The sequence below is a fragment of the Flavobacterium lacisediminis genome (assembly GCF_025909975.1).
In the GTDB taxonomy this organism is placed as follows: domain Bacteria; phylum Bacteroidota; class Bacteroidia; order Flavobacteriales; family Flavobacteriaceae; genus Flavobacterium; species Flavobacterium lacisediminis.
In genome coordinates this window covers 1-57,671 of sequence record NZ_JAPCIO010000004.1, presented here as the reverse complement: position 1 = coordinate 57,671, position 57,671 = coordinate 1, and the positions used below count along the sequence as shown (strand labels likewise).

General features: G+C 33.3%; 51 protein-coding genes and 1 tRNA gene (1 of these 52 running past the window's edge). 20 read left to right on the top strand and 32 right to left on the bottom strand.

All coding sequences use genetic code 11. The features are described 5' to 3' along the window. Both OJ995_RS07285 and OJ995_RS07280 read right to left on the bottom strand, forming a co-directional pair. Positions 1 to 3,339, bottom strand: the 5' portion of a protein-coding gene (locus OJ995_RS07285; RefSeq protein ID WP_264368807.1) for an alpha-2-macroglobulin family protein. It extends 2,157 nt beyond the left edge of the window; only the first 3,339 of its 5,496 coding nucleotides appear in the window; the start codon lies at positions 3,337 to 3,339; its stop codon lies off the left edge, out of view. A 114-nt stretch (positions 3,340 to 3,453) separates the two neighbouring features. Next, positions 3,454 to 3,894: a nucleoside deaminase gene (locus tag OJ995_RS07280; protein WP_264368806.1), complete on the bottom strand. Its 441-nt coding sequence runs from the start codon at positions 3,892 to 3,894 to the stop codon at positions 3,454 to 3,456. A gap of 39 nt (positions 3,895 to 3,933) precedes the next feature. On the opposite strand from OJ995_RS07280, the gene OJ995_RS07275 reads away from it, so the two are divergent. Together OJ995_RS07275 and OJ995_RS07270 are read left to right on the top strand one after the other, a co-directional pair. Next, positions 3,934 to 5,703: a 1-deoxy-D-xylulose-5-phosphate synthase gene (locus OJ995_RS07275; protein ID WP_264368805.1), complete on the top strand. Its 1,770-nt coding sequence runs from the start codon at positions 3,934 to 3,936 to the stop codon at positions 5,701 to 5,703. Between the two features lies 1 nt (position 5,704). Continuing rightward, the gene (locus OJ995_RS07270; RefSeq protein WP_264368804.1) at positions 5,705 to 6,646 is read left to right on the top strand and encodes a DUF3078 domain-containing protein; all 942 of its coding nucleotides are present in this window, start codon (positions 5,705 to 5,707) and stop codon (positions 6,644 to 6,646) included. A gap of 43 nt (positions 6,647 to 6,689) precedes the next feature. Here the strand turns inward: OJ995_RS07270 and OJ995_RS07265 are convergent, their stop codons facing one another. The 8 genes from OJ995_RS07265 to OJ995_RS07225 form a co-directional block, all read right to left on the bottom strand. Next, complete coding sequence (locus tag OJ995_RS07265) at positions 6,690 to 9,311, bottom strand: T9SS-dependent M36 family metallopeptidase (RefSeq protein WP_264368803.1); 2,622 nt, start codon at positions 9,309 to 9,311, stop codon at positions 6,690 to 6,692. A gap of 156 nt (positions 9,312 to 9,467) precedes the next feature. Then, on the bottom strand, positions 9,468 to 12,797 hold the full coding sequence (locus OJ995_RS13565; RefSeq protein ID WP_284698684.1) for a PA domain-containing protein: 3,330 nt from the start codon (positions 12,795 to 12,797) through the stop codon (positions 9,468 to 9,470). A gap of 90 nt (positions 12,798 to 12,887) precedes the next feature. Further along, positions 12,888 to 14,228: a dGTP triphosphohydrolase gene (dgt, locus tag OJ995_RS07250; protein WP_264368965.1), complete on the bottom strand. Its 1,341-nt coding sequence runs from the start codon at positions 14,226 to 14,228 to the stop codon at positions 12,888 to 12,890. A 73-nt stretch (positions 14,229 to 14,301) separates the two neighbouring features. Then, complete coding sequence (locus OJ995_RS07245) at positions 14,302 to 14,814, bottom strand: RDD family protein (RefSeq protein ID WP_264368802.1); 513 nt, start codon at positions 14,812 to 14,814, stop codon at positions 14,302 to 14,304. Positions 14,815 to 14,819: 5 nt separating this feature from the next. Beyond that, the gene (locus OJ995_RS07240) at positions 14,820 to 15,044 is read right to left on the bottom strand and encodes a hypothetical protein (protein ID WP_264368801.1); all 225 of its coding nucleotides are present in this window, start codon (positions 15,042 to 15,044) and stop codon (positions 14,820 to 14,822) included. A gap of 112 nt (positions 15,045 to 15,156) precedes the next feature. Continuing rightward, positions 15,157 to 17,583: a ribonucleoside-diphosphate reductase subunit alpha gene (locus OJ995_RS07235; protein WP_264368800.1), complete on the bottom strand. Its 2,427-nt coding sequence runs from the start codon at positions 17,581 to 17,583 to the stop codon at positions 15,157 to 15,159. Between the two features lie 125 nt (positions 17,584 to 17,708). Beyond that, positions 17,709 to 18,686 (bottom strand): ribonucleotide-diphosphate reductase subunit beta, encoded by a 978-nt coding sequence (locus OJ995_RS07230; RefSeq protein ID WP_133610137.1) that lies wholly within the window; start codon positions 18,684 to 18,686, stop codon positions 17,709 to 17,711. A gap of 267 nt (positions 18,687 to 18,953) precedes the next feature. After that, complete coding sequence (locus tag OJ995_RS07225) at positions 18,954 to 19,520, bottom strand: DUF3109 family protein (RefSeq protein WP_026725987.1); 567 nt, start codon at positions 19,518 to 19,520, stop codon at positions 18,954 to 18,956. 160 nt (positions 19,521 to 19,680) lie between these two features. Between OJ995_RS07225 and OJ995_RS07220 the strand changes: the two genes are divergently transcribed. From OJ995_RS07220 to OJ995_RS07210, 3 genes are read left to right on the top strand one after another with little or no spacing between them, the layout of a single operon-like run. Beyond that, positions 19,681 to 20,262 (top strand): MarC family protein, encoded by a 582-nt coding sequence (locus tag OJ995_RS07220; protein WP_264368799.1) that lies wholly within the window; start codon positions 19,681 to 19,683, stop codon positions 20,260 to 20,262. 12 nt (positions 20,263 to 20,274) lie between these two features. Continuing rightward, positions 20,275 to 20,472 (top strand): hypothetical protein, encoded by a 198-nt coding sequence (locus tag OJ995_RS07215; RefSeq protein ID WP_133610133.1) that lies wholly within the window; start codon positions 20,275 to 20,277, stop codon positions 20,470 to 20,472. Continuing rightward, entirely contained in the window at positions 20,472 to 21,080 is a 609-nt protein-coding gene (locus OJ995_RS07210; protein ID WP_264368798.1) for an FAD-dependent oxidoreductase, read from the top strand. The genes OJ995_RS07215 and OJ995_RS07210 overlap by 1 nt, the downstream gene beginning before the upstream one ends. Here the strand turns inward: OJ995_RS07210 and OJ995_RS07205 are convergent, their stop codons facing one another. The 4 genes from OJ995_RS07205 to OJ995_RS07190 are packed head-to-tail and all read right to left on the bottom strand — an operon-like array spanning position 21,081 to position 24,329. Then, positions 21,081 to 21,734, bottom strand: a complete 654-nt coding sequence (locus OJ995_RS07205; RefSeq protein ID WP_264368797.1) for a copper resistance protein NlpE — start codon at positions 21,732 to 21,734, stop codon at positions 21,081 to 21,083. Between the two features lie 3 nt (positions 21,735 to 21,737). Further along, a complete protein-coding gene (locus OJ995_RS07200) occupies positions 21,738 to 23,306 on the bottom strand; it encodes a S41 family peptidase (protein WP_264368796.1) in 1,569 nt (522 codons plus the stop codon). A gap of 1 nt (position 23,307) precedes the next feature. Continuing rightward, a complete protein-coding gene (locus OJ995_RS07195) occupies positions 23,308 to 23,736 on the bottom strand; it encodes a deoxycytidylate deaminase (RefSeq protein ID WP_264368795.1) in 429 nt (142 codons plus the stop codon). After that, on the bottom strand, positions 23,736 to 24,329 hold the full coding sequence (locus OJ995_RS07190; RefSeq protein WP_133610122.1) for a HupE/UreJ family protein: 594 nt from the start codon (positions 24,327 to 24,329) through the stop codon (positions 23,736 to 23,738). Before OJ995_RS07190 ends, OJ995_RS07195 begins: the two co-directional genes overlap by 1 nt. Before the next feature lie 137 nt (positions 24,330 to 24,466). Between OJ995_RS07190 and OJ995_RS07185 the strand changes: the two genes are divergently transcribed. After that, positions 24,467 to 24,901 carry a tellurite resistance TerB family protein gene (locus OJ995_RS07185; protein WP_133610119.1) on the top strand — a complete coding sequence of 145 codons (435 nt, stop codon included), beginning with the start codon at positions 24,467 to 24,469 and terminating at the stop codon, positions 24,899 to 24,901. 75 nt (positions 24,902 to 24,976) lie between these two features. Here the strand turns inward: OJ995_RS07185 and fbp are convergent, their stop codons facing one another. Then, positions 24,977 to 25,984 carry a class 1 fructose-bisphosphatase gene (gene fbp / locus OJ995_RS07180; protein ID WP_264368794.1) on the bottom strand — a complete coding sequence of 336 codons (1,008 nt, stop codon included), beginning with the start codon at positions 25,982 to 25,984 and terminating at the stop codon, positions 24,977 to 24,979. A gap of 114 nt (positions 25,985 to 26,098) precedes the next feature. On the opposite strand from fbp, the gene OJ995_RS07175 reads away from it, so the two are divergent. The 8 genes from OJ995_RS07175 (at position 26,099) to OJ995_RS07140 (ending at position 36,606) form a co-directional block, all read left to right on the top strand. After that, on the top strand, positions 26,099 to 26,575 hold the full coding sequence (locus OJ995_RS07175) for a GNAT family N-acetyltransferase (protein ID WP_264368793.1): 477 nt from the start codon (positions 26,099 to 26,101) through the stop codon (positions 26,573 to 26,575). A gap of 9 nt (positions 26,576 to 26,584) precedes the next feature. Further along, positions 26,585 to 27,838 carry an aspartate kinase gene (locus OJ995_RS07170; protein WP_264368792.1) on the top strand — a complete coding sequence of 418 codons (1,254 nt, stop codon included), beginning with the start codon at positions 26,585 to 26,587 and terminating at the stop codon, positions 27,836 to 27,838. Between the two features lies 1 nt (position 27,839). Then, positions 27,840 to 28,181 carry a hypothetical protein gene (locus tag OJ995_RS07165; RefSeq protein WP_264368791.1) on the top strand — a complete coding sequence of 114 codons (342 nt, stop codon included), beginning with the start codon at positions 27,840 to 27,842 and terminating at the stop codon, positions 28,179 to 28,181. A 127-nt stretch (positions 28,182 to 28,308) separates the two neighbouring features. After that, entirely contained in the window at positions 28,309 to 31,713 is a 3,405-nt protein-coding gene (locus tag OJ995_RS07160) for a DUF8818 domain-containing protein (RefSeq protein WP_264368790.1), read from the top strand. A 69-nt stretch (positions 31,714 to 31,782) separates the two neighbouring features. Then, positions 31,783 to 35,214, top strand: a complete 3,432-nt coding sequence (locus tag OJ995_RS07155) for a T9SS type B sorting domain-containing protein (RefSeq protein WP_264368789.1) — start codon at positions 31,783 to 31,785, stop codon at positions 35,212 to 35,214. Positions 35,215 to 35,216: 2 nt separating this feature from the next. Then, positions 35,217 to 35,972 (top strand): enoyl-CoA hydratase/isomerase family protein, encoded by a 756-nt coding sequence (locus OJ995_RS07150; RefSeq protein WP_264368788.1) that lies wholly within the window; start codon positions 35,217 to 35,219, stop codon positions 35,970 to 35,972. Next, a complete protein-coding gene (locus OJ995_RS07145) occupies positions 35,969 to 36,148 on the top strand; it encodes a hypothetical protein (RefSeq protein WP_264368787.1) in 180 nt (59 codons plus the stop codon). Before OJ995_RS07150 ends, OJ995_RS07145 begins: the two co-directional genes overlap by 4 nt. Positions 36,149 to 36,153: 5 nt before the next feature. Next, positions 36,154 to 36,606, top strand: a complete 453-nt coding sequence (locus tag OJ995_RS07140; protein WP_264368786.1) for a 6-pyruvoyl trahydropterin synthase family protein — start codon at positions 36,154 to 36,156, stop codon at positions 36,604 to 36,606. 25 nt (positions 36,607 to 36,631) lie between these two features. On the opposite strand, the gene OJ995_RS07135 is transcribed toward OJ995_RS07140, so the two are convergent. The 8 genes from OJ995_RS07135 to OJ995_RS07100 form a co-directional block, all read right to left on the bottom strand. Continuing rightward, positions 36,632 to 37,105, bottom strand: coding sequence for a hypothetical protein (locus OJ995_RS07135; RefSeq protein WP_264368785.1), 474 nt, complete (start codon positions 37,103 to 37,105; stop codon positions 36,632 to 36,634). Positions 37,106 to 37,183: 78 nt separating this feature from the next. Continuing rightward, entirely contained in the window at positions 37,184 to 37,987 is an 804-nt protein-coding gene (locus tag OJ995_RS07130; protein WP_264368784.1) for a TIGR00266 family protein, read from the bottom strand. A gap of 107 nt (positions 37,988 to 38,094) precedes the next feature. Beyond that, positions 38,095 to 38,415 (bottom strand): hypothetical protein, encoded by a 321-nt coding sequence (locus tag OJ995_RS07125; RefSeq protein WP_264368783.1) that lies wholly within the window; start codon positions 38,413 to 38,415, stop codon positions 38,095 to 38,097. Between the two features lie 42 nt (positions 38,416 to 38,457). Further along, a complete protein-coding gene (locus OJ995_RS07120; protein ID WP_264368782.1) occupies positions 38,458 to 39,282 on the bottom strand; it encodes an SDR family NAD(P)-dependent oxidoreductase in 825 nt (274 codons plus the stop codon). A gap of 10 nt (positions 39,283 to 39,292) precedes the next feature. Continuing rightward, a complete protein-coding gene (mtgA, locus tag OJ995_RS07115; protein WP_264368781.1) occupies positions 39,293 to 40,030 on the bottom strand; it encodes a monofunctional biosynthetic peptidoglycan transglycosylase in 738 nt (245 codons plus the stop codon). A 1-nt stretch (position 40,031) separates the two neighbouring features. Beyond that, entirely contained in the window at positions 40,032 to 41,144 is a 1,113-nt protein-coding gene (locus OJ995_RS07110) for an NAD(P)/FAD-dependent oxidoreductase (RefSeq protein WP_264368780.1), read from the bottom strand. Between the two features lie 33 nt (positions 41,145 to 41,177). Continuing rightward, on the bottom strand, positions 41,178 to 41,879 hold the full coding sequence (locus OJ995_RS07105; RefSeq protein ID WP_264368779.1) for a DedA family protein: 702 nt from the start codon (positions 41,877 to 41,879) through the stop codon (positions 41,178 to 41,180). A gap of 2 nt (positions 41,880 to 41,881) precedes the next feature. Beyond that, a complete protein-coding gene (locus OJ995_RS07100) occupies positions 41,882 to 43,144 on the bottom strand; it encodes a dicarboxylate/amino acid:cation symporter (RefSeq protein WP_264368778.1) in 1,263 nt (420 codons plus the stop codon). Between the two features lie 271 nt (positions 43,145 to 43,415). On the opposite strand from OJ995_RS07100, the gene OJ995_RS07095 reads away from it, so the two are divergent. The 3 genes from OJ995_RS07095 (at position 43,416) to OJ995_RS07085 (ending at position 49,219) form a co-directional block, all read left to right on the top strand. Continuing rightward, positions 43,416 to 46,634: a reprolysin-like metallopeptidase gene (locus OJ995_RS07095; protein ID WP_264368777.1), complete on the top strand. Its 3,219-nt coding sequence runs from the start codon at positions 43,416 to 43,418 to the stop codon at positions 46,632 to 46,634. A 93-nt stretch (positions 46,635 to 46,727) separates the two neighbouring features. Continuing rightward, positions 46,728 to 48,632: a S9 family peptidase gene (locus OJ995_RS07090; RefSeq protein WP_264368776.1), complete on the top strand. Its 1,905-nt coding sequence runs from the start codon at positions 46,728 to 46,730 to the stop codon at positions 48,630 to 48,632. A gap of 71 nt (positions 48,633 to 48,703) precedes the next feature. After that, positions 48,704 to 49,219 (top strand): hypothetical protein, encoded by a 516-nt coding sequence (locus OJ995_RS07085; protein WP_264368775.1) that lies wholly within the window; start codon positions 48,704 to 48,706, stop codon positions 49,217 to 49,219. A 38-nt stretch (positions 49,220 to 49,257) separates the two neighbouring features. Here the strand turns inward: OJ995_RS07085 and accC are convergent, their stop codons facing one another. The 6 genes from accC to pdxA all read right to left on the bottom strand — a co-directional run bounded on the left by accC (position 49,258) and on the right by pdxA (position 54,248). Beyond that, the gene (accC, locus tag OJ995_RS07080; protein ID WP_133609366.1) at positions 49,258 to 50,607 is read right to left on the bottom strand and encodes an acetyl-CoA carboxylase biotin carboxylase subunit; all 1,350 of its coding nucleotides are present in this window, start codon (positions 50,605 to 50,607) and stop codon (positions 49,258 to 49,260) included. A gap of 91 nt (positions 50,608 to 50,698) precedes the next feature. Beyond that, positions 50,699 to 51,184 carry an acetyl-CoA carboxylase biotin carboxyl carrier protein gene (gene accB / locus OJ995_RS07075; RefSeq protein ID WP_264368774.1) on the bottom strand — a complete coding sequence of 162 codons (486 nt, stop codon included), beginning with the start codon at positions 51,182 to 51,184 and terminating at the stop codon, positions 50,699 to 50,701. Between the two features lie 26 nt (positions 51,185 to 51,210). Next, positions 51,211 to 52,206, bottom strand: a complete 996-nt coding sequence (locus OJ995_RS07070; protein WP_264368773.1) for a beta-ketoacyl-ACP synthase III — start codon at positions 52,204 to 52,206, stop codon at positions 51,211 to 51,213. Between the two features lie 167 nt (positions 52,207 to 52,373). Then, complete coding sequence (gene rpmF / locus OJ995_RS07065; protein ID WP_008255033.1) at positions 52,374 to 52,568, bottom strand: 50S ribosomal protein L32; 195 nt, start codon at positions 52,566 to 52,568, stop codon at positions 52,374 to 52,376. Between the two features lie 9 nt (positions 52,569 to 52,577). Beyond that, positions 52,578 to 53,117, bottom strand: a complete 540-nt coding sequence (locus OJ995_RS07060) for a YceD family protein (RefSeq protein ID WP_264368772.1) — start codon at positions 53,115 to 53,117, stop codon at positions 52,578 to 52,580. Positions 53,118 to 53,198: 81 nt separating this feature from the next. Then, positions 53,199 to 54,248 carry a 4-hydroxythreonine-4-phosphate dehydrogenase PdxA gene (gene pdxA, locus OJ995_RS07055; RefSeq protein ID WP_264368771.1) on the bottom strand — a complete coding sequence of 350 codons (1,050 nt, stop codon included), beginning with the start codon at positions 54,246 to 54,248 and terminating at the stop codon, positions 53,199 to 53,201. A gap of 58 nt (positions 54,249 to 54,306) precedes the next feature. Here pdxA and OJ995_RS07050 point away from each other — a divergent pair, with 58 nt between their 5' ends. Beyond that, a complete protein-coding gene (locus tag OJ995_RS07050) occupies positions 54,307 to 54,897 on the top strand; it encodes a riboflavin synthase (RefSeq protein WP_264368770.1) in 591 nt (196 codons plus the stop codon). Positions 54,898 to 54,907: 10 nt separating this feature from the next. On the opposite strand, the gene OJ995_RS07045 is transcribed toward OJ995_RS07050, so the two are convergent. The 3 genes from OJ995_RS07045 to mce form a co-directional block, all read right to left on the bottom strand. Next, on the bottom strand, positions 54,908 to 55,111 hold the full coding sequence (locus OJ995_RS07045) for a hypothetical protein (RefSeq protein WP_264368769.1): 204 nt from the start codon (positions 55,109 to 55,111) through the stop codon (positions 54,908 to 54,910). 218 nt (positions 55,112 to 55,329) lie between these two features. Continuing rightward, positions 55,330 to 55,403: transfer RNA gene (locus OJ995_RS07040), tRNA-Ile, on the bottom strand. A gap of 59 nt (positions 55,404 to 55,462) precedes the next feature. Beyond that, a complete protein-coding gene (gene mce, locus OJ995_RS07035; RefSeq protein WP_264368768.1) occupies positions 55,463 to 55,864 on the bottom strand; it encodes a methylmalonyl-CoA epimerase in 402 nt (133 codons plus the stop codon). 117 nt (positions 55,865 to 55,981) lie between these two features. On the opposite strand from mce, the gene rbfA reads away from it, so the two are divergent. Both rbfA and OJ995_RS07025 read left to right on the top strand, forming a co-directional pair. Beyond that, the gene (gene rbfA / locus OJ995_RS07030; protein ID WP_026726411.1) at positions 55,982 to 56,374 is read left to right on the top strand and encodes a 30S ribosome-binding factor RbfA; all 393 of its coding nucleotides are present in this window, start codon (positions 55,982 to 55,984) and stop codon (positions 56,372 to 56,374) included. Between the two features lies 1 nt (position 56,375). After that, a complete protein-coding gene (locus tag OJ995_RS07025) occupies positions 56,376 to 57,575 on the top strand; it encodes an ABC transporter permease (RefSeq protein WP_264368767.1) in 1,200 nt (399 codons plus the stop codon). Positions 57,576 to 57,671: the final 96 nt, after the last annotated feature.

Below are 57,671 nucleotides of genomic sequence, written 5' to 3'. Positions count from 1 at the left end.
GGTTAAATCTAACAAGCCATCATCTACAATTGCAATGGTATAGGTCATTTCTTTACCTGATTTTTCACTTACTTTTACGATAGTTTTTTGTTCCGGTTTTAACACCGCAGGAATTGATACTTCAGGCTCTAAAACGGTATTTTTATTGATAACTTCTACTGGCAAAATTCCGTACATTCTAATTGGCGTGTCATTTATTGTAGACGCGTGTGGTTTTAACAACGAAATATGGAAATATACATTTGGCGCCATATCACCCGTGATAGGAACTTCCACTTGTGTTTCTCCTTTTTTAGTGGTTGCCCAAAGTGTTTTAATAACTTTCGAACCGTTTTCAATCGAAATTAAAGCTCTTCCGCCTTCACTTGACGGGAAAGAAACGATAGCATTTTCTCCAACATTGTATTTTTCTTTGTTGGTTGTAAATACTAGCATATTTGCTGTTTCGCTACTTCCTTGACGCGATTTTCCTGACCAATATGGCCAATCGATATATGAGGTTAAACTTGTAGCATGACCATCATAAGTATCTTCTACTCGAATTAAATATCTTCCCCAATCAGCTTCTGGAATTTTAAATTGAACACTTGCTTTTCCTGTGGCATCAGTTGAAACCACATAATTTCTGTAAGCCGTTGTTACTTCTGAAGAGTTATATTGTGATAAATCATCTCCGTCAGAATTCCACCACCAACGCCATTCTACTTTATATACACGAACTGTTAAATTTCTAACTGATTTTGGTTTACCCAATTCATCTAAAGTCACGATATCATAGCGATTTACTTTATCGGTTTCTAATAAGCCGTATTTGTTTGGTTCTGGAGCTTTTATTCCAACGTAAGTTTTATACGGAGAATACGTTGCTGTAGCTACATCAGTACTAAAATCACCACCATTTTCGAAGGCTTTTGTTTGGAAAACCATTTTCAATTTTCCTGGTGCTTGACTTGTTATTTTAGGTTGAATCGCAACTTTAGCTTTTCCTAAATCATTAACTTTTCCTGAAAAAACGTTTACTTCTTCGGTATAAAATTTACGCACTTCATCATCAAAATCATATTTCTCATACTTTTTGAAAACAGTTTGTTGTTCCAAGAATTTAGCTTGCATTTCTACTTTCAGATTTTTTGCAACCGCTCCATGCAACCAAGCTACTTCAACTTCGCCACCGTTTAATCTATTACCCGAAAGTTGTTTATCAGCAAAACTATTTTTAATTTTTAAACGATTTGGTTTGATGGTTTCAATCTTGATGCTTTTGTAAAAATGTACCCCACCGACAGAAATTTTTACTTCCCAATTTCCTGTTGGGTCGTTATCTTTTGTGGCTAATTTGAATTTATAATGGTTTAAACTGTTATATTTTTGGACCATTTGGTAACGCATTTTTCCTTGCGGATCGCTTAACTTAAACGTAATTGGGTGTGATTTTTCTAATTTGCTTTCCACATCATTCAACATGAAAGCCAAATGCAAAGTATCGCCTGGACGCCAAACACCTCTTTCTCCATAGATAAATCCTTTTAAGCCTTTTTGTAATTCTTCACCACCGACATCAAAATTACTAACAGACAATGATTGTCCTTCATCTAATTTCACGTAAGTTGTGTTTTTGTCTTTGGTAACAATCGCAAAAAAGGCATATTTTTTCAACTCGGTTTTTGCTATTCCTTCACTATCGGTTGTGATAGTTCCTAAAAGTTGTTGTTGAAAATTATACAATTCAATTTTAGCTGATGCAACTGGCTGTGTTGAAACAATGTTATTCACGGCAAAAACATACGAACCGTTTCCGCCACGTTTTGCTATAACTCCTAAATCGGAAGCAATAACATTCGTAAAAATAGTGTTGTTGTAATAGTACGAATCGGTACACGGATCTTCTCTTTCGTACCAATCATAACCTTCGTAATAATAATCGTCGTAATAATCTTGACTACTTCTTACTTCATCATCTTGTTCTTCCTCTTCTTCATTTCCTTCATCAACGTAAGCCGAAGTACATTTGTAAAGCGAATATTTACGTTTATACGATATTTCAACGCGATAAATGGCACCAGGATTTGGTGTGATTATTTTAGATAAATCAATCGCATACGCATTCCATTTGCTGGAATTTTGCAATTTATTTTTATTTAACGCAATGGTTTTCTTAACTATAGGTTGAGCTACTTTTCTTAGATTTTGACTTCCATTTAATTCGTTATCTTGAAGAAACTGTAGAATATTGTTTTTATAAATTTGATACACCTTTACATCAACTGCGCTCAAATTAACCGATTCAAAATTGATTTTTAAGTTATTTGAACTTGGTAAAATCGTTCCGCTTTTTATGAAACGAACTCCAGGTTTTACTTGTTCGAACGTAACTTTTTCGGAAAAATTTTGTTTCATTTTGAAGCCGTCTTCGCTTTCAATTCCTTGAAAAACTTCTACTAAAAGTTCGCCTTTTAAAGGTTCTTTGAAAAATACCTTTAGTAAATTTCCTGCGGTTGCAAAACGTAAATTAAGAGCTGATTCTACTTGTACTAAACCAGAAAAATCTTGATCTCTGTTTAATGGGTCAGAAAAGTTTAATAATAAGACTTGATTGTTGTCTTTCTCAACTTCAGCCGAAACTATTTTAAAATTACTTTTTCCAGGAATATCGTAGAGCATTTCGCCTTTTTGGTCGATATCAAAAGGAGTTCCATCCCATGAAATTTTAATTTTAGTGTCTTCGACTTCTCTTTTAATGCTATCGATTACAAATTTGTATTCCTTTTTATTGCTTAACTCTTTGACAAACTTAATTTTTACCGCTTTATCTTCTTGATTAACAGAAATAAGTTTTTTTGCAGTTTCAAAATCCAAATCATCACTTGACGTGATTACTCCGTTTAAATATTGGTAATCTTTACTGTACGATTGCAAATCATTTGTCGTTACCATAAAATCTTGCTTTATGGTTTTAATTGTGAAGTTAAAATCTTTTAATTTGCTAGGAACATTCGTCAGTTCCGACAAATGAAGCGTAACTTGATATTCTTTATTTTGGTCTAATTTTTTTTCTGGAATAAATGCGATGGTATTATTAGAAAGCGCTACCACTTTACCATCAACACTTGGGCTAATGGTAAACAAATTTTCATCTAACTCTTCGTTGGCTGTCCATTCTTTTTTATCGAAAGCTAAAACTACTCTAATGTCGCTGTTTGCCGAGACCAATCCCGAACTAAAGTTGAGAATATACGCTTTGAACTGAGAGAAATCAGAGTTGAAATCTTTAGCGCTTTTAGAGCACGACAAAGCTACAATCAATACAAATATTAATTGTAAAAAACGAGTTGTTTTCATTTGGAAGGAGATTAGAGAGTTAGTTTGTTTTTGTTCTCAAATTAGCAACAACAAAAACCGTGCAAATTCTTACGTAAATATAAAAATATTTTTGAATAAAATCCTTACAAAAATTTATCGCTTATTTTTAAAAAATGCTTTCATCAAATCGGCACATTCTTTTTCTAAAACACCTGAAATTACTTGGGTTTTCGGGTGTAATTGCGTTCCCATTTTTTGGAATCCTCGATTTTCATCTGAAGCACCAAAAACAATTTTAGAAATTTGGGACCAATACAAAGCACCTGCACACATTTGGCAAGGTTCTAAAGTCACGTATAAAGTACAATCTTTTAAATATTTTCCACCTATGAAGTTTGCAGCACTAGTTATCGCTTGCATTTCGGCATGAGCGGTAACATCGTGAAGTAATTCTGTTAAATTGTGTGTTCTTGCAATGACGCGATTGTCAATCACAATAACAGCTCCCACTGGAATTTCACCTTTTTCAAAAGCAATTTCGGCTTCTTGTAAGGCTTTCTTCATAAAAAAGTCGTCGGTAAAAATATTCTCCATAAGTACAAAAATACAACAACCAATTCTTACTTTTGTGCTGTGATGGAAAATTTGCTTTCAAAAATTAACAATCCTACCGATTTAAGGAAACTTCCTGAAAATCAACTTCCTCAATTAGCCAAAGAATTGAGAGACTTTATCATTGATATTGTTTCGAAAAAAGAAGGGCATTTGGGTGCGAGTTTAGGCGTTGTCGAATTAACGATTGCGCTTCATTACGTTTTCAATACTCCTGAAGACTTATTAGTTTGGGATGTGGGTCATCAAGCTTACGGACATAAAATCTTAACCGAAAGACGCGACATTTTCCACACGAATAGAGAATTAAACGGAATTTCGGGTTTTCCTAAACGAAGTGAAAGTGTTTATGATACGTTTGGTGTGGGACATTCCTCGACTTCGATTTCGGCAGCTTTAGGAATGGCTTTGGCATCGCAATTAAAAGGTGAACTTGAAAAACAACATATTGCAGTAATTGGTGATGCCTCCATTGCAAGCGGAATGGCTTTTGAAGGTTTAAATCATGCAGGGGTTACCGATGCTAATTTATTGGTGATTTTAAATGATAATGCGATTGGAATTGATCCGAGTATTGGTGCTTTGAAGGATTATTTGACAGCCGTTAAAGAAGGTAAAAATCCAAAGCAAAATAACATCATCAAATCCTTGAATTTTGATTATTCGGGACCTATAGATGGTCACGATTTACCAAAATTGATTTTAGAATTAGAAAGATTAAAATCAGTAAAAGGTCCGAAATTCTTGCATGTTATAACTACCAAAGGCAAAGGTTTACAATTAGCAGAAGAAGACCAAGTAAAATATCACGCTCCAGGAAAATTTGATGCCGAAACAGGCAAAATCCATCCAAAAGACGAATCGCATTTACCACCCAAATTTCAAGATGTTTTTGGACACACATTAGTGGAATTAGCTAATCAAAACGAAAAAATCATTGGAATAACGCCAGCAATGCCTACAGGAAGTTCAATGACTTACATGATGGAAGCTTTTCCAAAACGCGCTATTGATGTTGGAATTGCAGAACAACACGCGGTTACCTTAGCTGCTGGAATGGCAACACAAGGAATGGTTGTTTTTTGTAATATTTATTCTACTTTTTTACAACGTGCTTATGATCAAGTAATTCATGATGTCGCTTTACAAAATTTACCTGTTATTTTTTGTTTGGACAGAGCAGGATTGGTTGGCGAAGATGGTGCAACACATCACGGAGTTTTTGATATTGCCTATTTGAATTGCATTCCGAATATGATTATTGCGGCTCCAAAAGACGAAATGGAGCTACGAAACATTATGTTTACTGCTTCTGAAGGATTAAATCATCCGATTGCAATTCGTTATCCGAGAGGAAGAGGTGAAAATCTGAATTGGGAACAACCTTTTGAGAAAATAGAAATAGGAAAGATAATAGAACTTCAAAGAGGAACAAAGGTTGCTGTTTTATCCACTGGAACTATTGGAATTAACGTAACGAAAGCTTTAAACGATATTGATAATCCAAGTTCATTTTCGCATTATCATTTTCCTATTATAAAACCATTAGATATAGATGCTGTAAAATCTATTGTTAATTCTCACGAACATATTATTACTATTGAAGACGGAGTAATTACTGGTGGTTTTGGAGAACAAATCTGTGCAATCATTGCGACAAATAATTTAAATAAATCAATTATAAATCTCGGAATTCCTGATTCATTCATAGAACATGGAACAGTTTTTGAGTTACAACAACTTTGCAAAATCGACGTTAATCATTTAAAACAATTATTTAATACTTATTAAGATGTTTAAAAAAGCTTACCTATTTGGGTTATTAGTTATTTGCTTACAATCTTCAGCGCAAATTATTAGAACTAAATTACCTGATTCTACTTCAAACTGGACAAAAGAAAATAAAGTGGGTTTAGATATTTCACAGATAACTTTTGTAAACTGGAATGCAGGAGGAAATAATTCTGTTTCAGGACTTTTGAAAGGTCAATTTATTCGTACTTACAATAGAGAAAATATACATTGGAAAAACGAATTAATTGCCCGCTACGGAATTAATAAGCAAGAGAAACAAGATGCTAGAAAAACAGATGACCAATTTCAAATAAACTCAACTTTTGGATATAGAACAGATACAATATCTAATTGGTATTATGCGGGAAAATTTAATTTTAATACTCAATTTGCAAATGGTTATGCTTATCCAAATACAGATTTAGCAATTTCTAAACCTTTTGCCCCAGCCTATACTTTTTTAGGAATTGGTGCTGAATATTCGAGAAAAGATTTGAATTTTAATCTATATCTTTCTCCATTAACACAGAAAACAACCATGGTATTTGATCAAAGGTTAGCTAATCAAGGTGCTTTTGGGGTTGAAAAAGCAATTTATGATGAATTTGGAAATCTTGTTAAGGAAGGTAAAAATATTAGAAACGAAACTGGAATCTTAGTTACAAATCAATGGAAAACAGAAGTTTATAAAAACATTGTGCTTGAGCACCGAATTGCATTATATACTGACTATATTAATAATTTTGGAAATATTGATGTAGACTGGCAGCTTCAATTAGACATGACCGTAAATCAGTATGTAAAAGCTAATATTGGAACACATATTGTTTATGACGACGATATAAAATCAAAAGAAGAAGTCAATGGAATGCAAGTTATTAAAGGTCCAAAAATTCAGTTAAAACAATTACTAGGTGTAGGTCTAACTTACTCATTCTAATAAAAAAAAATGCTCCGAAAAACGGAGCATTTTTTTTTATTCTTTAATTCAAAATAATTTTTCTTGTGTGAGAAATTCCATCCCAATCTAATTTCAAGATATACATTCCTGTTTCTAAACCTTGAAGATTAATTGATTGTTGTGCAATATAATTAGAAAATGATTGTTTATAAACCTGTCTTCCATTTAAATCGTAGACAATTACGTTTAATTCTCCTGCATATCCATTAATATCAATATTTAAAAGACCTCTTGTAGGATTAGGATATACTTTGATTAAATCAGCATTTAAGAAATAATCAGCACTTAGTGTACAGTTAGGTCCTGGTGATGGTGTTGTAAAGTCCTCAACTTGATCTGTCGCACTTGATGCTGAACCAGAAGAAGCATTAACCCCTAATCCTCTTCTTGCAAAAACTTCCCAAATCATACAAAAATCTTGACCTCCTGTTGTAGCTTGATCAGCAGCAATTAAAGCATCCCTACCTGAAACAAATGTAGGAGAACATGGCTGTAATTTTAAAGCATCTAAAACCAATCGCATCACCTTGTTATTACCACCTGTTCCTGTAAATTTATTTGAATCAAATCCATATTTATCCACATAAGCCCAAGCCAAATCCCATAAAATGGTAGCCCAAACAGAACCAACGCCATGAGGAACAACTTGAGTATTGGTTCTTCCAAAAGTAAAAGGATTAATAGACATGTCAACTGAATAAGGGTATGTTCTAATACCAGTCCCATCTGTTGGCTCACCAAACACAAATGTTCCAATACCTCTTTTATCACTAGGATTATCGCCTGCTTTCATTTGCATCATCAAACCAAAGAAATCAGACCAACCTTCACCCATTTGTTCAGCATTACCTAAACAGCTTGAATTACTTCTACCTCCAGCTAATCTAGTAGAAATTCCATGACCATATTCATGCGCTATAACTCCATTATCAAAATCACCATCTGAATTTACAAAAGTAACAGGTTCGCTTTTTAAAGTTATATTAACAGTTCCTGTTCCTAATTGAGCTATTAAAGCTTCTCCTACACTATAAGAAACAAAAATTGCAGGAATTGTTACCGCTGCATTTGCACCAGACATATTAACAAGAGTATCTGGATTAGCCGCATCATTATTTACTATTATAACCGCAATAGCTCCCGCAGCTTGCGCATTAATTACTTTATCCACAAAAGGACAAGTACCTCTTCTTATAATTACTATTTTACCATTTAATAATGCCCCATTAGTTGGAGCCTCACAAGCATCACTATTATCTGGTGTGGCGTCATTATACAAAACCAAATCAGATGTAAGACCTGGAGCAAGAGGAACAGGTACGTGGCCTGGATCAAAAGCATTCTCAGCAGCATCGTATTGACCTGCTATAGTTGATGGCGAATTAACTGTTAGCAATTTTTGTCTTGGTCCTACATCCCAAAGATACATTTGCATTCTTGGAATAGATCCATCCACAGGTGTAGAAAAATTAGCATTATTGGTTCCTCCTCCATCTTGAGAATCTGCAAGAACATAATCACCTGCTCCTAAAGGTGCAGTAGCTGGACCTCGACCGTAATTATTGGATTGAAAATTTCCATTTAATTCATTGAAACCATAATGATACCATACATCGTGCATCATATTATTCATATAGAATAAATTAGTGGTTGCTGCATCTGTATAAGTGGTTGCTGCAACTGCAGTTCCTCCATAAGGGAAATCAAATAATAATGATGCTCCCCCATCTGGTCTTAGTCCGTTTCCATTATTTCCATTTGCATCTTCTTGTGCAAATACGTTATTACCTCTTGTGTATGTAAATTCAGCTCCAGACGCAGCATTAGTATCATGCCAACCAAATGGAGACGCTACAACATTATGTGGCGTTGATAATAACTCACGATTTCCATGATTTGGGCTTTCTGTTTCAAATGGAAATACACGATAAGAACCAGATTGAATTTCAAATATATTAGCTTGCGCTTCTTTGAAACCTATTTTATTGAAGAAAAAGTTGTGTTTATGATTTTTATGATCTTTACTACCAAAGTTACAACTGATAACCCAATCTTGTTTATCTAGCAACTTTGAATCAACTGCATCAACTCTTACACTCCAAAGATGTTTATAATCTTGAGTATAAAAATTTAAGTCCCAAGCTAATCTTAAACTACCATTATCTAAAACATGATAAACTAGTTCTGCATTTACATCTTCTTCCACAACTCCATTTGACAACTTAAACTCTTTATCTGATACATGAAGAATTATTTCAGAATTAATTGGCGTATCATTTAAGATATTTCTTGCATACGATAAAGCATCAATAACTGATATTGTAGGTGAAACAGTGTTGATTTTTTGGTTTATATTAGAAATAAATCCATTATGCATTTCAATTACAGCACCATTCTTGTACCAAACATTAGAAAGTGAAGAAAATATCTCAACACCTTGATAACGCTGCTTAATGTAATAATTTTCAATATTAGTTGATGTGGAATTTGCCGTACTTTCAATTATCCAATCGGATATATCTAGAGTAGTTAAATTAAACTTTTGTTTGTTCTCATCTAAATAATTTTGAATTTTCTCATTTGGCGATTGCGAAAAAGCAAAAAAAACAGATAAAACATTTAATAATAGTAATGTTTTTTTCATAATAGTTGTGGGTTAGTTAAATGTAATTATTTCAAATATAAGGTTTTATTTTATTATTAGAAAAAACAAATCATTTTTAATACTTGTTTAATCTTCTAATCAAAAACAAAAAAGGCTCCGTTTTACGGAGCCTTTTTTTTAAATATTCAATATATCTTAGTTTAAAACCACTTTTTCAGAGTACGATAAATTTTCCCCTTCAAGTTTAACAATATAAACTCCAGATTGTAATCCTGTCAAATTAATTGCTTTTTCAGATGAGAAGTCTCCAGAACTTGAAAGAACTTTTCTACCATTTAAATCAAACACATTAATATCTAAATTACCTGAATAATTTGGAACTGAAATAGTAACAACTCCATTAGAAGGATTTGGATATAATTTAATTCCTTTTACTAATGCATTATCTTCTGCAGACAAGGTTGTAGCTGTGAAAGCTCCAGAGAAAATTCCTCTACCATAAGTTGCAGCAAATACTGTATTATCATTTCTTAAATCTAAATCCATAACTTTTACGTTACTCATACCATTGTATGATTGATTCCAAGTTGGAGTTGCAGAATCAAAATTGCTTGAATACCAAACACCTAATTCTGTTCCAATAATAACTTCTGTAGCAAATCCACTTCCGTCAACTTTTAAAGGATTTCTCATAATCGCTTTTACAGGAATATCAGGGAAATTACCTTCTTTATTAGTCCAAGTAACACCAGCATCTTTAGTATACCAAACACTCACAACATTATAGTTGTGCATTGTAACAAAGATTTCATTATTAGAAGAACCAAACTCAATATCAGAAATACTTCCTACAAAACTAGGACCTGTAATATCAACCCAAGTACCAGTTGTAGTAGCTGTTCCAGTATAAGTATTTGCAGTAGGAATTCTGTATAATTTACCTAATCTCGTACCCACTAAAAGCACAGTAGCAGTAGTTGTGTGTGGAGAAACTGCAAAAGCAGTTGGCGATGATGTTAATAAAGCATTCGAGAATGTAGTTCTTGAAGCTGGACCACCACCTTTTAAATTTCCATATCTTCTAATTTGATAAACACCTGCCGAAGTTGTGTAATCAGAATATAAAAAGTCTAAATTAGAATCTAATATCATAGGTGCGATAAAAGCTCCATTATTACTATTATTATCCGCATCAATTGTTTTAGCTGCAACTGTTGAACCAGGTAATGGTCTTAAATTGATATTCTCATTATAAACATAATTCGAAATATAATATTTATCTGCACCTTGATCAAACATTGTATATGCTCCATCACCTCCTTGCGATTCTACTGATGCATTTACACCAGCTGAAGCATTAGCAAAATATTGCGTTCCGTTATCTTGCGCACCTGCAGCAAAATACTCTCCTGCTAAACCACTAACTGCATTTGTTGGAGCAACACCTACACTATAAAATTGTGTGATATTTAAACCTGTATTTCTTGCAGTTGGAGCCGTACCAGTTGTAGATAAACTACCTGAGTAATAAACACCACCATCATTACCAAAAACAGCAATATTTGGAGCCCCTGGTTTAAATGTCATAGCGTGCTGATCAGAGTGAACGTTTACTGTCCAGTTAGATATTGCTACCCAACCAGCAGTTGTTGCACCTCCATTAGCAGAACGATATAAATCTATACCTCCTACATAAATAATTTGATCATTTGTAGGATCTGATTCAATCATCAAGTCATAGAATGCTTGCGCACCAGTAAATCCATATGTTGTTTCTCTTGTTTCATTACCTACTGGCAATGCTAAAACTGTAGGAGTAGTTGTAAACCCATCGGTTGTAACTTCTAATTTCACCTCAATTGTAGGATTTGCAGAATCCGCTTGACTTAATTCAGATAAAACATAAATCTTGTTAGGATTAGTGTTTGAAATTTCAATTTCTACACGAGCACCTCCACCGTTTCCAGTTACTGTATGTTTAGGTGTGAAAGTAGTCCCGCCATCAGCAGAACCAAATACTCTTCCTCCACCATCTCCAAAAGTCCAACTATCTGTTGTTGATACCCAAATTCTTCCATCAGAACCAATTTCGATATCATTTGGACAGTGTCTATTACCATTAGCAGTAGTAGGCATTGTTAACAACGTCCAACTAGTACCTCCGTTTGTAGATTTATAAATTCCATATTCAAAAGCTCCTTGATAAGTAACAGAATTACCTGAAGAATAATATCCATCCCCAGCAGCAACAAAAATTTCAGAAACACCTCCATTATTTTTTACCACAACATCATTAATATTTTGAACACCTGGAACGATGCTACCAGTAGGCACTCCAACTAAACTTGGATTTAAAGTTCCATTAACAGTAGCCGACCCTAAAGCAGCTTCTAAAATATCTCCATCTGCTTTTGAAACCATTACAGAAGGAATTAAAACAGATGCTCCACTTCCATCATCCCCCATTGGAACAGGAGTACCATCAACGTTATTCATAACGATTACCCCAACTGCTCCAGCTGCTTGAGCAGCTAATATTTTAGTAACGAAAGAACAAGTTCCTCTTCTGATTAAAGCGATTTTACCATTCAATGCAGCAGCATTTGTTACAGTTTCACAACCATTAGAAGTAGGTGCTGTATTATCAACAATTAATACAATGTTTTGTGTAATTGCTGTAGTAATTGGTGGACCAAAAGCCGTTGTAGGATAACAAGCATATGATCCAGCTATTCCTGCAGGGCTATTAATTGTAACTGATGATGCGGCAGAAAAATAAGTAGCTCCAGAAATACCTCCTAAAACTTTAGACCATGTTAATCCTGCATTACTTGTTTTCCAAACACCATCTCCATTAACATCTCCAAAAACACAAGACTCTCCTGTTCCAGCATACCATACACTTGTATTATTTGGATCAAAAGTTATACTTGTAACATTTAAGTTTTCTGGAATATTTATTCTTGTCCAAGATGAACCTGCACTTGAAATATTAGTGTTTTTCCATAATCCTCCACTTACTCCTCCAGCAATTACCGTATTGTAAGTTAAATCAGTAGGGTCAAACATAATAGCTCTTGTTCTACCTCCAACATTATTTGGACCTCTTTCAGCCCAGTTATTGTCGGCAGCATCCCCTGGAGTTCTTCCATTAGCAAGAGCTTCAGCTCTTTCTCTAATTAATCTTTCTCTAAGAATGTTAAGTTTTTCAACTGTTGGTCTTCCTAGTTCTGGATCCATAGTTAACTCCCATTCCATCTCATAATATTTATTAGGTGGAAGTCCGTTAGCTTTTCTTTCATCCTTAGACATCAACATAGTCTCTTTAAAAGGAGAATTCGCTAAATTTTTAGCATGCTTCTTTCTAATTGCTTTAGCTTGCTTTTTTGTTAAAGTACCATTAGTAGCTACAACATTTTTTGTTGATTTGTCATTTTTGTCTTTACTTTTCTCGGCAGTATTTTGACCGAAACTTAAAGAAAAAATAAACAATGCACTAAGTAAAAATAGTAATTGTTTTTTCATGGTTAAAATGAGGTTAATATTATTATAATTTAAACAAAATTAGCAATTTAGCTGTAATTTCAAATTTTTTTACGAATTATTTTTTCATATTCATTTATTTGCCTGAATAGTTTTGTATAATTCTAAAGCTTTACCATCTGTTAATAACGAAACGAAGTGGCAAATATGCAAGAGTCTGTCGTAAAGATTTTCTTTTTGAAACTGAAAACGCTCAGGTAGTAATTTTAGCAATAATTCATCATAATTAGATGCCGTTCCATTTTCTTTTTTATTATAAGCAGTACAAAAACTATCCAACAAATTATTGATAATTTTATAACCCATTACTTCTTTCTGAATTACTTCCTTACTTTGATATACGTTTTTAATACTGATTTGGATGATATCGTTCATTTGGGCTTTGTACTGACTTTTATCCATCAAGGCAAATGGGAATTCTCCTGCCAAAATTGCTTTTTCGTTATCCATAAAAACAGCTACCGCATCGTTGATTAAACTTCCAATGGCTAATGCGCGCAAATAACTGATTCTATCTTCTTTGGTAAGTAATTCGTTGTATTTTTTGGTATCGATTCCGTTTTTGACTAGTTTGATTAGATATTCTAATGCGTATTCTTCGGATATCCAACCTAAGTTAATTCCGTCTTCAAAATCGATAATGGTGTAACAAATATCATCAGCTGCTTCTACTAAATACGCTAACGGATGACGTTCAAAACCAATATCATTTCCTGATTTATTTGAAATCAAACCTAAATCGTTTGCCACCTCAGCAAAGAATTCTTTATCTTGCTGAAAGAAGCCATATTTTTTATCACAGATTTTTTGTGTTGGTTTTTTTGGCAAACTTTCTTTTGGATATTTCATAAAAGCTCCCAAAGTGGCATAAGAAATACGTAAACCGCCTTCAATTCCTTCACGAGATGCAGCTAAAACTGAAAATCCATTGGCATTTCCTTCAAAATCAATTAAATCTTGCCATTGTTTTTCGGTTAATTGGTCTTTGTATTGCAATCCGTTTCCAGTTTTGAAATATTCGCCAATTGCTTTTTCTCCCGAATGCCCGAAAGGTGGATTTCCAATATCATGTGATAATGCTGCAGCAGCCACAATCGCGCCAAAATCATTCGCTTGATATCCGTGAACTTCTTGTAAATGTGGATATTTAGCAATAATTTGCTTTCCAACTAAACGTCCAAGAGAACGACCAACAACAGAAACTTCCAAACTATGCGTTAATCGATTATGAACGAAATCGGTTTTTGAAAGAGGAATGACTTGGGTTTTGTCTTGCAAACTTCTGAAAGCGGCAGAAAAAATAATTCGGTCATAATCAACTTCAAAGCCTAAACGGGTGTCGTCTTGCTCTTTTCGTAAACGTTTACTGGTATCGCCTTGTCTTTTTAAGGACAATAATTGTTCCCATTGCATCATAAAATTAACTATTTTGACTGATTAATAAATTTTAATCGAGTCGTAAAAATATACCCTAATTTTCTATCTCTTATTCTTGAATTTTACCAATTTCATCTAATTCATAAAATTGATTTTTCCTCTCATCCAACAAATCTTTCTTAACTACATATGTATCAGATAGAGAATCATGCCATCCTCTTGTATTTCCTCCCAAGAAAGAAAAATGATTAAATGGAATTAATCGACTAAAGGTGCGTTTGAGAATTTTTACTCCGTCTGGCTTTTCCCCATTTATATCAACGACAACAGTTTTTGTAATTAACTTACCTATTGTTCTTGAAAAAAGTGTTTCTGCTATTAAATAATAGATCACAGTAATAATTATTCCTATTAAATACTCACCAAGACCTCCAATGTTTTGTGCCCAATCTAGAAATGAATCAATACCAAAAAGTCCAGCTAAAACACCTAATACCAGTGATAACACAAAGATTAAAATGTATTGAAAAATTAAGTCAATGAAATAATTTCCAAGTCTTTGCCCTTGAGAGGCAAACATATTACTAGTTACAATAAATTCTTGTTTTTGATTTTGCTCCATAAATTTTACTCTTTTTCGTTAGCTAAAAAGAAATTTCTCGATTTTTTTGGGTACTGATTATAACTCTTATCACTCGGATTTACGATAACCGATTTGATGTTGATTTCATCTCCTACTTTGAAGTTTTTTTCTGTGTATTGGTAATCCAATAAATATTCGCCGCAGAAATAGTTTCCGTCTGCGTCTTTTTCTATAATTCCTGTGTGAACCCCTTTTTTATCTTTTGACATAATCTGTTTATTTTTTTCAAATGTACGAATTGGATTGTAATTATTTAAAAGAAAAACAGCCATCAAATGATAGCTGTTTTCTATATTATATTCTCTGTATTCTATTCTCTAATTAAGAACCACACATTTCACAATCTTCTGGACCGGCATTTTTTGCCATTTCAATCATTGCTCTGTATTCTTCAGCTGTCATTTCTACTGGTTCACTTACAACAGCAATGCTTTCTACTTTTTGAGTTGGTTCTTGTATCTCAATTGGTGCCGCTACTTTATCGTTATTTAAAGTAAACTTAATCGCATCTACTGCCGCTTTAGTTCTTAAATAGTACATTCCAGTTTTTAAACCTGATTTCCAAGCGTAAAAATGCATCGAAGTTAATTTCGCATAATTCGCATCTTGCATAAACAAGTTCAACGATTGCGATTGGTCAATAAAATAACCTCTTTGACGACTCATATCGATAATATCTTTCATCGACATTTCCCAAACCGTTTTGTATAATTCTTTTAAGTCAGCAGGAATTTGTGGAATGTTTTGCACAGAACCATTATGACGCATGATTTCTTGTTTCAATGTTTCATTCCACAAACCTCTTTCTACTAAATCATGTAATAAATGTTTGTTTACTACAATGAATTCTCCAGAAAGTACTCTTCTTGTATAAATATTAGAAGTATATGGTTCGAAAGCTTCGTTATTTCCTAAAATTTGAGAAGTTGAAGCGGTTGGCATTGGCGCTACTAATAGTGAGTTTCTTACTCCGTTTGCCAATACTTCTTTTCTTAAACTTGCCCAATCCCAACGGCCAGAAAGTTCTTCATCTTTTAATCCCCAAAGGTTGTGTTGGAATTCTCCTTTAGAAATTGGCGAACCTTCGTAAGTTGAATATGGTCCTTCTTCTTTTGCCATTTCCATAGAAGCGGTTACGGCTGCAAAGTATAAAGTCTCGAAAATTTCTTGATTTAATTTTTTCGCTTCATCACTTGTAAAAGGCATTCTCAACATGATAAAAGCATCCGCTAAACCTTGTACTCCCAATCCAACTGGACGGTGTCGCATGTTTGAGTTTTCTGCTTCTACAACTGGATAGTAATTTCTATCAATTACTTTATTTAAGTTTCTAGTAACACGTTTTGTTACGTTATATAACAATTCGTGATTGAATGCTCCATTTTCAACAAACATTGGTAACGAAATAGACGCCAAGTTACACACTGCAATTTCATCTGCAGAAGTGTATTCCATGATTTCTGTACATAAATTAGACGAACGAATGGTTCCCAAATTCTTTTGGTTTGATTTTCTGTTCGCTGCATCTTTGTACAACATATATGGTGTTCCTGTTTCGATTTGAGATTCAAGAATTTTTTCCCAAAGTTCACGTGCTTTGATGGTTTTTCTACCTTTTCCTTGTGCTTCGTAAGAAGTATATAAAGCTTCAAACTCTTCTCCATAAACGTTATCTAATCCTGGACATTCGTTTGGACACATTAAAGTCCAAGTTGTATCTTCCTCAACACGTTTCATGAATAAATCGGAAGTCCACATCGCGAAGAACAAGTCTCTTGCACGCATTTCTTCTTTACCCGTATTCTTTTTCAAATCTAAAAATTCGAAAATATCAGCATGCCAAGTTTCTAAATAGATAGCGAAACTTCCTTTACGCTTTCCTCCACCTTGATCTACGTAACGAGCGGTATCATTGAAAACACGTAACATTGGAACAATTCCGTTTGAAGTTCCGTTTGTTCCACGAATGTATGAACCTGTTGCTCTTACATTGTGAATAGCTAAACCGATTCCTCCTGCTGATTGCGAGATTTTAGCCGTTTGTTTTAAAGTATCGTAAATTCCGTCAATACTATCATCTTTCATTGTTAATAAGAAACAAGATGACATTTGAGGTTTTGGAGTTCCTGCATTGAATAATGTTGGTGTAGCGTGTGTAAAGAACTTTTTCGACATCAATTCGTAAGTTTCAATTACTGCTTCTAAATCATTCAAGTGGATTCCAACCGAAACACGCATTAACATGTGTTGCGGACGTTCTACAATTTTTCCGTTGATTCTTAATAAATACGAACGCTCTAAGGTTTTAAAACCAAAGTAATCGTAATTAAAATCGCGAGTATATATAATATGAGAATCTAAAAATTCTGCATTTGCTTGAATTACTTCGTGCACCTCATCTGAAAGCAAAGGCGCTTCTTGATTGGTTCTTGGGTTAACATAATGATACATTTCACTCATCGTTTCCGAGAATGACTTGTTGGTGTTTTTATGTAAGTTTGAAATAGCAATTCTTGCCGCTAATTGCGCATAATCTGGGTGAGCAATTGTCATAGAAGCTGCTGTTTCAGCTGCTAAATTATCTAATTCTGATGTAGTTACTCCGTCATACAATCCTTCAATAACACGCATGGCTACTTTAACAGCGTCAACTCTGTCATTTAAACCATAACATAGTTTTTTAATTCTATCTGTGATTTTGTCGAACATTACTGGCTCCTTATGGCCATCTCTTTTAACTACATACATACTTTTTTAGTGTTTTGAAATCAGGCAATCCCTTCCCTGCTTTCTGGTTATTTGTAATCTTTTTTTTTTGAATTGAGTTTTACTTCCTAATTCTAACGGAAATATATTTGCTTTTAGTACACCGATTAAAAATCAGCGTCAAAACTAATTTTACTTGATTCAGAATCGGAGTTCATTACTCCTGCTTTTTGATATTCAGCTACACGTTTTTCAAAGAAGTTGGTTTTTCCTTGTAACGAAATCATGTCCATAAAATCAAATGGATTCGAAGAATTATAAACTCTATCACATCCTAACTCTACTAATAATCTATCCGTTACGAATTCTAAATATTGAGTCATTAAAGTAGCATTCATACCAATTAAACTTACTGGAAGCGACTCGGTAATGAATTTTCTTTCAATACGTAAAGCGTCTACGATAATTTCTGTAATTCTTGCTTTTGGCACTTTGTTTACGATGTGATTCGTATGTAAATGAACCGCAAAATCACAATGCATTCCTTCGTCACGAGAAATTAATTCGTTTGAGAAAGTTAATCCTGGCATTAATCCGCGTTTTTTCAACCAATAGATAGAACAGAAAGAACCTGAGAAGAAAATTCCTTCTACTGCTGCGAAAGCAATTAATCTTTCTGCGAATGAATCCGATTCAATCCATTTTAAAGCCCACTCCGCTTTTTCTTTAATTGCTGGAAACACTTCAATGGCATGAAACAATTGATTTTTTTCTACCTCATCTTTTACATAAGTATCAATCAATAACGAATAAGTTTCGCTATGAATGTTTTCCATCATAATTTGGAAACCGTAGAAGAATTTTGCTTCTGGATATTGCACTTCGTTAACAAAGTTTTCCGCTAAATTCTCGTTTACAATTCCGTCAGACGCAGCAAAAAATGCTAAGATATGTTTGATGAAATATTTTTCATCATCGTTTAATTTATTGTTCCAATCATTTAAATCGGTATGTAAATCTATTTCTTCTGCTGTCCAAATACAGGCTTCTTGTTTTTTGTACCATTCCCATATATCTTGGTGTTTGATAGGAAAGATTACAAATCGATCTTTATTTTCTTGCAAAATAGGTTCCACTATAGACATAGCTATTTGATTTTAAAAATGTTAATGATTGGTTAAATTGACTTATTTGGGGATTACAAAGTTTGTCATTTGAAACGAGAAATGAAAGTCAAACTTATTCACAATTGGAGCAAGTTTTTAACAAAGTTGAAAATTGTCAGTAAATTAATATAGGTTTTTAAAATATTGACAATCAATAAGTTAAAAACAAATAAAACAACTGTTAAAACCTTGTAAGCGATTGATAAATCAACCTCTCACAACGATTTTTGAACCATAAAAATTAGATTATTTTTTCAACTCTTTTGCTACTTTGTCTAATTCGTCAAACCATTGTTGTCCGAATTTTCTAACTAGTGCTTCTTTGACAAATTGATACACTGGAACTCCTAATTCTTGTCCTAACGAACACGCATCATCGCAAATATGCCATTTGTGGTAATTTACCGCTGCAAAATCGGAATATTCTTTAATTCGAATAGGATACAAATGACAAGAAACTGGTTTTTTCCAATCTACAATCCCTTGATTGTAGGCTTGTTCGATTCCACAAAGTGCCGTTTTTCCGTCAAAAATTACGTAAGCGCAGTCTTTTCCGTCGATAAGCGGTGTTTCTAATTCACCAAAATCTGAAACCACGTGCGTTCCTTGTTCTTCAATGGCTTTAATTCCTTCAGGACGAAGAAAGGGTTTTACTTTTGGAAAAATTTCAGCTAAAATTTTGGTTTCTTCCTCATCTAAAGGAGCACCTGCATCGCCATCCACACAACAAGCACCTTGACAAGCTGACAAATTGCAAACGAATTCTTTTTCTAAGATTTCTTCGGAAACGATGGTTTTATTTAACTGAAACATATGGTAATTTATTTAAAGTGCAAAGATACAATTTTGAATTCAGAATTTAGAAATAAGAAGTTAGAAGTTGGTTTTGGAATTTATACTATTATAATGTATCGTTAAATTAAAAACGTTCTTTGATCAATATCCTTATATTTGCACAAATATTCAGTGTTTTATGGATTTAGGAATTAATTGGAAAGACATTTTTACCATCAGCATGATTTTATTTGCTGTGATTGATATTGTGGGAAGTATTCCTATTATTGTGGATTTACGCAGCAAAATGGGTCACATACAATCGGAGAAAGCTTCAATAGTTGCGGCGGTGATTATGATTGCTTTTTTATTTGTGGGTGAAGAAATTCTGAAATTAATTGGTATTGATGCGAATTCATTTGCTGTTGCCGGTTCGTTTGTCTTGTTTTTCCTTGCTTTAGAAATGATTTTAGGCATTCGATTATACAAAGAAGACAATCCAAGTACGGCTTCTATTGTTCCCATTGCGTTTCCATTAATTGCTGGAGCTGGAACGATGACAACTATTTTGTCGCTTCGTGCTGCTTATGACAAAATAAATATTATTATTGCAATTGTTATCAACGTAGTTGTAGTCTATGGCGTGTTGAAATCATCAGGAAAAATTGAACGTTTATTAGGCGTTAACGGATTAGGCGTTATTCGTAAAATATTTGGTGTTATTTTATTAGCAATTGCTGTAAAATTATTCGCCGCAAATGTTAAAGGATTGTTTATTTAGAAATTTATTGAAATGAAAATATTTACTTATGTGGCGGTTGCCATTGCTTTAGCTTTAATTGTTTTTAATCTTTTTCAAATTGATTATAGTAATCCGTTTGAAGGAAACAGTACTATTGCTATCATCGGTGTTGTAGCTGGAATTTGCGCCATCTTATTATTGGTATTATTGCGCTTTTCAAAAATGATTGAAGAGAAAACGAGACAATAATGATCGACGTTTTAATTATTGGCGCTGGAGTTTCAGGCGTTTCGTGTGCTTTGATTTTGGGTTCAGCTCAAAACAAACCTTTTGCAATGGATAAAAAAATCGCAATTGTTGCCCACCAAAAAGCGTCTTCGTTACAAAATGCCATTTTTAATAATGCTTACGGAATTCCTGCAGGAAAATTAGGAAGTGAATTGTTGGATGAAAGTTTGGAACATTTGACCAACTCTTATCCACATGTTCAACAAATTCATGGTGAAAAAGTAGTTTCAATTTCTGGTGAAGCTGGAAATTTTACAATTACCACCAACAAATCTTCGCTTCAAGCTAAAATTGTAGTGATTGCCATTGGTTCTGGAAATCCTTTTACAATTGAAGGTTTGGAATCGTTTATAGTACCACATCATAAAGCCGCTCCCGAGAAAAACAGAATCCAATTAAAAAACAACGATCATTTGGTTACCGAAGGTGTTTACGCAGCAGGTGTTTTAGCTGGACACAGAAGTCAATTAAGCATTGCCGCTGGAAGTGGTGCTTCAGTAGCAACCGATATTTTAACGTTGTGGAACAATGGAAATCCGGTGCAAGTACATGATGCTTTGACGAAGTAATTAATCTATTCTAGTGAAAAAATCATTTTTCACATGTCTTGTCTTTTTGATTAAATCGGTATAAATTTTATCTCCTTTCAAAATCATTACTTCATTTTCAAAATATTGATAATGTGTTTCTTTTTGAATCATCATTAAAGTTACATTTCCTTTTAAATCTTCTTTTTTTATTTCAAACTCATGAAATCCTAAAAATATAAATCTCAATTTTTGAAAATCTTCAGCTTTTGAAAGTTGTAATTCTCCATCAAAATTAGCATCTACACTTTTAATTTTATCAGATTCATTTAATAACAAACAAATAACTTTAGGAAGAATGTCTTTATTTTCATCTAAAAACTTAAAGTTATAAAAATCAGAATTATTATCAGAATTATCCAAAATTTTAAATTTAATAACATCCGATTTCTTTCGTTCACTATTTAGAATAATCTTTTTACCCGAAATAGACCAAGTTCCTTCGGTTGTTCCATTTATTAAACCTGTTACCCAAGTATAAGTAAACGTTTTATCTTTCTTAAATTCAACAGTTGAACCTATTCCATAGCCTGCCGCTTTATAAGAATATTTTCCAACTACAGCAGAATCATTAAGCTGCTCAGAAGAAGAGCAACCAAAAATTAGAAATAAAAAGAAAAGGAAATAAACTTTCATATTTTACTTACTCAACACCTTATTCACCATATCGTCTTTTTTCAAAATCAATTGGTAATACCCTTTTTCATTAAAAAGTTGACGCACAAACTCGGCGTGAAGATAAAATAGCACTTTCTCTTTTTGATTGTCTAAGTTAAAAAGCAATCCACCTTTTGCCATGTAAGTTTTAAAGTTATTGAAGTAATTTCCAGATTTGATTTCTTTATCCAAACCTTCAGTGGTGATTTTTTCAAACTTCTTTCTGTTTTGATCTAATTGTTCAAACACAAAATAATTCACTAATCCCGATTGCATTAACATCGTTAAACCTTCAGCTCCGTGCGAATCTTCTAACGGAACAAAAATATCTGGCATAATTCCGCCCCCACCATAAACTAAGCGACCTTTTTTGGTTTTAAATTTTAAACTATCGGCAATTTTTGTTTTGTCTTTTTCATATAATTCGCCACTTTCGAAGCGTTTTTCAAATTCGTTAAAATAGTTTTCGCCTTTATCTTCATACGGTTTTTGAATAGAACGACCCGATGGTGTGTAATATCTTGCCACAGTTAATCGCACAGCCGAACCATCGCCTAATGGCATTTCGCGTTGTACTAATCCTTTTCCGAAAGAACGTCTTCCAAAAACCAATCCTCTATCGTTATCTTGAATAGCTCCTGCTAAAATTTCACTGGCTGAAGCGCTGTTTTCATTGATTAAAACACTGACTTTCCCCGTTTCGAAAATCCCTTTTTCAGTCGCTAAAGTACTTTCAATTTTATCTTTTTTGTTTTTTGTCTTAACGATAAGTTCTTTGTTCTTTAAGAATTCATCCGCAATTTTTACTGCCGAATCCAAATAACCACCACCATTATCTCTTAAATCGATAATAATATGATTAGCACCTTCTTTTTTCAATTGGGTTAAACCCGATAAAAATTCGTCATAGGTTTTTTCTGCAAAGCGGTTTATTTTGATATAACCGGTTGTTTTATCTACCATTTGCGATACATCAACACTTTTAATTGGAATAATGTCACGAGTAACGTTTACGGCAAATTTTCTCTTCTCGGATTTTCGATAAACCGTCAATTTCACATTAGAACCTTGTTCTCCTTTTAAGATGGAAAATAACGTATCAGTTTCTAATTTTTTGTTGTATAACTGCAATTTATTCGCGAAGAGAATTCTATCACCTGCTTTTAACCCTGCTTTTTCAGAAGGACCATTTGGAATAGGTTTTATGATGGCTACCGAATCATTATACATGTAGAAATTTACACCAATTCCAACGAAATCTCCTCGCATGCTTTGCTCCACTGCAGCTAATTCACTTTTTGGAATGTAAACTGAATGCGGATCGAGTTTCTCAAGAATTCCGTTAACGGTTAAATCTACGATAGAATCAGTATTTAAACTGTCAACATATTCTTTCTCGATGAAATCGATGAGTTTATTGAGTTTGTTTTTGTTAGCATTCTTACTTAAGAAAGCATTTTCGGTAGAAGGATTGAGTTTACTTCCCAATAACAAACCCGCCGCAACAGCTACTGCGATTACTATTGGAAAATATACTTTATTCATTTTCATTTTAGTCCAAATCTTCAATTAATTCAACCTCAACACCTGCTTTTCTTAAGAAATCAACTCCGGAAGTATCTTTATATTCTTGATGATACACCACTCTTTTAATGCCCGATTGGTGAATTAATTTACTACAATCTTTGCAAGGTGAAAGTGTAATATATAACGTAGCATCTTCGCATGATTGCGTTGAACGAGCTACTTTTAAAATCGCATTTGCTTCTGCATGAAGTACATACCATTTGGTTAAATTGTCTTCGTCTTCACAACAATTTTCAAATCCCGATGGTGTTCCATTGTAACCATCTGAAATAATCATTTTATTTTTAACGATAATAGCACCCACTTTTTTTCGTTGGCAATAAGACAAATTACCCCATTCTTTGGCAATTCGTAAATAAGCTTTATCGTATTTTTCCTTTTTTTCTTTCTTCATTATCGGTTCCAAATTTCGCTTTCAATAATCATTGGCAAAACTACGCCAATTATAAATGCTGACATAACTAAAGCCCAATCTCTTTTTGAAAAACGGAAAAAAGTTTGCACCACATACGAAATGATTAAAACTATCAGTACTACAATTATCTGTGCGGCTTCAATTCCTAATGCGAATTCTAACAAGGGCAGCAATTTATCAGAAGCATTTCCTGGTAAAATTGTTTTAAAGTAATTAGAAAACCCAAGTCCGTGAATGATTCCGAAGAATAAAGTTACGATTGCAACGAAGGTGATACTTTCATTTTTAGACGATTTTCCAGCAGTAAAAAGATGAAAAATAGCCGTTATTAAAATGGTAATTGGAATTAAAAACTCAACCAAACTGGCTTGAATTTGAACGACTCCATAAACTGATAAAAGCAAAGCTAAAGTGTGTCCTAAAGTAAAAAGTGAGACTAAAACAAAAACATTTTTCCAATCTTTAAAAGCATACGGAACCATTAATGCAATTAAAAACAAAACGTGGTCATATGCATTAATATCTAACACATGTTTTAGACCAATATTAAAATACATCCAAAATTCTGACATAATGATAATTATTTGGGGAATTTCAAACTTACGATTTATTTTTTTAAGTTGGTAATTTCTATATCACAAAAGCTTGTGAAATTGTTTCAAAAAAATAGATTTTTTATGTAATTTTGCAATAATTAAAAATAAACAACATGTCAATTTCAGATTTATTCGATAGCGGTTTTAGAAACAGAAACAAAGGTCATTTTTCAGCAATTGTAAGAGTAGCTTTGTCTGATGGTATTATTGGTCCAGAAGAAAAACAATTCTTAGACAAATTAGCTATCAAATTAGAAATTTCTCAAGCAGAATATGAGGAAATTTTAGAAAACCCTTTAAAATATCCTGTAAATCCACCATTATTACATACACATCGTTTAGAACGTTTATATGATTTATCAAGAATGGTATACGCAGACGAACACGTTTTAGGTAAAAAAGAACACGAATTACTTAAAAAATTCGCTTTAGCTTTAGGTTTTACAGCTGGAAACGTAGGTTATATCGTAGACAAAGCATTAAAATTAGTAGATATGAATGTGGATTTAGACACCTTCACTTACGAAATGCAACACATGAACAGATAATCAAAACTGTTTTAAAATACAAAAGCACAAATTCTAATGAGTTTGTGCTTTTTTTGTTTTTATTATTTGAAGAATTTACTTCGCTTTCGTCATAAACTCTTCTGCTTTTTCTACCATGTTTTTACTTCCGCAAAAGAACGGAACGCGTTGGTGTAACTCGGTTGGTTGAATTTCCATGATTCTTTTGAAACCGTCTGAAGCTTTTCCGCCTGCTTGTTCTGCTATGAATGCCATTGGATTACATTCGTATAACAATCGTAATTTCCCATTTGGTGCTTTTGAACTGGTTGGATATAAGTAAATTCCACCCTTAATCATATTTCTATGGAAATCAGAAACTAAACTTCCGATGTATCTTGACGTATAAGGTCTATCACCTTCTTCTAACTGACAATATTTGATGTAATCTTTTACACCTTGTGGGAAATGAACGTAATTTCCTTCGTTAATCGAGTAAATTTTCCCGTCTTCTGAATATTTCATATTTGGATGCGACAAATAGAAGGTTCCAATAGCTGGATTTAAAGTAAATCCGTTAACTCCGTGTCCTGTTGTATAAACCAACATAGTTGAAGTTCCATAAATCACATAACCTGCCGCTACTTGATTTACTCCTGGTTGCAGGAAATCCTCAATAGTTACTGGAGTTCCAACTGGTGTAATTCTTCTGAAAACTGAAAAAATAGTTCCTACTGAAACATTTACATCAATATTCGAAGACCCATCTAAAGGATCCATCAAAACTACATATTTGTTATTGTGAGAATTATCCGAACCTGCAACGGTAATGAAATCATCATTTTCTTCCGAACCAATTCCGCATACAATTTCACGATTAATTAGAGTTTGAATAAAAACCTCATTCGCGTAAACGTCTAATTTTTGTTGGTCTTCTCCTTGAATGTTTTGTTCTCCAGCAGCGCCAACAATATCCACTAATCCGGCTTTGTTTACCTTATAGTTTACTACTTTGGCTGCCAAACGAATGGAGTTAATAATACGAGATAATTCTCCTGTTGAGTACTGAAACGAATTTTGATGTTCAATAATGAATTCGCCTAACGTTCTATTTCTTTCTTCCATTTCGAAAACGATGTAGTTGTGTTTAAGGCACAAATATCGTGTTTTTTGTGAAATCATATAAATTATTTGAAAAGATGTTTAACTTAATTTTACTTTTGTAAAAAATTACGAAAAATGATTATCCGAAAAGCCACCAAAAACGACATGCCATCTGTTTTAGAATTGATTCAGGAATTAGCTACTTTTGAAAAAGAACCTGATGCTGTTGTTGTAACTGTTGATGATTTAGTTCGTGATGGTTTTTCAGAAAATCCACTTTTTCAATGTTTTGTTGCTGAAGTTGATGGCGAAATTATCGGAATGGCTTTGTACTATTATCGTTATTCAACTTGGAAAGGAAAAACCATTCATTTAGAAGATTTAATTGTAAAAGAAAGTAAACGTGGAACAGGTGCTGGATTTGCGCTTTACAAAGAAATCATCAAACAAGGAAAAGCCGAAAATGTTCGCAGAATCGAATGGAACGTTTTAGACTGGAACACACCAGCTATTGATTTCTATGAAAAATCGGGTGCGAAAGTCTTAGGCGATTGGCGTGTGGTACATATGGACGACAAAGGAATTGAACAATTTTTAAACACAACTATATAATTCTTCAAAATGAAAATTTTTAAATTTGGAGGTGCATCAGTTAAAGATGCCGAAGGCGTAAAAAACGTATTACATGTTTTAAACACTGTAGGACACGAGGATGTTTTATTGGTAATTTCTGCAATGGGAAAAACCACGAATGCATTAGAAGTGGTAATCAAAAATTACTTTGATAAATCTAAGGAATTACATGCATCACTTCAAGAAGTTCGAAAATACCACAACCAAATTTTATTAGACTTATTTGAAGACGAAGATCACGATGTGTTTTTTGATGTAAACGCACATTTTGACGATTTAGAATATTTTATTCGCAGTAACAAATCGCCAAATTATAGTTTTGTTTACGACCAAGTGGTGAGCATTGGAGAATTAGTTTCTACTACGATTGTAAGTCATTATTTCAATTATAGCGGATTAAAAAACAATTGGATTGATGTTCGTCCATTAATTAAAACCGATAATAATTACCGTGATGCGCAAGTAGATTGGGAAACTACTCAAAAATTAATTTCAAAAGGTGTTAAAAAGAAAACTCTAAACATCACACAAGGATTTTTAGGTTCAGATGAAAATAATTTTACGACTACTTTAGGTCGCGAAGGTTCTGATTATACGGCTGCGATTTTTGCATATTGTTTAGGAGCGGAAAGCGTTACCATTTGGAAAGACGTTCCTGGAGTTTTAAATGCCGATCCTAGATATTTTGAAAATGCGGTTTTGTTGAACCAAATTTCATACAGAGAAGCAATTGAATTAGCGTTTTACGGAGCTTCGGTAATTCATCCAAAAACGTTACAACCTTTACAGAAAAAGGAAATTCCATTGTTTGTAAAATCGTTTATCAATCCAACATTACCAGGAACAAGCGTTTCAAAAGGAGCTGATTTAGAACCACACACACCTTGTTTTATTGTAAAGAAAAACCAATTGTTATTATCGTTATCGTCTATTGATTTCGATTTCATCATGGAGAATCATATCAGTGAAATCTTTGCTTTGTTTGCGAAATTCAAAGTAAAAGTGAATTTAATTCAAAACACTGCGATTAGTTTTTCAGTTTGTATTGAAGACAAATACAACAACTTTGAAGAGTTACGAAAAGTGTTGGCAAAAAAATTCAAAGTTTCGTATAACGAAAATGTATCGCTTTACACCATCAGACATTTTGATGAAAATGCAGCAAAAGTGGTAGAAACGAATAAAACAATTTTGTTACGCCAGATTTCGAGAGAGACAATGCAGGTGATAACGAAGGAGTAAAATGAGTTTAGAAAAATTAATAAATATTCCGAAAGAATTAAATTCAAACCCAAATTTATCTGTTTATAATTTGGTTAAAGAATATTATTTTGATGCTTTTTCTGAATTACTTGTATATGATTACTTGATTAAAAATCATTCTATACATAATAATTGGTTGTTGTTTTGCGAAGATAAAAGAGTAGACGAAGGTTGGACAATTGAAAAGAATTTCTTTTTTTACAATGTTTATTATTTGAATAATCGAAATAACAAATTGTATTTCAAACGTTTTACTAACAAAGACAAAGCATTTAGTTATTATATTTATAATGAGATAGTTTCTGTCTACGAAAACAAATAATTAAAAATAAATCACCACAGATTCGCAGATTAGTATTAAAAAAATCTGCGAATCCGCGGTTCAAACAAAATCATTCCTTTTTTCCAACAATAAATACTACTTTTGAAGATTCGGAGTTATAGTATTTATGCAAAAAATTGTTTTTTTAGCGGGATTTTTGTTGTGTTTTCTGGGTGGTTTTGCTCAAGAGACATTACAATCGTATCCAACTAAAAAAATTGCTTTTTCAAAAGACACGATTTCGATAGAAAAATTCAGCTTAAACAATTCCTTTTTCGAAATTAAAGACAAAAATGGAACCGTCATCGATACGAGCTTTTACCAAGTAAATTTCCAAAAAGGAACGTTGGTTTTTACTAAAGAAATCAACACTTCTGATTCGTTAGTGGTTAGATATGCAAAATTTCCGGATTTTTTAACCAAAACGTATTCCATTTATGATGACGATAAAGTGGTTTCTAACGAAGCTGGTAAATTAATCGTTTTCAAAAAAGACAAAAACACCAAATTCAAACCTTTTGACGGATTAAATACTTCGGGAAGTATTACGCGTGGCGTTACGGTTGGAAACAATCAAAACACGGTAGTGAATTCGAATTTAGATTTACAAATCACAGGAAAAATTTCGGATAAAGTGAGTTTGCGTGCTTCCATTCAAGACAGTAATATTCCGTTGCAAGAAGGCGGTTACTCTCAAAAATTAGATGAATTTGACCAAATTTTCATCGAATTATTTTCGGATAAATGGAACATTCGAGCTGGAGATTTATTTTTGGAAAATAGAAAAACGTCTTTCCTAAATTTCAACAAAAAAGTACAAGGTTTAGCTACGCGATTTACCTTTGGAACGCCTGATAAAAAAACCGAAGTCATTGCTTCTGGGGCTTTGGTCCGTGGACAATATGCACGAAGTTCATTCGTTGGTCAAGAAGGCAATCAAGGTCCTTATAAATTGCGTGGTAATAATAACGAATTATACGTTTTAGTGATTTCAGGTTCGGAGCGCGTTTATGTCAACGGAATTTTGAAAACTCGTGGCGAAAACAACGACTACATTATCGATTACAATGCTGGAGAAATCATTTTTACTTCCTTATTTCCGATTACTTCCGAAATGCGAATCAATGTTGAATACCAATATACGGATAGAAATTATACGCGATTTATTACCTATGGCGGTATTTCGCACGAGCGAGAAAATTGGCAAATTGGTGGTTATGCCTATTCAGAAAGTGATGTGAAAAATCAGCCGTTGCAACAAAATTTATCTTCGGAACAAATTGATGTTTTACAAGCGGCTGGTGACGAAACTTCAGCTATGATTAGCGAATCGGCTTATTTGGACAGTTATTCTGAAAATAAAATTTTATATAAAAAAGTGTTTGTTGGCCCAGTAGAAGTGTTTGAATATTCGAACAACCCAACCGATATTTTATACAATGTTACATTTTCATTGGTAGGAAATAATCTTGGAAATTATATTTTATCGAACAATCAAGCAATTGGAAAAATTTACGAATATATAGCCCCAATTGCAGGTGTACCTCAAGGAAATTACGAACCCATTATTCGATTGATTGCACCAACAAAAATTCAAATGGCAACAGTTTTTGGAACATACAATCCAAGTGAAAAAACAAATTTGGATTTCGAAATGGCTTTAAGTAATAGCGACCAAAATTTATATTCTGCTATCGATGACAACAACAATAAAGGTTTTGCTGGAAAATTTAATGGAAAGCAACGTCTTATTGATAAATCCATAAAAATGGATGCTTTTGCGAATTTTCAATTTGTGCAGGAAAATTTCAAAACAATCGAGCGTTTATATAATATTGAATTTAATAGAGATTGGAACATTACGACAACGCCATTAGGTAATCAAAGTATCTTGACTTCGGGATTGGATCTTAATTTCAACAACAAAGGAAAAGCCATTTATCAGTTTGAAAATTTAACTTTCGGTGATAGTTTTTCTGGAAATAAACACACTTTATCGGGAAGATATGCCGCAAAAAACTGGATGATTTGGAATAATTCGAGCGCTATGAAAAGTGATGCAACAACTTCGGAATCGAAATTCATCCGAAGCCAAAATCGCACTTCTTACAAAGTGAATAAAAACTGGATTGGTGCTACTTTAAACTTAGAAGACAATTCGGAAAAAATAAAAGCTACGAATGCTTTTTCTGGTTTGAGTCAAAGATTTACAGAATATGGTGCTTTTATAGGACGAGGAGATTCGACTAAAGTTTTTGTGGAATTGGGATATTTGCAGCGAAAAAACGACAGTTTACAAAACAATTCGATAGAACGAGTAAACACTTCTAATTCTTATTATTTAAAATCGCAATTACTGAAAACTGAAAAAAGCAATTTAGCTATTTTTGTCAATTACCGAAGATTGCAATATGAAGACTCCAACAAGAATAACGAACCTTCATTGAATTCAAGAGTTCTTTACAACGATCGCTTCTTTGGACAAAAACTGCAATTAACTACTGTTTATGAAACCTTATCGGGAACTATCGCCCAACAAGAATTCACCTATTTAGAAGTAGACCCAACACAAGGAACATATATGTGGAACGACTATAATGGTAATGGAATACAGGAATTACAAGAGTTTGAAATTGCTCCATTTCCAGATTTAGCGAAGTATGTTAGAGTTTACTTACCGAATCAGATTTTTATTAGAACACATCAAAATAAATTTTCACAAACTGTAAATCTGAACTTTTCAGAATGGCAGAAGGAAACTGGAATTAAAAAATTGTTTTCTCATTTTCACAACCAAACATCCTATTTAATTGATAGAAAAAATTTAAGAAATGGCGATAATTTCAATTTAAATCCGTTTGAAAACAAAGATGCAGATTTGGTAGGAATGAATTTAAATTTCAGAAATAGTTTGTTTTTTAATCGTGGAAAACAATATCATTCTACAACTTATTCTTATTTATCAAACGAATCGAGAAGTTTACTTTCTGTAGGAAGTATAGCAGCTTATAATCAATCACACCAATTTCAATACCAACACTTGATTAGTAAAAGTTGGTTAGTTAATCTATCAGGAAATACAACGAAAACAAACTCGACATCTGAAAATTATTCAAGTCGCAACTATGAAATTAAAAGTTATCAAATAGTGCCAAAAATTGGCTACATATTTTCTAAAAATGCGAGTTGGGATGTGTTTTATGAATTTCAAAACAAAGAAAATCAGATAGGTGCATTAGAGACTTTGGTTCAAAACCGATTTGGAACGTCTTTTACATTAAACAGTACAAAAGGATTTAGTATGAATGGTGAATTTTCTTACTACAAAAATACATTTACAGGCAATAATTTATCGCCTGTTGCGTTTCAGATGCTTGAAGGGTTACAACCTGGTAAAAATCAAACCTGGCGATTGCTTTTACAGAAAAATCTTACCCAATACTTAGACATCAACATCAATTATCAGGGAAGAGATAGTGAAACTAGTAAAACTATTCATACAGGAAATATTCAATTACGTGCGTTTTTTTAGTTAATATTTAGATTAGTTCTAAATTTCTGTTTAATTTTACAAGCTTATTCTTTAGATTAATAATTCATCATGTTTAAAAAAATATTCATATCTGCATTTTTGTTGTTAAGTTCAATAGGCTTTTCTCAATTGAGTAACAAACATTGGCTACCACCATTACATGCAAGAGATGGAGGTGTTGTAGGTGAACATTACGTTTATCTATCAACACCCGAACCAACACCTTTTCAAGTTACAGTAACTAATGGAGAAGGGAATCCAATTATCGGTTCTCCTTTTACTATTTCACAGGGAAATCCTGTTAGAATTACAATAGGTAATAGTCAAGGTACAAATATGTTTTCTATTTTAGGTGATGTTAACGTAGTAAGAAGTAGAAAAGGATTAATATTAGAAGGTGCATATGATTTTTATGTAAGTTTTAGGGTGCGATCTCAAAATCATGCTGAAACGCTTGTTTCAAAAGGAAGAGCTGGAATTGGAACAAGTTTTAGAACTGGAAGTTTACCTCAAGATTATAATGGTGGTACAAGAAATTTTGTAACAAGTTTTATGGCTACAGAAGACAACACAACCGTAAACGTTTCTGATTACGATAATGATGTTGAATTTGTTTCAGGAAATGGAAATGTTTTGTTAGACAATTTAACTTATACACTAAATGCTGGTGAATCTGTTGTTTTATCTGGGTATACCGACATACCGGCTAATCTAACAGGATTTGTTGGAGCATTAATTACTTCGGACAAACCAATTGCAGTAAATACTGGTAATGCACTTGCTGGAATGGGTGATGAATTTCAAGGTCAAGATTTTAATTTTGATCAAATTGTACCCATTGAACAAGTTGGAGTAGAATATATTGTTGTAAAAGGAAATGGAAGTGACCTAACAGAAAGACCATTAGTAATTGCAACTGAAAACAATACTGCTGTTTATGTAAATGGTAGTCCAACACCAATTGCAACCTTAAATGCTGGAGATTATCATTTAATTCCAACCTCAAATTATCAGGGAACTAATAATCAAAACATGTACATAACAAGTAGCAAACCCGTTTACTTGTATCAAATATTAGCAGGTGACATTAGTGATGCAACTTCAGGATTGAACTTTATTCCGCCATTAAGTTGTTTCTTTCAAAGAACGGTTGACTTAATTCCAGATATTAATTTAATTGGGACTTTTCAATATACAGGAGAAATTATTGCTGTAACTTATGCCTCTGCAACCATAACTGTAAACGGAAACCCAACAACAGAATTTGCAGAACCTGTTATTGGAAATCCACAATGGGTTACGTATACTATTTCTGGTATAACTGGCAATGCACTAATTGAATCAACCGGACCATTAGCAGTAGGAGTTTTTGGATTTAATGGGAATGCAGGTTATGGCGGCTATTATTCTGGCTTTGGGAGTGAACCTCGAGACACAGAAGCAGTAGTTTGCTCTAGTGGACCAGTTAACCTATTAGATTTAATAGATGGTAATCCTGATACAGGAGGAACATGGAATCCACCATTAGCAGGTGGTACTGATATTTTTGACCCAAATATTGATACTGCAGGGATTTACAATTACACTTACAATGGAGACTGTGCAATAATTGATGTAGAAATTGATGTAACTATTCAGCAAGCAAATAATGCAGGAACAAATGCTGCAATAACAGTTTGTTCTGATGCCGCAACTTTTGATTTATTCCCTCTTTTAGGAACTGGAGTTACACCAAATGGTATTTGGTCTCCAGCTTTAGCTTCAGGAACAAGTGTTTTCAATCCTGCTGTTGATAATGGAGGAACTTACACTTATACAATTCCTGCGCAAGATGCATGTGCAGCAATATCTGCAAATGTAGTAGTAACAAATAATCTAATCCCAACTCTAATTTCGATTACGGATTATCCATTATGCGATAATAATGCAGATGGAAGTGACACTAATGGAATTGTAACTTTTAATCTTACAACCAAAACAAATGAAATTCTAAATAATCAAACAGGCGTTGTAGTTACTTACCACAACTTGGAAAGTGAGGCTATTGCCGGCACAAATGCTATTACTTCTATTTATTCAGGAAGCAGAATAATTTATGTAAGACTTACCAATACGACAACTAATTGTTATAATGTAACTTCTTTTAGTATTGTTGTAAATCCATTACCAATAATCAATTCATTAGTAACTTTAAAACAATGTGACGTCGACATTGATGCTATTACAAACTTTAATCTAACAGAAGCAAATACAATTATTTCCAATCAGTCTAACCTAGTATTTACATATCATAATAGTCTTGCAAATGCTATCGGAGGAACTTCTCCTATTACTAATCCTACTCAATATGTTTCTGCAAATAATGGTAGAGTTTGGGCAAGAATTGAAAATGAAAATGGCTGTTTTAGAACCAGTGAAGTTAATTTAATTGTTTCTACAACCGTAATTAATCTAACCAATCCTTACACCCTTTTTGAGTGTGATGATTATATAGATGCAGCTGACCCTAATGGTGATGGCTTTGATTATTTTAATTTGAGTACAATAGATAATATTATCACTCAACCATTTCCTGTAGGACAATCCTATACAGTAACTTATTACGAATATCAAAGTGACGCTTTACAAGAGATTAATGCTATTACAAATGTGACAAATTACAGAAACATTACAGCAAACAGTCAAACTATTTGGGTGAGAATTGACAGTAATTTGAATAACGATTGTGTTGGTCTAGGTCCATACTTAGAATTGATAGTTAATCCGTTACCTGTAATAGATTTAGGCATTGATTTCACTTTGTGTTTGGACCCAACAACTGGTGTTGGTTCACAAATTGTTGATGCAACACCTTCTATACCTGGAAATTATTCTTACGTTTGGACACCCGCTAATCCAAATGGAAATTCTCCATTATATGATATTACAGCTGCTGGGACTTATTCTGTTGTTGTAACCAATACCGATACTAATTGTACTGATGGTGATAGTATAACTGCTACTTTTTCTTCGGAACCTGAATCTGTATATGCTACTTTGATTACACCAGCATTCTCTATAGGATTATCTACTATTGAAGTAACAGCTGTGGGAGGATTTGGTGTTTATGAATATAGCTTAAATGCTATTGACTGGCAATCAAGTCCAATATTTACTGACTTACCAAACGGAAGTTATTCAATCTTTGTAAGAGACATTCAAGGATGTGGTTTATTGCAAACTCAAATGATTCAAACTATTACCTATAATAATTATTTTACACCAAATCAGGATGGCTATAATGACACTTGGAATATTTATTTACCAGAATCTTATGAGGGTGTAATTTACATCTACGATAGATACGGTAAGTTATTAAGACAAATTAGTCCGTATAGCGAAGGATGGGACGGAACATATAATGGTAATTTATTACCTTCTACTGATTATTGGTTTAAAGTAGAATATTTAGAAAACAATCAAAAGAAAGAATTTAAGTCGCATTTCAGTTTAAAAAGATAGCAATGGAATTAGGTTCAATTAGAACAGAAATAGCAAACAATATTGCAAATGTAACTTTTTCGCACCCAGCGAGTAATTCATTTCCAAGTTCGTTACTACAAGAATTAACAGATGAGTTACAATCGTTAAATAAAAATGAAAACGTAACAATTATAGTGCTTCAAAGTGAAGGAATTGGCGCATTTTGCGCGGGTGCTTCTTTTGATGAATTAGTAGCGATTTCTAATTATGAAGACGGAAGTAAATTCTTTTCAGGATTTGCCAATGTGATTAATGCCATGCGAAAATGTTCTAAATTAATCGTTGGAAGAATTCATGGCAAAGCCGTTGGTGGAGGTGTTGGATTGGCTGCTGCTTGCGATTATACTTTTGCAACACAAAAAAGTGATATCAAATTATCTGAAATTGCCATTGGAATTGGCCCATTTGTTATTGAACCTGCCGTAAGTAGAAAAATTGGAAAAACCGCTTTAGCAGAAATGACCTTGACTCCTACACTTTGGAAATCAGCAAATTGGGCAAAAGAAAAAGGATTGTTTACAGAAGTTTTTGACACTATTGAAGAATTAGATAATCGTTTAAAAAATTACACAACCGAACTAGCCCAATACAACAAAGAAGCTTTAGGCGACATGAAAGAAGTATTGTGGGAAGGCACCGATAATTGGGATAGCTTATTGTATGAAAGAGCTGCTATTTCAGGACGACTGGTTTTGTCTGATTTTACAAAAAAAGCATTAGAAAAATTTAAAAAATGAGAAGTATAATCATTTTTCTACAACAAGTAAACGTAGAACAAAAATTAAAAGAAGCTCCTGATAGTCAATATCAAATTGGTGTATTAATTGGCTCATTTGTTCCTTTTATCGTATTAGTTGGAATAGCTTATGCGCTATACTATCGAGCTAAAAAGAAAGAACAAAATTTAAAATAAGAACCATGTCAAACATAAGAATTACCAAACAATTTAACTTTGAAACTGGTCATGCTTTGTACGGGTATGATGGAAAATGTAAAAATGTTCACGGACATAGCTATAAATTATCAGTTACTGTAATTGGTAAACCCATAAAAGATAATTCCAATGTAAAATTTGGAATGGTGATTGATTTTGGTGATTTGAAAAAGATTGTAAAAGAACAAATTGTTGACGTTTTTGATCATGCTACAGTTTTTAACAAAAACACACCCCACATTGAGCTAGCTCATGAATTAAAATCAAGAGGGCATGATGTTATATTGGTAGATTATCAACCTACTAGCGAAAATATGGTAATTGATTTTTCAAATAAAATAAAAAATCTTTTACCAGAAAACATAAAATTACATTCCCTTCGTTTACAAGAAACTGAGACTTCTTTTGCAGAATGGTTTGCTAGCGATAACGAATAACCACATCTATTCTATAAACAACTTCCTATAATGGAGACTTTGCTATTTTAGGATTTTTAATAATGGTTTTAACTTTATTATCATTATAAAATTGCATTATTACAAAAGCACCAATTAAGCAAGAAGCTACACCTTCAAAAAACAAAACACCACAATATTGTATCATACTTACTTTTCCGCCAAAAAAGAAAGTATCCGATAATGTTGTCAGGTAGCTTTCTCCACCTTTTATATAGATGAAAGCAATCAACCCAATTATTCCTAAAAAGACTCCTAATACTCCTGTTACAAAACCAGAAAATAGATTTTCAAAATAGTCCATTTTTCCTTTATCGTAATTATATTTAATGGTTTTATGAATTCCATATAATACGATAAAAGCATTTAACGAACGTAAATAATTTTTACTTGCCAATCCTAAAAAATCCATTAATAGGAAAAACAACCCGATTCCTAAAAAGATTAGAAATGCATTTTGTAATACTGTTTTATTTTTCATGACTTTCAAAGTTTAGATTAATAAAATTACGAATTTTAATCTAAACTATTGAAAATCAATACATAAAACTAAGTTAAATTAAAAACGATTATCACCATCCAACATTCTTCCTAAGCCTCCAAGTAGGCTTCCTTCTTCTCTTCCACTTCCTCCTGCCTTTGGTGCCGATGCAATAATTCTATCAGCTAAACGAGTAAATGGTAACGATTGTATATAAACAATTCCAGGTCCGCGAAGTGTTGCAAAGAAAATTCCTTCTCCACCAAAAATGGTGTTTTTAATTCCTCCAACAAACTCAATATCATAATCTACATCTTTGGTAAACCCAACTAAACAGCCTGTGTCTACACGAAGTAATTCTCCTGATTGCAATTCTTTTCTAGCTAAAGTTCCTCCAGAATGTACAAAAGCCATCCCGTCACCTTCAATCTTTTGCATAATGAAACCTTCCCCTCCAAACAAACCTGTTCCTAATTTTTTAGAAAATTCAATTCCTACCGAAACTCCTTTTGCAGCGCATAAAAACGAATCTTTTTGACAAATAAACTTTCCTCCAAATTGCTGCAAATCTATTGGAACAATTTTTCCAGGATATGGAGAAGCAAAAGACACTTTACGTTTTCCCATATCTAAATTTTGATAAGCTGTCATAAATAAACTTTCACCTGTTAGAACACGCTTTCCAGCTGAAAGTAATTTACCGAAAATTCCGGCTTGTTGTTCTTGACTTCCATCGCCAAAAATAGTTTCCATTTTGATGCCGTTTTCCATCATCATGAAACTTCCTGCTTCGGCAATTACGACTTCTTGCGGATCTAATTCGATTTCCACATATTGCATTTCTTCACCATAAATATGGTAATCTATCTCGTGTGCTTGCATAATTTTTAATTTTCTTAATTAGTCGAACAGAGAAATAAAATGTTACTGTAAAAACAAAAAACCGAAAACAATAGTGCTTTCGGTTTTAATTTATAATTAGAAATATCTTATTTCATCAATTCGGATAATTTTAAGGTTTTTCCGCACATATCGGCTGTAATTTTAAAGATTACATCTCCTTTTTTACCTTCATTTGCCCAACGCACTTCTTTTCCAACATTACATCCAATACTCGTTTTAGAACCTTTATTCAAAGACACGAAACCTGTTCCAGTGTGAATGGAAATTTTATCTTTAGAATCATTAATAAGAGAAAAACTTTCTCCAAAAAACACTTCTGTATTTGACGTTTTGTCTAAAATTACTTTTTCTAATGTTCCAAAAGAAGTCAACATTAAAAAGCTTACAGCTAAAATGGCTAATTTCATAGTATTACGTTTAAAATTATAAATTACTCTTTGATTTAAAAATTAAAAATGTCCTAAAACCGATTTTCGAATTAACGAATTAAATACTTTATATCCTAATAAACGTCTTATAAAGCTCATAAAATTAGCATCAAATCCAATAGTGTATCGCTTAAAATTTTTATTTGGATTTTCTGCGATATTAAATAAGGTTTTCGTAATAATAGGAGTAAGATTTGTATTTTTCTTTGTTTTTTTATGCAAAATGGCGGTCACTTTATCCATTAACCTATTGTAAGAATCAATTTTAGTTGCTTTGCATTTGGTAACATTGGCCTGAAATGAAGTAGGTGCATTTCCAAATTGAACAGTACTTACGCTAATATTAAAATCTAATAATTCATACGACATACATTCAGAAAAACTTTCTACCGCTTGTTTTGTGGAATGGTAAAAACTACCTAATGGCAAATTGACTAAACCTGCAATCGAAGAAATAGTGATAAATTGACCAAAATTTTGTTCTCTAAATACAGGAATAAAAGCTCTACAAACTTTAACAACTCCTAACCAATTAACATTAACAATGTTATCAATTTTATTATCTTCAGACAACTCTACAAAACTTCTGTACCCAAGTCCCGCATTGTTTAAAACAACATTGATTATTTTGTGCTCGTTTAGAATTTTATCTTTTGCGCTTTCAATACTTTCGGTTGAAGTAACATCAAGTTCATAGCAACAAACATTAGGAATCGTTAGTAAATCATCCGCTAAATCAATTGAAATCATAGTAGCAATAACCGTCCAATTATTTTTTGCAAAAAACAAAGTCGTTTCTTTACCTATTCCGCTGGAAGCTCCAGTAATCAATATAGTTTTTTTCAAGATTTTCTTTTTAGTAATCTAATTTCACATAACCGATTTCTCGACTAATTCTTGCTTTTCTACGATTAATGTATGATGATGAATTAGATGCTTTATATTTTCTTGGATTAGGAAGAATCGCAGCAATTCCTGCAGCTTCATAACGAGTTAAACTAGAAGCGTCTTTTCTATACCAATGTTTTGCAGCTGCTTCTGCTCCATAAACACCATCGCCCATTTCTATGCTATTCAAGTAAACTTCCATGATGCGTTTTTTACCCCAAATTAGTTCAATTAAAACGGTGTAATACGCTTCTAAACCTTTTCGAACATAACTTCTGCCTTGCCAAAGAAAAACATTTTTTGCCGTTTGCTGCGAAATCGTACTTCCACCTTTTAAACGTTTACCTTTTTGATTATTCTTAAAGGCTTTTTGCATGGCCTCAAAATCGAAACCTGAATGTTCTAAAAAACGTCCGTCTTCACTGGCAATTACAGCTTTTTGAAGATTTAAGGAAATTTCATCTATTGGTACCCATTCGTGACTACAAACCATATCTTTTCCTTCTTCATTATGTTCTAACGCTCTCATTCCCATTAACGGTGTAAACGGAACAGGAACAAATTTAAAAAGTAAAACAATGAAAAAACTGATGATGTTAAACCATAGAAAAAGCAACCAAAAGAAACGTAATATCTTTTGACCTGTGGTTCTTTTTTTTGCAGGTGATTTTGGTGATTTACTTTTTGAAGTAGTTCTTTTTGCCATATTATATTAAATCTGCTAATTCTTGTCCGACTAAACTACCTATGGCAACGCCCATTCCGCCCATACGCACACCGCAATAGACATTATTTGAAAGTTGTTCCACTATTGGTTTTTTGTGTGTTCCCACACCCATAGTTCCACTCCATCGGTGTTCGATTTCAAACTCTTGATGTGGTAAAATTACTGTTTTTAACAACTCTTGCAAACGATTTTGAATCAATTCTGTGGTATCGTGTGAAGTGGTTGTTTCACCTTTAAAATCTAAATTTCTTCCGCCACCAAAAAGAATTCTATCATTGATATTTCTAAAATAAAAATACCCTTTGTCTAAATGAAAAGTACCTCTAATGTCTAAATTAGGAATTGGTTTAGTAATTAAAACTTGGGCTCTCGCTGGTTGCACTTGATTGTTAGTCAATTGGGATGCAAAACCATTTGTAGTGAATAATAATTTATTGGTTTTGAATGCAATTCCGTTAGTTTCAACCTCAACACCATCATTCAATTCTTTAAAACTTGTTACAGTTTGGCTATTTAAAATCAGAATATCATTTTGATGTGCTTTTTTTAGCAACGCTTGCATCATATTACCTGTATCTATTTGCGCTTCAAACGGATTGAAAATCAGATTTTCGAATATTCCACCAAAATTAAAACGATCTACTTCTTTTGAAAATACATCTGTTTTGAAAAGCGGTTTAATGATATCGTTGATGAACGAAATTTTCTGAATACACTCGTTATAAAACGATTCATCTTCTTTTAAGAATAATTCGTAACCTCCATAAGGTTTCAAATCAATTACGGAATCACCGAGATTTTTTCGAAGCAATTGCAAACCTGCATATCGTTTTTGAATGAGTTGAATAACTTCTTCTTCGGTATGGGTTTTTAAATCGTCTATGATTTCGGAAATACTACCAAAACATGCAAAACCAGCATTTTTGGTACTGGCACCTTGAGGCAAAACGCCTTTTTCGAGAATTAAAATTTTAGCAGCAGGAAATCGGTCGCGCAACGCTAATGCGGTATGCAAACCTACAATTCCACTACCTACGATAGTGAAATCAACGTTTGAAAACCAATTTTTTAATTCCCAATAACTGAGTTGCATAATTAATACCTGTTAATTGTGAAACAAATAAAATTAATTGTCTTCTTCAGAAGTATTCGTAGTCATTCTTCTCGCTTTAATTGCTTTCATTATCAAAGGAAATGAAGTTACGGCGATTAAAATCAGGATAATTGTTTCAATATGCTTTTTTAAATCGATGCCAAATTCATCATTAAAGAATCCATATAAATAATGTCCTGCAAAAACCAAAAGAAATGACCATAATAGCGAACTCAACACATTATAAAACATGAATTTGCTTTTTTCCATACGCACAATTCCTGCTATAATGGGTACGAATGTTCTAACAATAGGTAAGAAACGGGCAAAAATGATAGCTTTTCCACCGTGTTTTTCGAAAAAAGCTTGAGATTCATATAAATATTTTTTCTTAAAAAAGAAACTATCTTGTTTATTGTATAAAAACTGTCCGCTTGTAGCTCCAAACCAATAACCGAAAACATTTCCTAAAGTTGCAGCTGTAGCTATTAATAAAGCCAATATGGTAACATTAGACAAATCGCTTGGAATCATGAAAAATGTTTCAACTAATTCACGACTATAAATTCCCGAAAGAAACAACAAACTATCACCTGGAAGAAAGAATCCAGCGAATAAACCTGTTTCTGCAAAAACGATAAACAATACCATGTAAATTCCGATAGGAATTCCTCCAACCTCCATTGTAATATAGAATTCGGGATTAAAAAGCTTGGTCCAGTGAAAATCGTTCATAGCTATGCCAATTTATTTACAGATTTTGCTACAATCATGGAAACCGCTGCGTCACCTGTAACATTTACTGTAGTTCTACACATATCTAAAGGTCGGTCGATAGCGAAAATTAGGGCTAGACCCGCTTCAGGAATTCCAGCTTGCGCTAATACAATAACCAACATTACCATTCCAGCACCAGGAACAGCAGCACTTCCAATAGAAGCTAAAGTTGCTGTAACAATAATTCCTAATTGAGTAGCTAAAGATAAATCCATACCAAAAGATTGCGCAATAAAAACAGCTGCAACAGCTTGATACAAACTGGTTCCATCCATATTAATGGTAGCACCAATTGGTAAGACAAAACTTGCAACTTCATCATCAACACCTAAATTATCAACCGTTCTTTCCATTGTAACTGGCAAAGTCGCCGCACTTGAACTAGTAGAAAAAGCTAATAATTGTGCTGGCGAAATTCCGTTGATAAAGAATCTTGGACTTTTTTTAGCAAACACTTTTACTAGAACTAAGTAAATACACATTACTAAAATTAGACCTATAATAACTGTTAAACCATACATTCCAAGTGCTTTGAACAAATCCAAACTCGGTGATTCGGCAACAATGGCTGCTAATAAAGCGAAAACTCCAAACGGAGAAAACAACATGATTAAATCAATCATTTTTAAGATAATTTCATTAAAACTATCAAAAAAGTCCTTAACGGGTTTTGATTTATCTTCAGGAAGTAAAATCATTGCAATTCCAAAAATAACAGCAAAGAAAATCACTTGCAACATATTTCCATTATCCGCAGAAGCTTTAATAATATTATCAGGAACAATGTCAATTAATGATTGCAATGGTCCAACTTCACTTTGTTTGTTTGCTGCTTCAATTTTTGAATTGGCATCAGCTGTATAACTTGCAACTAATTCTGTTCGTGTTTGTTCCGAAATATAACTTCCCGGCTTGATGATGTTTACGATTACCAAACCAATTGAAACTGCTAAAACCGTTGTTAAAATATATAAACCAATGGTTCTTCCGCCCATTTTAGATAATTTCGAAATATCTTTTAAGTCGGAAATTCCTTTAATTAATGAAGCTAAAATCAAGGGAACAGCAATCAATTTTAATAAATTAATAAAAATGGTTCCGAATGGTTTTACCCAATCAACAATAACTTCTTTTCCCCAAGTAAATTGAATCAATATAAAAGCGAATAAAACTCCGAAAACCATTCCAAGTAATATTTGCCAGTGTAGTGCTAATTTTTTCATTATCAATTTTGCTTTTAAGATTGTGAAAATAGGGATATTTTTTTTAATCATAAAATGATAGTAGAAATATTCTCATTATAATCATCAAACAGCAAATTGATTGTATATTAATTTATTGGTTTTTTTAAACGATAATTTAACATATGTTCAACTATTTACTCATTAATTTAATAATACTACATTTTTTATTGTAATTTTTTTAATATTTAATATTGCAATAATGAAAAACTTAAATATATTTGCTTCAACTAAAAACCCCCAACTAAAAATTATGAAACAAAAATTTCTCTTTATTGCTTTATTAGCAACTTCGAGTTTCCTTCAAGCTCAAGACAAAGGAACGTTTTGGAAAACAGCTCAAAGCAAAAGTAAAGTCGCTTTGGAAAGTAAATTAGAACTTCCAGAAAAACAACTTTTAGATTTAGATGTTTCAGCAGCAACTAATTTTTTAAGAAACGCTCCTGAACGTTTTTCAAAACAAAATTCAAACGTAATCCTTGCATTACCTAATCCGGACGGAACAATGGAAAATTTCAAAATTTATGAAAATTCCAATATGGATCCTGAATTAGCAGCAAGATATCCAGAAATTAAATCATATATTGGAATTGGGATAGACAATCCAACGGCAAGCGCTTATATTAGCACTTCTCCTCTAGGATTTAAATCTATGGTTTTAAACCCAGGAAAACCTGCTGTATTTGTAGAACCATATTCTCAAGATTTGCAAACATATACAGTTTACACTAAAGCAGACAAAAGAACCGCTTTCACCAAATTCGAATGTTCGGTTTTAGACAGAATAACACCAACAGATGGTAGTAATTTAAGACCAAATGCAGATGACGGAAGTTTAAGAACTTTCCGTTTAGCAATGTCGGTTACCGGCGAATACACTGCTTATTTTGGAGGCACAAAAGCGCAAGCATTAGCAGCTATCAACAATACAATGACGCGTGTTAATGGTGTTTTTGAGAAAGACTTCAATGTAAGAATGGTATTGATTTCTAATACTGATTTAGTTATTTACACAAGTGCTTCTACTGATCCTTATTCTGCCTCAAGTTCAATGTCGAACTGGAACCAACAATTACAAACTACTTTAACTAATACTATTGGAAATGCAAACTACGACGTTGGACACTTATTTGGTGCTTCAGGTGGTGGTGGAAATGCAGGTTGTATTGGATGTGTTTGTGTGAATCCAACTTCAACAGTTCCATTAGGAAAAGGAAGTGGTTATACTTCTCCAGCAAATGGCGTTCCTTCAGGAGATGCATTTGATATTGATTATGTAGCACACGAATTAGGACACCAATTTGGAGCTAACCACACTTTCTCAATGAACAATGAAGGTACTGGTGCTAACATGGAGCCAGGTTCTGGTTCAACTATTATGGGATATGCTGGAATTACTAGTCAAGACGTTCAATTGAATTCTGATCCTTATTTTCATGCTATCAGTATCCAACAAGTTACAAATAACATTAAAGCTAAAACTTGTCCAACCATTACAGCAACAGGAAATTCAGTTCCTACAGCAAATGCTGGATTAGATTTTACTATTCCAAAAAGCACTCCATTCATGCTAACAGGTTCTGGAACTGATGCTAATGGAGATGCATTAACTTACATTTGGGAACAATTCGACAATGCTTCTTCTACGCAAACAGGAGCAAGTTCTGCTGCAAGTGCAACTAAAACATCTGGACCAACTTTCAGATCGTATAGCCCTTCAACTTCAACTTCAAGATATTTCCCAAGAATGCAATCGGTTTTAACAGGTGCTACTACTACATCTGGTTCAGAAATTGTAGTAGAAGCTTTACCATCTGTAGCAAGAACTTTGAATTTCAGATTTACAGTTAGAGACAACAGAGCTGGCGGATCTGCAAACAATAGTGACGACATGAAAATCACTGTTAATGCAACTGCAGGACCTTTTGTAGTTACAGCTCCAAACACTGCTGTTTCTTATGCAGGTGGTTCATCTCAAACTATTACATGGAACGTTGCAGGAACAACTGCAAACGGAGTTAACTGTGCTAACGTGGATATTTTAATTTCTACTAATGGTGGATCAACTTGGTCAACTTTATTAGCTGCAACTCCAAATGACGGAACTCAAGCAGTAACAATTCCAAATACACCAGGAACTCAAAACAGAATCATGATTAAAGGAACTAATCATATTTTCTTTGATGTTTCTAATACGAATTTTACAATTACAGCTGGAACTACTACTGACACAACTGTTCCATCAACTCCAACATTATCTGCTTCTGGAACTACTCAAACAAGCACAAACTTATCTTGGACTGCTTCAACTGACAACGTAGGTGTAACAGGCTACAATGTTTACAGAGGAACAACTTTACTTACAACAGTCACTGGAACAACTTACACTGCAACTGGATTAACTGCCTCAACTGCTTATTCATTTACAGTAAGAGCAAGAGATGCTGCTGGAAATTTATCAGTTACAAGTAACACAGTTAATGTAACAACTTTAGCTGCAACAACTACAGATACAACTGTACCATCAACTCCAACATTATCTGCTTCTGGAACTACTCAAACAAGTACCAACTTGTCTTGGACAGCTTCAACTGACAACGTAGGTGTAACAGGATACAATGTTTACAGAGGAACAACTTTAGTTACAACTGTAACTGGAACAACATACACTGCAACTGGATTAACAGCTTCAACAGCTTATTCATTCACAGTTAGAGCAAGAGATGCAGCTGGAAATTTATCGGCAGTAAGTAATACAGTTAACGTAACAACTTTAGCAGCTACTACTGTTACTTATTGTGCTTCACAAGGAAATAGTACGGCTGACGAAAGAATCGGAAGAGTTCAATTTGGAACAATTAACAATGCTTCAACTGGAAATGCTGGTTACGAAAACTTTACATCTATTTCAACAAATATTGTAAGAGGTACAACTAACACTATTACTATTACTCCATCTTGGACTAGCACTGTGTATAGCGAAGGTTATGCTGTATTTATCGACTATAACAACGATGGTGATTTTATTGATGCTGGTGAAACTGTATTCACTAGAACTGCAACAACAGTAACTCCAGTTAGCGGAAGTTTCACAATTCCCGCAACTACAACCGTAGGAGCTAAAAGAATGAGAGTTTCTATGAAATACAATGGTGTACCAACATCTTGTGAAGCTTTCTCTTACGGACAAGTAGAGGATTATACAATTAATGTAACTTCAACTGCTAGAGAAGTTGAAACTACTCCTCTAACTTTCAGTTTATATCCAAATCCTGTTAAAGGAGATGTATTAAACATTTCTGACTTTGACGGTGAAGCTTCTTACAGAATTTTCAGCGCTGTGGGTCAAGATTTAGGTAATGGAAAAGTTGAAAATAACACGATTAGTGTTGGCCACTTAGCAACAGGAACTTACATCATTGAAGTTACTACTGCAAACGGAACTAACATGAAACGTTTTATCAAACAATAATTTCAATAAAAGGAAAACTAAAAACCGCTCAATTACTGAGCGGTTTTTTTATGGCTATATTTTTGTATTTTTATGCCATTAATATTTACAACCATGAAAAAATTAGCTTTACTAATTACTTGTATTATGAGTATAACTGCTGCAACCGCACAAAACGTAATGACGCCCGAAACCTTATGGCAATTAGGTAGAGTTACTCCTTTAGGAATTTCAAAAGATGGAAAACTATTGGTTTTCAAAGTGGGAACGCCTTCTGTGGAAGAAAATAAAATCAATTCAAAATATTATACTATCCCTGTTCAAGGTGGAACTGCTACTTTGGTGGAAGATTATAAATCATTATTAGCTGATAAAAACGTTTCTCCTGATGGAAAAAACCTTTTATTTTCGAAAGAAGTAAAAGTAGAGAAGTTATTAGGAAAAGACCTTTATCCAGAATTATCAAAAACCACAGCTCAAGTGTATACGGGATTAGATTACCGTCATTGGGACACTTGGAATGATGGAACGCACAACCACGTTTTCTATTCGGAAAATAAAAAAGATGCCGTTGGAATTGATATTATGCCAAACGAACCATTTGATGCGCCCCAAAAACCATTTGGCGGTGATGAAGACTACATTTGGTCACCTGATGGAACAAAAATCATTTACGTATGCAAAAAGAAAGCCGGAACTGCTTATGCAACCAGCACCAACACCGATTTATACGAATACGATTTAGCAACCAAAACCACAAAAAACCTTACTGAAAGTAATTTAGGTTACGATACTCATCCAATTTTTTCACCAAAAGGAGATTTGTCTTGGTTACAAATGAAACGCGATGGTTTTGAAGCGGATAAAAACGATATTATCGTGCGTCATAAAGGTTTAGATATTAATTTGACAGCAGGTTGGGACGGAACCGTAGATAGTTTCACTTGGAGTAAAGATGGAAAAAAAGTATATTTCATTGCACCAATCAAAGGAACGAAACAACTTTTTGAAGTCAATTTTCCTGGTTTAACAAAAATTGCGGTTCGAGTAACTCAATTAACCGATGGTGATTTTGATGTGAATGCGATTGTTGGTTTTTCAGGAACTTCGGTTTTAGTAACTCGAAATGATATGAACCATGCTCCTGAAGTATATTCGTATGATTTAGCTAAGAAAACTTGGAAACAAATTACTAAAGTTAATGATGAAGCTTATGCTAAAATCACTGCTTGTAAAACAGAAAAACGTTGGGTTACGACTACTGATGGTAAAAAAATGTTGGTTTGGGTAATTTTACCTCCAAATTTCGATAAAACTAAAAAATATCCAGCGCTTTTATACTGCCAAGGTGGACCACAAAGTGCATTGACACAATCGTATTCTTTCCGTTGGAATTTTCAATTAATGGCTTCTCAAGGCTATGTAATTGTTGCGCCAAATCGTAGAGGAATGCCAGGACACGGAACCGCTTGGAACGAACAAATTTCAGGAGATTGGGGCGGACAAGTTATGGATGATTATTTAGCAGCTATTGACGATGTAGCAAAAGAATCGTACGTAGATAAAACGCGTTTAGGTGCTGTTGGTGCGAGTTACGGAGGTTATTCCGTATTTCAATTAGCTGGAATTCACAAAAATCGTTTCAAAACATTCATTTCGCACTGTGGTATTTTCAACACAGAAAGTATGTACGGAACTACAGAAGAAGTTTTCTTTACGAATTGGGATTCTGGTGGCGCTTATTGGGAAAAAGACAATGCAAAAGCGCAAAAAACGTATAACGAATTCAATCCAATTAAGTTAATCAACAACTGGAATACTCCGATTTTAATTATTCAAGGCGGAAAAGATTACCGTGTGCCAATTGGACAAGGACAAGAAGCCTTTCAAGCGGCACAATTAAAAGGAATTAAAAGTAAATTCTTGTTGTTTCCAGATGAAAACCATTGGGTGTTAAAACCACAAAATGCATTGGTTTGGCAAAAAGAATTTTTTGGTTGGTTGAAAGAAACACTTTAATAGTTCAAGAGCAAGAGCAAGTTCAATTTTCAAATTGTTCTTGTTCTTGAATTTGATTTTTGACCTTGAAAATGATATCCTTTGAAAACATAGAACTCACCATCAAAACCTTTCATAAGCATGGCTTAACGAAAGAGGCAGCGCTATGGCTTTTAAAAGTATATGAATTAGAACATCCCAATTTTACAGGTTTTGAATTTAGAGAAGCCGCAAAACCCGATTTTATTTTAATGACTGCCGAAGGTGAAATTGGAGGCAAACAAATCATACGTATTCCTGAAAATACATTTGAATTTCCGTTGGTTTTGATGTTGAATTTATTGGCTCATGAAATGATGCACGTAAAACAAAAAGCACCAGGAGTTGCCATGCAAGACAAAAACGAACGCGAATGGCAAGCGTATTACGAAATGTTGTTTCACAAAGAGTTTCCTTTGATTCCGAAGGCTTCAGTGCATCATCAGAAATTTTTTGCAGAAAAAGCTATGATTTATTACAATCGTTCGGAAAAAGAAGCCAATCCGTTGCGAGTGAAATATGAAAATCAGAAATTAGAAATTGAAGAATTAATTAAAAGTTTAGGATAAAAAAAAGCGATTTCAAATTGAAATCGCTTTTTTAGTTATTATTCTTGAGGGTCTTTCATTACAAAAGATTCCATGAATTTTGTAGTGTAATTTCCAGCCACATAATCTGGTTCGTCCATTAATTGTCTGTGGAATGGAATAGTGGTTTTGATTCCTTCGATTACGAACTCATCTAAAGCACGCTTCATTTTATTGATAGCCTCTTCTCTTGATTGAGCAGTTGTAATCAACTTAGCAATCATAGAGTCATAATTTGGTGGAATTGTATATCCAGCATAAACGTGCGTATCTAAACGTACTCCGTGTCCTCCTGGCGCGTGTAAAACTGTAATTTTACCTGGAGAAGGGCGGAAGTCGTTATAAGGATCTTCAGCGTTAATACGACATTCAATAGAGTGTAATTGTGGATAGTAGTTTTTTCCTGAAATTGGAATTCCAGCTGCTACCATAATTTGCTCACGAATTAAATCGTAATCAATTACTTGTTCAGTAATAGGGTGTTCTACTTGGATACGCGTATTCATTTCCATGAAGTAGAAATTTCTGTGTTTGTCAACCAAGAATTCAACCGTTCCTGCTCCTTCGTACTTAATGAATTCGGCTGCTTTAACCGCTGCATTACCCATTGCTTCACGTAATTCGTCAGTCATAAAAGGTGACGGAGTTTCCTCAGTCAATTTTTGGTGACGACGTTGTACAGAACAATCTCTTTCTGATAAGTGACAAGCTTTTCCGTAAGAATCACCTACAACTTGAATTTCGATATGGCGAGGTTCCTCGATTAATTTTTCTAAGTACATGCCATCATTACCAAAAGCAGCAGCCGACTCTTGACGAGCACCTTCCCACGCTTTTAATAAATCTTCTTTTTTCCAAACGGCACGCATTCCTTTTCCACCACCACCAGCAGTTGCTTTAAGCATTACCGGGTAGCCAAATTCATCCGCTAATTTTTCAGCTTCTTCATATGAATCTAAAATTCCAACTGAACCTGGCACACATGGCACACCCGCTTCAATCATAGTTGATTTTGCTGATGCTTTGTCTCCCATACGGTCAATCATTTCTGGAGAAGCTCCAATAAACTTGATGCCGTGCTCTTGACAAATTTTAGAAAATTTAGAATTTTCAGATAAGAATCCGTATCCTGGGTGAATAGCGTCTGCGTTTGTAATTTCGGCTGCTGCTATAATGTTTGACATTTTTAAGTAAGAATCTTTACTTGGTGCAGGTCCTATACAAACCGCTTCATCAGCAAACTTTACGTGTAAACTTTCAGCATCAACAGTTGAATATACAGCAACCGTTTTGATGCCCATTTCTCTACAAGTTCTAATTACACGTAGTGCAATTTCACCTCTATTGGCAATTAATATTTTTTTAAACATGTTTTTTTAATTAGATAATTAGACAATGTGTCAATTAGACAATTATGAAGAAAGAAAACTTCTAACTTCCAACTTCTAACTTCTAACTTTATTAAGATGGATCAACTAAGAATAAAGGTTGATCAAATTCAACTGGAGAAGAATCATCTACTAAAATTTTCACGATTTTTCCTGAAACTTCTGATTCGATTTCGTTGAATAATTTCATTGCTTCAATCACACAAAGAACATCTCCTTTTCCGATAGTTGAACCTACTTCAACAAACATTGGTTTGTCTGGTGCAGGTTTTCTATAGAAAGTACCAATGATTGGTGATTTTACAGTAATATATTTTGCGCTATCATCAGCTGCTGGAGCTGCTGGAGCATCAGTAACAACAGGAGCTGCTACTACTTGAGGAGCTGCCATTTGAGGCGCTGCTTGCATTGGCATTTGTTGCACGTAAGTTGTAGTGCTTTCTGTTCCTTCAGTAGTTGTTTTTATGGTGATTTTAAAATCGTCCATTTCTAATTTAACTTCTGTAGCGCCCGATTTGGCTACAAATTTGATTAGGTTTTGAATCTCTCTAATATCCATAATATTTGATTTAGTTTAGTTTGTTTTTATTTAGTGTAAGCCCATTTTAAATAGATAGCACCCCATGTGAATCCGCCACCAAAAGCTGCAAAGATAATGTTATCTCCTTTTTTCAATTGGTTTTCGAAATCTGATAATAATAAAGGTAGGGTTGCCGAAGTGGTATTTCCGTATTTTTGAATGTTGATTAGAACTTTAGATTCGTCTAACTCCATACGATTTGCAGTAGCATCGATAATTCTTCTGTTTGCCTGATGCGCTACTAACCAATTGATATCGTCGTGAGATAAATTGTTGCGCTCCATGATTTTCTCACTTACATCAGCCATTCCAGAAACAGCATATTTGAAAACCGTTTTTCCGTCTTGGAAAACAAAATGTTGTTTGTTTTTAACGGTTTCTTCTGAAGGAGGTAAAATAGAACCACCCGCTTCAATTTTTAAGAATTCTCTTCCGATTCCATCACTTTTTAGAATTTCATCTTGAAGACCTAATCCTTCTGTATTTGGTTCAAACAATACGGCTCCTGCTCCATCACCAAAGATGATACAAGTAGCTCTGTCTGTATAATCAATAATTGATGACATTTTATCGGCACCAATTAATAAAACTTTTTTGTATTTTCCAGATGCAATATAAGCTGATGCTGCAGACATTCCGTAAAGGAAACTCGAACAAGCGGCTTGTAAATCAAATGCAAAGGCATTTGTTGCGCCAATTTGTGTAGCTACATAAACTCCAGTTGAAGCTACTGGCATATCTGGTGTTGCCGTTGCCATAATCACTAAATCGATATCTTTAGGATCTAAATTGGCTTTCTCTAATAAGTTTTGAGCGGCTTTAATTGCCATGAAAGAAGTACCTTGGCCTTCTTCTTTTAACAATCTTCTTTCTTTAATTCCGGTACGAGTGGTAATCCATTCGTCATTAGTATCTACTAATGTTTCCAATACTTGATTCGACAGAACAAAGTCGGGAACATAAGAACCTACTGCCGTAATTGCTGCTGTTATTTTATTCATCTTCGATTAATTTTTCCTTCTGAATTTTTAAGATTCAAAAAGTGGTGGAAATTACAAAAAAAATTTCAAACGAATCCTATTCGTTTTTGTTAATTATAAACGAAATAGGTACTTAACAAAAAAACTCTCACAATGTGAGAGTTTTCTCTATTTTTTCTCTGATGCAATTAAGCTACTGCTTCATTTTTATCAATTACAACTTGACCTCTGTAGTACATTTTACCTTCATGCCAGTAAGCTCTGTGGTATAAGTGTGCTTCACCAGTTATTGGACATGTTGCGATTTGAGCAACTGTCGCTTTGTAATGTGTTCTTCTTTTATCTCTTCTTGTAGACGACTGTCTTCTCTTAGGATGTGCCATTGTTCTATTTTATTTATCCGTTAATAGTTTTTTTAAATTCTCCCATCTAGGGTCAATATCATTATTTTGTTGTTCTTCTTTTTTGTTTTCTTTTGGAGAAAGCGATTCCAGTTTTTCAATTACATCTGTTAAAGAACCATCTTTAACACCTGGATGTACTCTTCGTAAAGGAACTGACAATATAATAGACTCATATATATATTGCGCCACATTTACTTGAAATTCACCATGAGGCAAAATGAGCAACTCCTCATTCTCATCATTAAAGGCATCTCCAAACTTAACTAAAAGTTTTAATTTTCCTTTAATTGGCAAATCAAACTCTTCTCCAGACACATCGCAAGGTACATTTACTGTTCCTTTGTGCTTAAAATCGAGTTCAAGCATAGTGCTTTTCTTCTCTAAAACAATATCAACTTTGACTGAAACGGCATTGTATTCGTCGTAATCAAAGTTTTTAAAGAACGTATTATCTATTTGATAATCAAACTGATGCTTCCCTATTTTTAATCCCACGAATGGTATTAAATATTCTTTTAAATCATTCATAACAACAGTTTTACCTTTTTAAAAGGTGTGCAAAGATATAAAATATTTATAAATTCAAACCAGTTGTGAACATTTTTTTGTTTATAACTGTTTTTCTTTTGTTTTTAAAGGGTTTTTAATCAGCTCTTGATAGTCATTTCTTTTGTTATAAATATCAATTGCTAAATAAACTGCCTCTTTAAATGACTCGTGATTAGCCACTCCTTTACCTGCAATTTCATACGCAGTTCCGTGATCGGGAGAAGTTCTAATTTTATTTAACCCTGCTGTGTAATTTACTCCGTTACCAAACGACAATGTTTTGAAAGGAATCAATCCTTGATCATGATAAGTTGCAATTACCGCATCGTATTTTTCATATTGTGCCGAACCAAAAAATCCGTCCGCTGGAAAAGGTCCGAAAACCATGTTTCCTGCTTCAAATAATTTCTTTAATGCTGGTTTTATAATTCTTTCTTCTTCTTGACCAATCACACCATTATCTCCTGAATGTGGATTCAATCCTAAAACAGCTACTTTTGGTTTTTCAATTTCAAAATCTTGCTTCAACGTTTGAATGATGGTTTTAATTTTACTCGAAATTAATTTTTCATTCAAATGTTTCGCTACTTCATTCACTGGAACATGATCAGTAAGTAATCCAACACGTAAATCATCGTGCACCATTAACATTAACGCATCGCCTTCTAACTCTTTATCTAAATAATCAGTGTGACCTGGGAATTTGAATTCTTCTGATTGAATATTATACTTATTAATAGGCGCTGTTACCAAAACATCAACCAATCCTTCTTTTAGCGCTTTAGTAGCTGCAACAAAAGATTTTATAGCATAACTTCCTACAACATCATCATTTTTCCCGAATTCTAAATTTACACCTTCACGCCAAACATTCAATACATTGATTTTTCCAACAACTAATTGTTCTAATTTGTCAATTCCATGAATAGCAACATCTAACTTTAGCTCTTTCTTTAAAAAAGAAACGATTTTTACATTCGCAAAAATTACAGGCGTACACAATTCTAACATTCGAGTATCTTCAAATGTTTTTAAAATAACCTCGCTTCCAATACCATTTAAATCTCCAATCGAAATTCCAACAATTATATTTTCTGCTTTTTTAACCATGACAAATGTGATTTATTGCTTACTTTTGATGTGCAAATTTAGTAAAATTAAATCAGTTATGTTTACCGGAATTATAGAAACCCTCGGAATTATAAAAGAAATCGAAAAAGATCAGGAAAACCTGCACTTAACGGTAGAATCTGAAATTACACATGAATTAAAAATAGACCAAAGCGTAGCCCATAATGGCATTTGCTTGACCGTTGTAAAAATTGAAAACAAAAACTACACGGTAACTGCGATTAAAGAAACTATCGATAAGACTTCTATTGGAACTTGGAGTGTAGGTGATGTTGTAAATTTAGAACGCGCTATGAAACTTGGCGATAGACTTGACGGACACATTGTTCAAGGACATGTTGACCAAACTGGAACATGTATCAATATTAAGGAAGCGAATGGAAGTTGGGTTTTCACGTTTGAATATGACGCCTCTTTAAACAACATTACAATTGAAAAAGGTTCGATTACGATAAACGGAACAAGTTTGACTGTAGTGAATTCAGGGTTAAACACTTTTCGTGTTGCCATTATTCCTTACACTTTTGATCATACTAATTTTAATACTTTTAAAATTGGCACAACCGTAAATTTAGAATTCGATGTAATTGGAAAATATGTAAGTCGATTGAATGAATTAAGAAAATAAAAAAAGGCTCTTACAAAGAGCCTTTTTTTATAGATATATATTTCTTAGATAAATAATAACCAGAAACTAATGCCAAAACAAATAGTACAACTATACCTCCATCAATAGGTAAACCTGGTGGCGGTGGTGGAGTTGGTGGTGGCGGATTTTGATCTGCAGCTAAAACACCTTGAATACTAAATAGTACTACTAAAATTGTTATAATTTTATTCATAATTGTTCTCATTGGGCGCAAAAGTATAATTTATATCATTCTTCTACTAATAAAAGAAATTATTTAATAATAAGTTTATATTCTACAACACGAACTCATTAGAAAACACGAAAATATAAATATTTTTATACTTTACAAGTTATTTTTAGAAAAAAACTTAAAAAAAACTTAATTTTTGTAATTTATAAGTATTTTCTTATTTATTAATACAATAAAAGTGGTCCCACCTGGGCTCGAACCAGGGACCACCTGATTATGAGTCAGGTGCTCTAACCAACTGAGCTATAGGACCAGTATTGAAGTTGCAATATTAAGACTAATTTTTATGGCAACCAAATCTTTTTTTAAACTTTATTTGATTTCTTGACAAAGCTCTATTAGTACACCATTCGTGCCTTTTGGATGCAAAAACACAACCAATTTATTATCAGCACCTTTCTTAGGAACTTCATTTAAAATCACAAAACCTTCGTTTTTTAACCGAACAACTTCTTCATTAATGTCATTTACGTCAAAAGCGATGTGATGGATTCCTTCTCCTTTTTTTTCTAAAAATTTAGCGATTGGACTTTCTGGATTTGTTGCTTCAAGTAATTCTATCTTATTAGGCCCATTCATAAAAAAAGAAGTTTTCACACCCTCACTTACCACTTCTTCTTCCTTATATGGTGGTTGTCCAAATAATTTTTCAAATAAAAGATTAGAAGCTTCCAAACTTTTTACAGCAATTCCTATATGTTCAATTTTTCTCATTTTTAATAATTTAAATCGACTTCAAAGTTAACAAAAAAGCGGCAAGGATTAAGCATAGACATTTATATATAGTTACAAAAGGATACGGCTTGATGAATTTTTATGTATTTTTGCATCATGGAAACAAATAGACAAAAAAAAATAGGAGCACTTTTACAAAACGACTTAGTTTCGATTTTGCAAGGTGAAATCCGTAAAAATAACATCAACAACCTAGTGATTTCGGTTTCAAAAGTAAATGTAACTTCAGATTTATCCATTGCAAAAGTTCATTTAAGTGTATTCCCTACAGATAAAGCACCCGAAATTTTAGCAGCAGTTAAAAGTAATGCTCCACTTATTAAGCACGACTTAGCACAACGCGTAAAAAACCAATTACGTAAGGTTCCAAATTTAATTTTCTACATCGATGACAGTTTAGACTACATCGAAAAAATCGACAAAGCGCTAACTGGAGAAGAAAACCCTATTGAGAATCCTGATTTATTAGAAAAAAGAAAGAAATCGTAATTTGAACCTTTCCTTTTACATAGCCAAACGATATGCTGTAAGTTTTAGTAAAAACAAAGCAATTAACATCATTACGGGAATTGCTTCTGTTGGAATTATAGCGAGCACTATGGCGCTATTTGTTTTTTTGTCAGTTTTTAGCGGATTGAAAGAATTTAGCTTAAATTTTGCTAATGCCTCCGACCCTGATTTACGAATCGAAACTACTACAGGTAAAACATTTGTGGTTACCCCAAAACAGGAAGAATTACTTAAAAAGAGTAACAATATTGTTTCCTACAGTAAAATTATTGAAGAGCGCGTTTATTTCATGTATGATAACAAAGAATTAGTTGCTCATATAAAAGGAGTAGACAATCAATTCATACAGGTAACAGATTTCAACAATCATTTATATGCTGGAGAATGGTTTGAAACCAATTCAGAGCACGTAGTTGTGGGAGCAGATATTAGCAGAAAACTTGGCTTAGGATTATTTGATTACAACAATGGCTTGGAAGCTTATGCTCCAAAACCAGGAAAAGGCAACATTGAAAATCCGAATGAAGCTTTTAATAAAGTTTTATTATTCCCATCTGGAATTTATTCAATTAATGAAGAATTAGATGGTAAATATGTTTTTTGTTCCATTGATTTGGCTCATGCCTTTTTAGACATAAAAAACAATGAGATTACTAATCTTGAAATAAAACTTAAGCCAAACGTAAATGAAAATCAAGTTAGAGAAGAGCTCACTTCTATTTTAGGCAACTCAATCAAAATAAAAAACCGAGCACAACTTAACGATTCGCTTTATAAAATGCTACAATCAGAAAACCTATTCATTTATTTGTTTAGTACATTAGTTGTGATTCTTACCTTATTTTGCCTTGCGGGAGCCATTGTAATGATTATTATTGATAAAAGAGACAACCTTAAGACTTTATACAATATTGGCGTTACACAAACGTCTATCCGCACCATATTTTTTACTCAAGGAATAATCATTACCTTATTTGGATTAGTTATTGGATTAGGATTAGCAATTGTGATTATTTTACTTCAACAGTATTTTTCTTTTATCATGATTACACCTACAATGCCTTATCCTGTTCTTTTTGAATGGCAAAACATGGTTATTGTGATTATGACAATAGTAATTCTTGGTTTAGTTTCTTCTTGGATAGCATCAGGGACTGTCAATAAAAAATTATTTAGTTAAACAAAAAAGCAACTCTACGAGTTGCTTTTTTGTTCTAATTTCTAAAAAGAATTATTTCTTCACAATTAAGAATTCACTTCTTCTGTTTTGTGCGTG

Bases quoted from the DNA above. Each gene is read 5' to 3' on its own strand.
- OJ995_RS07280 (WP_264368806.1), bottom strand. From the start codon at position 3,894: ATGGAGAATATTTTTACCGACGACTTTTTTATGAAGAAAGCCTTACAA.
- OJ995_RS07270 (WP_264368804.1), top strand. From the start codon at position 5,705: ATGTTTAAAAAAGCTTACCTATTTGGGTTATTAGTTATTTGCTTACAA.
- OJ995_RS07265 (WP_264368803.1), bottom strand. From the start codon at position 9,311: ATGAAAAAAACATTACTATTATTAAATGTTTTATCTGTTTTTTTTGCT.
- OJ995_RS13565 (WP_284698684.1), bottom strand. From the start codon at position 12,797: ATGAAAAAACAATTACTATTTTTACTTAGTGCATTGTTTATTTTTTCT.
- dgt (WP_264368965.1), bottom strand. From the start codon at position 14,228: ATGCAATGGGAACAATTATTGTCCTTAAAAAGACAAGGCGATACCAGT.
- OJ995_RS07245 (WP_264368802.1), bottom strand. From the start codon at position 14,814: ATGGAGCAAAATCAAAAACAAGAATTTATTGTAACTAGTAATATGTTT.
- OJ995_RS07240 (WP_264368801.1), bottom strand. From the start codon at position 15,044: ATGTCAAAAGATAAAAAAGGGGTTCACACAGGAATTATAGAAAAAGAC.
- OJ995_RS07235 (WP_264368800.1), bottom strand. From the start codon at position 17,583: ATGTATGTAGTTAAAAGAGATGGCCATAAGGAGCCAGTAATGTTCGAC.
- OJ995_RS07230 (WP_133610137.1), bottom strand. From the start codon at position 18,686: ATGTCTATAGTGGAACCTATTTTGCAAGAAAATAAAGATCGATTTGTA.
- OJ995_RS07225 (WP_026725987.1), bottom strand. From the start codon at position 19,520: ATGTTTCAGTTAAATAAAACCATCGTTTCCGAAGAAATCTTAGAAAAA.
- OJ995_RS07220 (WP_264368799.1), top strand. From the start codon at position 19,681: ATGGATTTAGGAATTAATTGGAAAGACATTTTTACCATCAGCATGATT.
- OJ995_RS07215 (WP_133610133.1), top strand. From the start codon at position 20,275: ATGAAAATATTTACTTATGTGGCGGTTGCCATTGCTTTAGCTTTAATT.
- OJ995_RS07210 (WP_264368798.1), top strand. From the start codon at position 20,472: ATGATCGACGTTTTAATTATTGGCGCTGGAGTTTCAGGCGTTTCGTGT.
- OJ995_RS07205 (WP_264368797.1), bottom strand. From the start codon at position 21,734: ATGAAAGTTTATTTCCTTTTCTTTTTATTTCTAATTTTTGGTTGCTCT.
- OJ995_RS07200 (WP_264368796.1), bottom strand. From the start codon at position 23,306: ATGAAAATGAATAAAGTATATTTTCCAATAGTAATCGCAGTAGCTGTT.
- OJ995_RS07195 (WP_264368795.1), bottom strand. From the start codon at position 23,736: ATGAAGAAAGAAAAAAAGGAAAAATACGATAAAGCTTATTTACGAATT.
- OJ995_RS07190 (WP_133610122.1), bottom strand. From the start codon at position 24,329: ATGTCAGAATTTTGGATGTATTTTAATATTGGTCTAAAACATGTGTTA.
- OJ995_RS07185 (WP_133610119.1), top strand. From the start codon at position 24,467: ATGTCAATTTCAGATTTATTCGATAGCGGTTTTAGAAACAGAAACAAA.
- fbp (WP_264368794.1), bottom strand. From the start codon at position 25,984: ATGGAAGAAAGAAATAGAACGTTAGGCGAATTCATTATTGAACATCAA.
- OJ995_RS07175 (WP_264368793.1), top strand. From the start codon at position 26,099: ATGATTATCCGAAAAGCCACCAAAAACGACATGCCATCTGTTTTAGAA.
- OJ995_RS07170 (WP_264368792.1), top strand. From the start codon at position 26,585: ATGAAAATTTTTAAATTTGGAGGTGCATCAGTTAAAGATGCCGAAGGC.
- OJ995_RS07165 (WP_264368791.1), top strand. From the start codon at position 27,840: ATGAGTTTAGAAAAATTAATAAATATTCCGAAAGAATTAAATTCAAAC.
- OJ995_RS07160 (WP_264368790.1), top strand. From the start codon at position 28,309: ATGCAAAAAATTGTTTTTTTAGCGGGATTTTTGTTGTGTTTTCTGGGT.
- OJ995_RS07155 (WP_264368789.1), top strand. From the start codon at position 31,783: ATGTTTAAAAAAATATTCATATCTGCATTTTTGTTGTTAAGTTCAATA.
- OJ995_RS07150 (WP_264368788.1), top strand. From the start codon at position 35,217: ATGGAATTAGGTTCAATTAGAACAGAAATAGCAAACAATATTGCAAAT.
- OJ995_RS07145 (WP_264368787.1), top strand. From the start codon at position 35,969: ATGAGAAGTATAATCATTTTTCTACAACAAGTAAACGTAGAACAAAAA.
- OJ995_RS07140 (WP_264368786.1), top strand. From the start codon at position 36,154: ATGTCAAACATAAGAATTACCAAACAATTTAACTTTGAAACTGGTCAT.
- OJ995_RS07135 (WP_264368785.1), bottom strand. From the start codon at position 37,105: ATGAAAAATAAAACAGTATTACAAAATGCATTTCTAATCTTTTTAGGA.
- OJ995_RS07130 (WP_264368784.1), bottom strand. From the start codon at position 37,987: ATGCAAGCACACGAGATAGATTACCATATTTATGGTGAAGAAATGCAA.
- OJ995_RS07125 (WP_264368783.1), bottom strand. From the start codon at position 38,415: ATGAAATTAGCCATTTTAGCTGTAAGCTTTTTAATGTTGACTTCTTTT.
- mtgA (WP_264368781.1), bottom strand. From the start codon at position 40,030: ATGGCAAAAAGAACTACTTCAAAAAGTAAATCACCAAAATCACCTGCA.
- OJ995_RS07110 (WP_264368780.1), bottom strand. From the start codon at position 41,144: ATGCAACTCAGTTATTGGGAATTAAAAAATTGGTTTTCAAACGTTGAT.
- OJ995_RS07105 (WP_264368779.1), bottom strand. From the start codon at position 41,879: ATGAACGATTTTCACTGGACCAAGCTTTTTAATCCCGAATTCTATATT.
- OJ995_RS07100 (WP_264368778.1), bottom strand. From the start codon at position 43,144: ATGAAAAAATTAGCACTACACTGGCAAATATTACTTGGAATGGTTTTC.
- OJ995_RS07095 (WP_264368777.1), top strand. From the start codon at position 43,416: ATGAAACAAAAATTTCTCTTTATTGCTTTATTAGCAACTTCGAGTTTC.
- OJ995_RS07090 (WP_264368776.1), top strand. From the start codon at position 46,728: ATGAAAAAATTAGCTTTACTAATTACTTGTATTATGAGTATAACTGCT.
- OJ995_RS07085 (WP_264368775.1), top strand. From the start codon at position 48,704: ATGATATCCTTTGAAAACATAGAACTCACCATCAAAACCTTTCATAAG.
- accC (WP_133609366.1), bottom strand. From the start codon at position 50,607: ATGTTTAAAAAAATATTAATTGCCAATAGAGGTGAAATTGCACTACGT.
- accB (WP_264368774.1), bottom strand. From the start codon at position 51,184: ATGGATATTAGAGAGATTCAAAACCTAATCAAATTTGTAGCCAAATCG.
- OJ995_RS07070 (WP_264368773.1), bottom strand. From the start codon at position 52,206: ATGAATAAAATAACAGCAGCAATTACGGCAGTAGGTTCTTATGTTCCC.
- rpmF (WP_008255033.1), bottom strand. From the start codon at position 52,568: ATGGCACATCCTAAGAGAAGACAGTCGTCTACAAGAAGAGATAAAAGA.
- OJ995_RS07060 (WP_264368772.1), bottom strand. From the start codon at position 53,117: ATGAATGATTTAAAAGAATATTTAATACCATTCGTGGGATTAAAAATA.
- pdxA (WP_264368771.1), bottom strand. From the start codon at position 54,248: ATGGTTAAAAAAGCAGAAAATATAATTGTTGGAATTTCGATTGGAGAT.
- OJ995_RS07050 (WP_264368770.1), top strand. From the start codon at position 54,307: ATGTTTACCGGAATTATAGAAACCCTCGGAATTATAAAAGAAATCGAA.
- OJ995_RS07045 (WP_264368769.1), bottom strand. From the start codon at position 55,111: ATGAATAAAATTATAACAATTTTAGTAGTACTATTTAGTATTCAAGGT.
- mce (WP_264368768.1), bottom strand. From the start codon at position 55,864: ATGAGAAAAATTGAACATATAGGAATTGCTGTAAAAAGTTTGGAAGCT.
- rbfA (WP_026726411.1), top strand. From the start codon at position 55,982: ATGGAAACAAATAGACAAAAAAAAATAGGAGCACTTTTACAAAACGAC.